Source organism: Amycolatopsis sp. NPDC089917, assembly GCF_040684635.1.
Lineage (GTDB): Bacteria > Actinomycetota > Actinomycetes > Mycobacteriales > Pseudonocardiaceae > Amycolatopsis.
Window position 1 is genome coordinate 56020 of the sequence record NZ_JBFBGL010000031.1, and the last position, 46076, is coordinate 102095.

Genomic DNA, 46076 nt, shown 5'->3' on the forward strand with positions numbered 1-46076 from the left:
GGGGTCTGGTCGGCACCGGGCCGGGTGAACCTGATCGGCGAGCACACCGACTACAACGACGGTTTCGTGCTGCCGTTCGCCCTCCCGCACCGGCTCGCCGCCGCGGCGAGCCCACGCGAGGACGGCGTGCTCACCGTGGCCACGCTCGGCTCGGACGGCCGGGTCCAGGAATCGGGCCCGCTCACCATCGCCGACCTGAAACCCGGCTCGGTCGAGGGGTGGGCCGCGTACCCGGCGGGCGTCGCCTGGGTGCTGCGCGACCAGGGCCTCGGCGCCGGCGCGGACGTGGCGATCGCGGGGGACGTGCCCTCGGGGGCGGGACTGTCCTCCTCCCACGCGCTCGAATGCGCTGTCGCGCTCGCCCTCCTCGGGCTGGCGGGCATCACTCCGGGGACCGGCGCGGGAGCGCCGGGCCTGCACGAGGTGGCCCGCTGGGTGCAGCGTTCCGAGAACGACTTCGTCGGGGCGCCGACCGGTCTGCTCGACCAGACCGCGTCCCTGTGCTGCACGGAATCGAACGTGCTGTTCCTCGACGTCCGCTCGGGCGAGATGGAACAGGTGCCGTTCCCGCTGGAGGAATCCGGCGTCCGGATCCTGATCATGGACACCCGCACGAAGCACTCGCACGCCGAGGGCGGCTACGGCGAACGACGGCGGGGCTGTGAGCGCGCCGCGGAACTGCTCGAAGTGAAGGCGCTGCGGGACATCGGCGTCGACGGGCTCGACACCGCGCTCGCGAAGCTGCCGGACGAGCTGGTGCCGCTGGTGCGCCACGTGGTGACGGAGAACCAGCGGGTCCTCGACACCGTGGACCTGCTGCGCGCCGGCCGGATCACCGAGATCGGCCCGCGGCTGGACGCCTCGCACGTCAGCATGCGCGACGACTACCGGATCTCCACCCGCGAACTCGACCTCGCCGTCGACTCGGCCCGCGAGGCCGGGGCGCTCGGCGCGCGGATGACCGGCGGAGGCTTCGGCGGTTCGGCGATCGCGCTGGTCCGCGAGTCCGATGTGGATTCCGTGGGACGAGCGGTGAAGGCCGCGTACGAGGCGGCGGATCTGCGCCACCCCAGGCTGTTCACCGCGGTGCCGTCGCGCGGCGCGGGCCGCGACGAGCCGTAGGGCACGCGGTCGCGAGACCCCCGGACATTCCGTGTGTCCGGGGGCGAGGACACTGGGCCGCGACCGCATCCGCAGCAGAAAGGCGCGAACGTGACCGACGAACCGACCAAGGCCCTGAAACTGATGGTGACGGGCGGAGCCGGTTATGTGGGCAGCGTCTGCGCGGCCCGTCTCATCGAGGCCGGGCACGACGTCACCGTGGTCGACGACCTCTCCACCGGGCACGCCGACGCGGTGCACCCGGACGCCACCTTCGTCGAGGGCGACGCCGCCGAGGTCGCCCGGCGCCTGCTCGGCGACGGTTTCGACGGCGTCCTCCACTTCGCCGCCAAGTCGCTGGTCGGCGAGTCGATGACGGATCCGGCGAAGTACTGGGAGGGCAACGTCCTGACCTCGCTCCGCCTGCTGGAAGCGATGCGCGACCACGGCACGAAGCGGCTGGTGTTCTCCTCCACCGCGGCCACCTACGGCGAGCCCGAGTCCTCCCCCATCCCGGAGACGGCGCCGACGCAGCCGACCAACACCTACGGCGCGACGAAGCTGGCCATCGACCACGCGATCACGTCGTTCTCGCGCGCCCACGGCATCGCCGCCGTCAGCCTGCGCTACTTCAACGTCGCCGGCGCCTACGGCTCCTTCGGCGAGCGGCACACCACCGAAACCCACCTGATCCCCCTCGTGCTCCAGGTCGCCACCGGGGACCGCGAGCGGATCCAGATCTTCGGTGACGACTACCCGACCGCGGACCGCACCGCCATCCGCGACTACATCCACGTGGTCGACCTCGCCGACGCTCACCTGCTCGCCCTGCGGCACGCGGTCGACGGCGAGCACCGCATCTACAACCTCGGCAGCGGCACGGGTTTCTCCGTGCTCGAGGTGATCGAGGCGTGCCGCCGCACCACCGGTCACGAGATCCCCGCCGCGGTCGCGCCGCGCCGGGCGGGCGACCCGTCGGTGCTGGTGGCCTCCAGCGAGCGGGCGGGCGCAGAACTCGGCTGGAAGCCCCAGCGCACCGACCTCGACGGCATCGTGGCCGACGCGTGGGCGTTCACCCGGTCCCGCCAGGCGGCGGTCCGAGGCTGAGCGCGGGCGGCTCGTCCTCCCGCCGCCGCAGCACCATCCCGGCCACGTCGGACGGCGGCAGCATCCCGTCCAGGGCGGCTGTCAGCAGTCCGGCCATTCGGTGTTCCGGATCGACTTCGCGGGCCCTGGCCAGCGCCATGGTGGCGGCGGTCAGGTCACCGCGGGCGTAGGCGGCGTGCCCCTTCAGGCACAGTGCCTCGGCGGATTCCGGTTCGGGCAGCTCGCGAGCGAGCCGGAGCCAGAGATCCTCCGCGGCTCGTGCCAGGGGTGAGCCCACCGGGGCCGCCGTGAGCAGGCACGCGTCCCGGACCTCGACGAGGGAAAGCGCCCACGCCAGCCGGACGGCCTGCTCGTCGGTGATCGCCTCGTCGCCCCGCTCGGCACGGGCCAGTGCGGCGTTCACCTCGGCGAGTCCCGCCTCGACGAGGGCGTCCTTTCCCCAGGGCGGGTCGGCCAGCCTGGTCAGGATGTCGGCCCGGCGCGCGAGCGTTTCCGGTGGGCCGGCCGCGAAAAGGCGCTCCAGGTCCGCCCTGCTCTCGTGGGTGACGTGGCCTTGGCTGGTGGTGACCGCCGCGGCCACCGACTCGCGAGGGTCGGGCAGGACGCCGCCGCAGTCCGTGTCGCGGTAGCACCGCCACCGCGCGCCCTCGGTGATGGACGGCGCCCACAGCGAGTGCAGCAGGGGGATGCCGTATTCGGCGAGCGAGGATTCCAGGCGACGGAGGAAACGGCGGCGCGGTGGCCGCCCGGACGGATTCGGGGAACCGCCGCCGACGACGGCCACCGTGGCACCGGTGTGATCGGTGACGGCGAGCCGGATGGCGAGGTCTCGCGCCTGGTCTCGCTCCAGGCCGGGCGGTGGGAGGTCCACGCGCATCGTGAGGCCTTGCCTCTTGCGGTTTGGCCCCTTCTGCCCGAAGACGACGACGGAGTTCTCGGGATGGAACCCGAGGATGTACGGGATCGCGGCGAGCAGGTCCGCCGGATCCTTCAGATCGACCTTGGTCCTGCCGGTCGGGGTGACTGTGGTCATGCCCCCACACTGCGGCGGGAATGGCGCCGCCGGGTGGGGGCATGACACATCTGTGGACAGCCGGGACCGTTGTGGACAACCGTCACCGGGACCGGCGCGGGGACGCCGGTTCGTCGGTGGGGTGGTCTACCTTGCCCGGCCCCCGCGGGATCAGTCGCAGTGTTCGAACGGGCTCTCGTAGGCGTTCGAACCGACCGAACCGCCCCACTTGACGCAGGTCGACGCGGCCGTCTTCTTCACCGGCCCGGCGTAGTAGGTGAAGCTGCCGGAGTCGGTCGTGCGAGCCGAGCCCTGGACTTCGAGGAAGGCGGACACCGGCGACGCGGTGCCCAGCGAAACCGCCTTCAACGTGGTCACGCAGTTGGACTTGGTCGAAGCGTTGTAGAGCAGGTACGCGGTGCCGGAACCGCCGGCGAGCGCCTGCGAGTCGACCACCGAGAACCCGCTGCCGCACACCTCGGTCGCCTCGTACGGGTTGCCGCCGCACGAGTTCTTGCTGGTGAAGTTGGTGTGGGCGTAGTAAGGCACCGCGACGCCGTTCAGCTTCGCCTTCTGGGCGACGCCGTTGAGCCGCTCTTCGAAGTGCAGGTGCGGGCCGGTCACGCCGCCGGTGGCGCCTGCCGTGCCGAGCTGCTTGCCGAGGCTGACGGCCTGGCCGACCGAGACCGACTGGGTCGAAAGGTGCGCGTACCGGGTGGTCCAGCCGCCACCGTGGTCGACCTCGACCCAGCGCCCGTAGCTCGTGCTGCCTTCGTTGGCGACCCGGCTGACTTTGCCGCCCGCCGCGGCCAGCACCGGCATCCCGGTGATCCCCGACTTCTGGAAGTCGACCGAGTTCGCCGGGCTGTGCCCGCTGAAGGTGGCGGCCGTGACCGTGACACCGCATTTGAACGGGACCTGGAAGTTCGGGGCGGCCGACGCCTGCGTCGTACCGGCGAGGGTCAGGCCGAGCGCGGGGACGACGGCCGCCGCGGCGAGCACTGCGAAGCGGCGCAACCTGGACATGAGACCTCCATCGGGTGGGGAAGCCGGACTCGGCGAAGCAAAGCCGGAGGAAATACATTTTCCATACAAGCGCGAGGTCCGGTCGGCGTTTTCCCCGGAAACGCCGGATGCCACGCCCCGGGCGGGACGTGGCATCCGGAGGATGGGTCGGGCTCAGCCGAAGGCGGCCCGCAGCGCGGGCTTGCCTCCCGCCACCGGGAGCACCAGCGAAGTCCGGTTCAGCTCGACCGAGACACCCGCGCCCGGCTTCGGCCGGAGCGTGTAGTCGTGGTCGCTGGAGGCCACCAGGAACTCGATCTTGTGCCCGGCCGCGAGCAGGTAGTCCTTCGCGACCAGTTCGACCTCGATCTTGTAGTTCTCACCAGGGGTGATCGGCTCGGTCTTGGCGGGGTCGCGCCGGTTCTGCGGATCGGTCCAGCCGCGGGTGATCACCTTCGCGGACCCGTTCGGGGCCCGGTCGATGAGCACCGCCGTCACGTTCGCGGCGGGCTTGTCGAACGACAGCGAAAGGTCGGCCTTCACCGTGCCGGAGAGACGGACGGGCTGGCTCGCCGCCGTGGTCGAGCACAGCAGCCGGTTGCCCGACGAGGCCGCGTTGGCGAGCTGTTCGACGGTCTTGCTCGCGTCGTCGGCCAGCTTCTCCACGGTGGCCTTGCCGGGAACGGGGTTGCGGGTGTCGAGCTTGCCCTTCGAGGAGCCACCGGGCCACGGGTAGAGCTTCACGTCCTGGGCGCCGGGCAGCGGCCACTCCGGCTCGTCCACCCACGACTTGTCCTCGCGCTGGATGGTGGCCTTCGGCTCGCGCTCGATGCCGTTGTCGACGCCGTAGAGGTAATGCGACATCCACTTGTTCAGGGTCGCGAGCCAGACGTCGCGACGGAGGCTCATCGGGTCGGCGTGCCCGGCCTGGTGCAGCCAGATCTTGTGCTCGACGCCGCGCGCCTTGAGCATCTCGTACCAGCGGGTGCCCTGGTCGGTCTTGACGTTCCAGTCGCCGAGGCCATGCACCACGAGCACCGACGCGCGCACCTTGTTCACGTCGTTGCGGTAGTTCCGCACGTCCCAGAAGCGGCTGTAGTCACCGGTCACCCGGTCCTGGTCGACGGCGATCTTGTCGATCAGCGGGCGGCAGACCGCGCGATCCTGGCGCGTGTAGACGTAGTCCGCGAGCACGTCCGCGTCCTCGCCCTGGTAACCGCCGGCCGCTACGACGGCGCCGTCGTTGCGGTAGTAGTCGTACCAGCTGGAGATCGCCGCGATCGGGACGATCGTCTCCAACCCCTTGACGCCGGTGCTGGCCACCGCGTTGGGCAGCGTCCCGTTGTAGGAGACGCCCATCATGCCGGTCTTGCCGGTGCTCCAGTCCGCGACCGCGGCCTTGCCCGCCGCGTCCCGCGCCGAGGTGCGGCCATTCAGCCAGTCCACAATGGACTTGGCGCCGATGGTCTCGTTGACGTCGCCGGTGCTCGGGCAGCCGGTGGACTGGCCGCTGCCGAGCGACTCCCCGTACACCACGGCGAAGCCGCGGGCGAGGAAGTAGTTCTGGTAGCTCCAGTTGATCGGCGCCGGGTTCGGGCCGACGGTCTTGGTCGCGATCTTCGGGCCCGCGGGGGCGCGCTTGGCGCCGGGAACGTACAGCTCGACGTCGACGTTGTGGTTCGCGACGTCGTTGCCGCCCGCGTAGTACGGACTGGCCTGGTAGACGACCGGGACCTTCATGCCCTGCTGGGTGGCGCGGGGACGCACCACTTCCGCGTGCACGAGGTCGTCCTTGCCGTCGTGGTCGCTGTCGACCGGCGCGGTGACCCAGACGTTCTCCCGGATGACGTCCGCCGGATCGAACACCGGCTGCGCCTGGCCGTCCTTGAAAACCGGCGACGGCGGCGGGTCCGCTTGAGCGGGCAGAGCCGTCGCCGGGAGAACCAGGACGGCGGTGAACAAGGCGGCGAGTCTGGCGACTCTCACGTGACCCCCAAAAGGCGGGCGGGCAAGACCCAGCTGAGGTTTCCGGCCCCCCGAACGGGTGTCAAGAGACTAACGTCGGAGGCATGCCGAGCACCGTGGAAGCACCGATCGTCGCCGTCACCGTCTATCCCCACCATGCCCGGATCACGAGGCGGGCGTCGGCACGCCTCGACGGGGAAACGCGCTTCGCCTTCGCGGGCCTGCCGTGGAACCTGGACACCGATTCGGTCCGCGTCACCGGTTCCGGCCCCGCGATCATCGCCGGGGTCGACGTCGCCGTCGAGCGCCATCCCGCGCCCGCGGACGCCTCGCTGCGCGCGCTGACCGAGCAGCGGAAGACCGATCAGGCGGTGATCGACGAGGTCGCGGACGCCGTCTCCGCGGAGACGGCGAAGGTCGACCTGCTGACCGTGCTGGCCACGCGCAGCGGCAAGAGTTTCGCGAAGGCGCTCGCGGCGGGCACGGCGGAACCGCCCCGGGTCGCGGAAGTCACCGACGCGCTCGGCACCCACTTGGCCGAGGCGCTGGGGAAGCGCCGTGAACTCGGCATCCGCCTCGCCCGGCTGCGGGACGACCTCAAGGCGCTGGACCGGGAGATCGAAGCCAAGCAAAGCACGTCCGAAGTGGACAGCGCGACGGTCACGGTCGAGCTGGAGAGCCAGGAGAACGGCGCGGAAATCGGTCTCGAACTGTCCTATGTGGTCGCGAACGCCAGCTGGGAGCCGGGATACGACGTCCGCGTGCGCGGGGAAGACGTCGCGGTGACCTGGTACGGGCGGATCACCCAGCACACCGGCGAGGACTGGCCCGAATGCGAACTGGCCCTGTCCACCGCGCGGCCGGCGAACACCGTGGAGGTGCCGGAACTCGAACCGTGGTTCCTCGACCGCGTACGCGAGTACAAGCCGCTGGCGGCCCGTGTCGCGTACGGCGGCGCCTCACCCGCGGGCGGCGGGATCCCGGAGTCGGTCGGCATGGCGGCACCCGCCGCGCCTGCGATGGCGGCGCGGACGGCGTCCGTCGAACAGGGCACCACCGCGGTCACCTACCGGCCGGGACGCCCGGTGGCGGTGCCGTCGGGAGCGCAGGGCCACCGCACGACGCTCGCGCAGCTGGAGCTGACGGCGAAACTGGGCTACATCACCGCTCCGTCCGTGTCCCCGGAGGCGTTCCTGCGGGCGACCGTGGTCAACACGTCGGAGCACACGCTGCGGCCGGGCAAGGCGTCGGTGTTCCACGAGACGGAGTTCGTCGGCACCACGCGGCTCGACGTCTGGGCGCCGGGTGAGGAACTCGAACTGGCCCTCGGCGTGGACGACCGGATCCGCGTCGACCGCGAGCTCGCGCACCGCACGGCGAGCAAGGCGACGCTGTCCGGCGTCCGCAAGCGTGAAGCCGCCTACACCACCACGATCACCAACCACAGCCCGCGCGAAGCCGTCGTGACCGTGCTGGACCAGGCACCGGTCTCGCGGGACGACGCGATCACGGTCCGGGACGTCCGCACCGTGCCGGACCCGGTGGAGCGGACCGAACTGGGCGAGTTCACCTGGCGGCTGACCCTCGCTCCGGGCGCGAAGGGCGTCGTGACGCTCGGGTACCGCGTGGACGTCGCGAAGGGTGTCGAGCTGTCGGGGTGGCGGGAGTAGCCGTCGCGGCCCCGGATGTCATGAAAGGGTCGTTCAGGACGAAAAACGTCCTGAACGACCCTTTCATGACACACGCGGGCCGGATCAGCCCTGCGAGATGTACGCCTCCAGCTGTTCCTGGCTCTTTTCCAGCTGTTCCATCCGTGTCTTCACGACGTCTCCGATGCTCACGATCCCCGCGAGCCTCCCGTCGACCAGGACCGGGACGTGCCGGATACGGCGTTCGGTCATCAGGACCGACAGCTGATCGACCGAGTCCTCGGGGGTGCAGCTGGCGACCATCTTCGTCATGATCGCGGCCACCGATCCGTCGAGCAGCTGGGGTCCGCGCTCGTTGAGCCGGCGCACCACGTCCCGTTCGGAGACGATCCCGACGATCCCGCCCTCGGCGTCGACGACCACCAGTGCGCCGACGTTGTGCTGCGCGAGTCTCTCGAGCAGTTCGGTTACGTTCGTCTCCGGCGAGACGGTCGCGACGGCCGCCCCCTTGTTCCGCAACAGATCGGAAATCCGCATACGCGCTCCTCCCGGATGGGTGACCTGAGTCACTCCAGGTTATGGCCTCATCGGCCGACGCGAAAGTCCGGTTCGAGTCCCAGCCGGGTGGCGAGCGCCCGATACGCCTCGATGATCCCCGTGCCGTACGGGTCGTCACCGAGCGCGCCGAGGGTGCCCTGTCCGAGCTCCCACTGGGCCTTCGCGGACTCGTGATCACCCAGTTTGCGGTAGTCCTCCGCGAGGTTCAGGTGCAGCGACGGGTAGAACCCGCGCACGGCGAGGGTCGCGTGGTACGCCTGAGCGCGTTCGTCGGTGAGCGAATCGGCAGCCGCGAGCGCGCGGAGGTCCCAGGCGAGTTCGTCGGCCGGGTCGTCGCAGACGTCGGCCATGTAGTGCGCGAGCGCGCACCGGTGCAGCGGGTCGCCGTCCTCGCCGATCCGCTCCCACAGCGCCGCGAACTTCTCGCGCGCGCCTGCCCGGTCTCCGGAGATGTGCTGCTGGAGGCCGGTGTTGATCTCGGCCATCACGTCGTCGGTCATTTGACCTCCGAAGCGGGCGCAGCCCAGGTGTTGCACGCCGAGGTCGTCTTGCCCGAGAACCCGGCCTTCGCCCATTTCAGCTGGTTACGGCGGGTGCCGTGGGTGTCGCTGTCGTCGGCGCGGCCGTAGTCGGCGAGCGCCGCGTTGGCCAGCGACGTGCTGATCGAGCCGCGCCCGGCGGCCGCCGAGAGGGCCAGCGCGCCGAAGCAGTTCGCCTGCAGCTCGATGCGGCGGACCAGTTCCTTGTCCGCCGGGGAGTCCTCCTCCGGCGACGACATCTTCTCCGCGGCCGCCGACAGGATCCCGCTGGAGCGCTGGACGTGGTGCCCGTATTCGTGGGCCATCGTCGCGAGGTGACGGGACCGTTCGAGGCCCGCGTCGCTCAGCATCCACTGGGTCGGCGCGTAGATCGTGGTGTCACCGCCGCAGTAGTAGGCGACGGCCTCGTTCTCGCTCGGCGCTTTTCCACAGGCGCTGGTCTCGGGCAGCGTCACCTGCACGGTCGCCGTCAACGTGGGCTCGTTCGCCTGGTCCAGGGCGGGTTTCCAGGCTTCGGCGAGACAGGACGCGAAGGTCTTGTAGTACGTCTCCAGCTTCGCGGGATCGCGGCTGATCGCCGGCAGGCGGCAGGTGACCGCGCCGAGGGCGACCCCTTCGGCCAGCAACGGGTTCGTCTCCAGCTCCCGCACCTCCTTGGGCGCGGGCCTCTTCGTCCCGGCCGGGGACTTGGCCCCCTCCGAGGCGAACGCGCCGGACGACGGGAGGGCCCGGCCGTCGATCACCCGCGGTCCGCCCGCCATCGCCATCCCGATGGCGGTCAAGGCGGCGACGATGAGCAGGCCGACCACCGCGGCACCCGTGTTGCGGGGGCTTTCGGGACGAGGCGGCGATGGCGCGGTCATGATGTCCCCCAAACGTGCGAGCCATCAGCATACGGAGCAGGGCCGTGCCGGGCGAAGACACGCGCCGAAACGGGCACCTGGTGGCGCGGTGACGGATCCCCCGGCAAGACTGTCGGCATGAGTGACGAGGACCCGTACCTGTGGTTGGAAGACGTGACCGGCGAGGAAGCGCTGGATTGGGTGCGAGCCCGTAATGCCGAGGCTCTGGCGGAACTGTCCACCGGTGACCGGTTCGCCGGAATCCGCGACGGGGTCCGCGAGGTCCTCGACGCCGACGACCGGATCCCGTACGTCCGGCGCCGCGGCGAGTACTTGTACAACTTCTGGCAGGACTCGGCCCACCCCCGCGGCCTGTGGCGCCGCACCACCCTCGAGCAGTACCGGCTCGACGCGCCGGAGTGGGAGCTCCTGCTCGACGTCGACGCGCTGGCCGAGGCCGACGGCGAGAACTGGGTGTGGCAGGGCGCGGCAGTCCTCCGGCCGGGGTATCACCGCGCGCTGGTCGAACTGTCGCGAGGCGGCGCCGACGCGACCGTGGTCCGCGAGTTCGACCTCGACGAGCTCCGTTTCGTCGAGGACGGCTTCTTCGTGCCCGAAGCCAAGACCCGGATCGGCTGGATCGACCACGACCGCGTCTACATCGGCACCGATTTCGGCCCCGGGACGCTGACGAGCTCGGGTTATCCGCGGCTGGCGAAGGAATGGCGGCGCGGGACTCCGCTCGAAGAAGCGACAGTGGTCTTCGAGGGCAAGGCGGACGACGTCTCGGTGTCCTCCCATCACGACCCGACCGAAGGCTGGGAGCGCGACTTCGTCTACCGGTCGATCGACTTCTACCGCACGGAGCGGTACCTCCGGACGGCTGCCGGGCTGGAGCGGATCCAGGTCCCCGAAGACGCGCAGACGTCCTCGCACCGCGAGTGGCTGCTGATCCGGCTTCGTTCGGAATGGACCGTCGAAGGCACGACGTACCCCGCCGGCACGTTGCTCGCCTCCGGCTTCGACGCGTTCATGGCGGGTGAGCGGACCTTCACGACCGTCTTCACGCCGGACGCGCACACGTCGCTGGAGTACTGGGTGTGGACGCACAACCACCTGCTGCTCTCGACGCTGTCCGACGTCCGGACCGAACTGCGCGTGCTCACGCCGTCGGACGGCTGGTCTTCCCAGCCGCTCGCCGGTGCCCCGGACCTGGGCACGGCGCAGATCACCGGTACCGACCCCGACGTCAGCGACGAATACCTGCTCGACTCCAGCGGTTACACCCAGCCGTCGACGCTGAAGTACGGGCACGTCGGCGGCGACGTCGAAGTCCTCAAGCGCGCCCCTTCGTTCTTCGACAGCGAAGGCATGACGGTCTCGCAGTACTTCGCGACGTCCGAAGACGGCACGAAGATCCCGTACTTCGTCGTACGTCCCTCCGGCGCCGAAGGCGGGCCGACGCTGCTGACCGGGTACGGCGGCTTCGAGGTCTCGCTGACCCCCGGCTACAGCGGCGTGATCGGCCGTGGCTGGCTCTCGCGCGGAGGCACGTACGTCGTCGCGAACATCCGCGGCGGCGGGGAGTACGGGCCGGACTGGCACACCTCGGTGACCAAAGCGAAGCGGTACAAGGTCTACGAGGATTTCGCGGCCGTCGCCGCGGATCTCGTCGAGCGTGGCATCAGCGAGCCGTCGCGCCTCGGCATCCAGGGCGGCAGCAACGGCGGCCTGCTGATGGGCGTCATGCTCACGCGGTACCCGCACCTGTTCGGCGCCATCGTGAGCCAGGTGCCGCTGCTGGACATGAAGCGGTATCACAAGCTCCTCGCGGGCGCGTCGTGGATGGCCGAGTACGGCGACCCCGACGACCCGGCGGAATGGGACTTCATCGGGAAGTACTCGCCGTACCAGAACGTCCGGAGCGGAGCCGGGTATCCGCCGGTCCTGTTCGTCACCTCGACCAGGGACGACCGGGTGCATCCCGCGCACGCGCGCAAGATGGTCGCGCGGATGCTGGAGCAGGGACACGACGTCCGCTACCACGAGAACATCGAGGGCGGGCACGGCGCGGCGGCCGACAACGAGCAGCTGGCCTTCAAATGGGCGCTGATGCTGGAATTCCTGTGGGAGACGCTCGCCTGACTTGTCATGAAAGGGTCGTTCAGGACATTTTTCGTCCTGAACGACCCTTTCATGACATCTGGGCCTCACTCCGCCACCTTCGCCAGCACCACCCCTCCCACGATGAGCGCCAGCGCGGCGAACCGCCCGAAGCTGAGCGGGTCCTTGTGGATCACGATGCCGAAGACGATCGCGCCCACCGCGCCGATGCCGGTGAACACGGCGTACGCGGTCCCCACCGGGAGCGTGTCCATCGCCTTCGACAGCAGGTAGACCGCCGCGACGCCGAGGACGAAGCACAGCACGGTCGGCCAGAGCCGGGTGAAGTTCTCCGTCGGCTTGATGCTCTGCGACCAGGCGACCTCGACGACTCCGGCCAGCAGCAGGATTCCCCAGCCCATCAGGCCTCCTTCCCGTTCGCGGCCAGCTTCTCGGCCGCCAGGAGCGCCTGTTCCCGCGACGCGATCCGATCGGGGTCGCGCGGGCTCAGCCGCGGGTCGACGAGGGCGTTCGTGAGTTCGGAATGCAGGAACGTGACGTCATGGACGTCGTAGTGCCCGGCGAAGAAGTCACGCAGGTAGCGCTCGTGATGGTCGACCGGCTCCCGCGGGGTCCCCGGCAGGTAGGTGCCGCCCCGCGCTCCCGCGACCACGAAAGCCTTGCCCGCCAAGGACATCTTCGGGAACGTCACCTGGTCGATCCACAGTTTGAGCGTCGCGGGGATCGAGAAGTTGTACATCGGCGCGCCGATCAGCACGACGTCGGCGGCGAGCAGTTCGGCCAGCAGCGGCTCGATGATCGCCCAGGCCTCGCGCTGCTCCGGCGTCTTCACCACCGAGGCGTACCCGGCCGGATCGGTGATGCCTTCGGCGAGGAGGGCGTCGCAGATCTCGGTCCAGGCCTGGCCGATCGGCGGCACCGGCGCCGCCGCGACGTCGCGATAGGTGTAGCCCGCGCCGGGGTGCGCGGTACGCCAGACCTCGGCGAAGCGAGCACTCAGCTCGCGGGAGAACGACGTGCCGCGGGCACTGGAGTCGAGGTGGAGAAGGTGGCTCATCGGGGCCTCCCGGACCAGGAAGTGGACACGGCGTCCACTTGCTTCGCCGGGTACAAGTGGACGTCGCGTCCGGATATTCCCTAGGCTGCGGACATGCCGACGGAAGATCTGCTCGCCAACGGTCCGGGACGGGAACGGTCAGACGCCGCCCGTAACCGCGCGAAGATCCTGAAGGCCGCCGACGAGCTCTTCGCCGCTCGTCCGGCCGCGGACGTCACCATGGAGGACATCGCCCAAGCCGCCGGAGTCGGCCGCGCCACGCTGTACCGGCGCTATCCGGACCGCTCGGCGATCGCCGTCGCCCTGCTGGACGAGCACGAGCGGGAACTTCAGGAGCGACTGCTCACCGGCCCTCCCCCACTGGGTCCCGGCGCGCCGCCCGCCGAACGGCTGGCCGCGTTCTACGCGGCGATGACCGACCTGCTCGCCCGGCACGCGCATCTCGTCCTCGGCACCGAGGTCGGGCATTCGCGGTTCACCACCGGCGCGTACCGGTTGTGGCGCACCCATGTCCGGCTCCTCGCCGAACAGGCGGAGGCGAAGGACCCGGACGCGCTCGCCGACATCCTGCTGGCCCCGCTCGCGCCGGAAGTGTTCCTCCACCAGACGGGCGAGCTCGGCCTGAGCACCGAACGGATCACCGACGCGCTGAGCGAGCAGGCGCGGCGAGCGCTGTCCTGATCAGCCGGCGAGGCCGTCGACGACGAGCTTCATCACGGCCTGCCAGTGCTCACGTTGCGCGGCGCGCTCTTCCGGTCCGGTGAGCCGCTCCTGATGGAAGACCACGGTCGTCTTGCCCGGCCCGGCCGGCCGGAGTCCCACCTGGACCGTGCTCTCGTGGTCCCAGTCCTTCGGCTGCCAGGTGAGGCGGATCTTTTCACGTTCGCGATAGCCGCGGACCTCGCCCACCGTGCCCTCGGCCGTCTCGTACGGCGCGCCCTTCTCCGGCTCCAGGCGCACGTCACCCAGCCAAGCCGTCAGGCCCGGACCCGCGAGGTACTCCCAAACCTGCTCCAGCGGGTAGGCCACCGTCTTGGACACGCCGATCTCCCAGCCCGCGTCCTTCGTCTTCCCGATCATCACGCCTCCGCCGTAACCGTCTTACCTGGTTTCGAAAACCGACTATAGTGGTTACATGACTCCGGGAACAAGGCTGCTCGTCAACGCCCAGGGTGAGCGGTACCGGTTCGATCCGGGCAGCCTCAGCCTCGAACTGATGCTGACCGGCGGACCCGGCCCGTACGAGCGCTACGAGATCGCGCATACGCCGTCCGGCCTCGCCGAGTGGTTCACCGGCTCCCGGCTGGGGCTGACCGCTCCCCTGACCGACGTCCGGATCCGGCCCGCCGAACTCACCTCGCTCAAGGAACTCCGGGACACGCTCTACCGCGTCGCGCCCGCCCTCGCCCGCGGCGAAGCACCGTCGGATGACGACCTCGCCCTGCTGAACAGCGCGACCGAGGCGACCCCGAGGCCGCTCGTGGACCCGAAGACGCGGAAGCTCGCGTGGGCGCCGCCCGTCACCGGCAAGCAGCTCCTCGGCGCCGTGGCGCGCGACGCCATCGGCCTCGTCGCGGGCGAACGGTCCGGCCGCGTCCGCGAATGTTCCGCGGACGACTGCCACCTGTTGTTCTTCGACACCTCGCGGTCGGGCAACCGCCGCTGGTGCTCGATGGAGCGCTGCGGCAACCGCGCCAAGATCCGGGCCTACCGCGCACGCGCCGAAACCGCCTGATCGCTAGGATTCCCGGCGATGCAAGGTGAGGCGAAACTGGAGCAGCGCGTCGTGGAGACGGCGGAAAAGCTGCTGTCCAAACGGAAATCGGTGACCGCGCTCGACGTCCTGACCGGGATCGGCTGGCTGACGGACAACGTCGTCGACGCCTGGCAGCACGGCCGGGTCCCCGTGCTGACGGCTGCGCTGCCGGTGCCCCCGGAAAAGCTGACCTTCGCCCTGAACGCGCTTCGACGCTGGGCGAACGGAAAGGCCCTCGAAGCCACGGAGATCGAGCACGTCGGAGCGACCCGCGACCGAACTCCGCTGAAAGCCACGTCGGGTGAACTGGCCGGTCTCGACCCGTTGTTCCGGACGCAGTGGATCATGCCGGGGCTGTCCGAGGCCAAACGGGCGCAGGTCGTCGCCCGGCAGCAGAAGGCGCCGGATCTCGTCGTCTCGGTGGCGCTGAAGGACTGGATCTGCGCCGACTGCGGCGGTACCGGCGACCTGTTGTTCTTCGAGAAGGAAAAGTCGTACTGCCTCGACTGCGCCGACCTCGGGCACCTGGTCTTCCTCCCCTCCGGCGACACCGCGCTGACCCGCCGGGCGAAGAAGGCGAGCCGGCTCTCCGCCGTCGTCACCCGGTTCAACCGGTCACGGAAACGCAGTGAGCGGCAAGGACTTCTGGTCGAAGACGCGGCGTTGCGCAGCGCCGAGGAACAATGCCTCGCCGACGAGGACGTCCGGGAGCGGCGCCGCGGCCGCGATCGCGAGCGGCGCGCGCAGGAAGACGTCGAGTTCACCGGCCGGTTCTTCGCCGCGATCACCGAGATGTTCCCGGGCTGCCCGCCGGAGCGAGCGCGGGCCATCGCCGAACACGCGGGCCTGCGCGGCAGTGGCCGGGTGGGCCGTTCCGCCGCCGGGCGGGAACTGGCCGAACGACCGGTGTTCCTCGCCGTCGTCGCCTCGATCCGGCACCTGGACACCGATTACGACGATCTCCTCATGGCGGGCGTGGAGCGGCAGGCCGCCCGCGACCGGATCCATACCGCCATCGAGGCCGTGCTCGACCGCTGGCGCTGACGGACTGTCACGTTCCCGGCGCCGGTCTCGTCCGGGAGACATGAATTCCGCTTATCTCACCGTGGCCATCGTGACGATCGTGGTCAACGCCGGGATCGCCGCCGCCGACTTCGCGCGAGTCCCGTTCGTACTCAAGAACTCCGGCGAAGTCGACGTACCGCCGTCCTGGATCCCGCCGCTGGCCTCGCTCAAAGCGGCCGGCGCGGCGGGACTGCTGCTCGGCCTTCTCGGCGTGCCGTTCATCGGAACCGCGGCGGCCGCCGGACTCGTGCTGTTCTACGTCGGCGCCGTCATCACCCATGTGCGTGCCCGCGTCCTCTACAACATCGCCTTCCCCGGCGGTTTCCTCGCGCTGGCGGTGGCGACCTTCGTCCTCGATCTCGCTCAGGTCAGATAGGGGTCGAAATGCTCCTCGACCACATCCGCGACCGCTTCGGCGTCCTGTGAGCCGTCGATCCACAGCACCCGGATGCCGAGCTCCTCCGCTCCGCGGACGGCGTCCTCGGCGACAAGCCGGTCTCGCTCGATCCGGTTGTGTTGCGCCCGCTCGGGGTCGCTGACCCGCTGTACGACCGCGGCGGCGCGGGGCAGGACGCGGAGCTGATGCTCGCGGAAGTCGTCGGTGGGCACCATGACGATCATTCGCCGCGGCGAGTCCAGGAGCGGCGCGACGAGCTCCGGGCGCAATCCCCAGCCCTCGGCGAGGATCGGGCGCCCGGAGACCAGCGCGCGCAGATCGTCCAGAGCCCACTCGAACCTTGCCGGGAACCCGGCGATCGTGCCGGCCGCCATCCGCTCGGGCGTGGTGTCCACCCACACGGTGTCCGGCTCGGGATCCGCGGCGGGCAGGCCATCGCGAACGCGGCGGGCGACACGACGGTCCTGGTGAGCGCGCGCGTCGTGGAAGTCGTAGTGGTAGACGGTGATGCCGTGGCGATGCGCCAGCAGCCGCGCCACAGTGGACTTCCCCGCCCACTGTCCGCCGCAGATCCACAGCGCTTGCTTGAGCGTTCCGAACGGATCGACGATTCCGCCGTCAGATGTCACCGAGGTCTCCATTCCCGATCGCGAGCAAAGTACCCCTTCGCGAGCGTCGGCGTCGGGGTTAGCCATTTACATAAACTATGAATATAAATCTGCTATTCTTCGAGCATGAGCCGTCAAGACGCGTCCGCCGCCATCGGGGCAGCCCTCTACGGCCTGGCCACCAGGGCCGCGAGACGCCTGCCCCGGGACATGAGCCTGACGTCCGCCGCCACCCTGGCCACCCTGGACCGGACCGGACCGCGGCGCATCACCGATCTGGCCGCGGTCGAGGGCGTCACCCAGCCCGCGATGACCGCCCTGGTCCGGGTGATGGAGGAGTCCGGCCTGGTCGAGCGGCGGGGCGACGCGTCCGACAAGCGGGTCACGCTGGTGCGTCTGACCGAGGCCGGCGCCTCCTACGTCCGGACGCGGCGTCAAACGGGCGTCCACGCGTTCGAGCGGTTGATCGGCGAGCTCACCGGCGACGAGGTCGAGGCGCTGACGGCGGCCCTTCCGGCACTGAACCATCTGGCGGAGCTCGAAAGCCAGGACCGCGAAGTGCCGAAGCAGTGACCGGACAGCCGCGGCTGCTGGTCCCCGCCCTGATGTTCATCGCCCTGGTCGTGGCGGCGGTCGGCAGCCTCGGGGCGCCGCTCATCACCAGCGTGGCGACCTCGTTCCACGTCTCGCTCGGCAGCGCGCAGTGGACGCTGACCGTCGCGCTGCTCAGCGGCGCCGTCGCCACGCCGGTCCTGGGCAGGCTCGGGGCCGGCCCGCACCGCCGGGCCACGATCCTCGCCACGCTGGCGGTCGTCGTCGCCGGCAGCGCGCTCACCGTGCTGCCGCTGCCGTTCGCGTGGCTGCTGGCAGGCAGGGCGGCCCAGGGCGTCGGGCTCGGGCTGACGGCGCTGATGATGGGCGTGGCCCGGGACCACCTCCCCGAGGACCGCGGCGCGGCCGTGATCGCCTTGATCTCGGTGGTCTCGATCATCGGGGCCGGCGTCGGCTATCCGCTGGCCGCGCTGCTCGCCGAGCTCGGCGGAGTCCGGGCCGCCTACGACCTCGGCCTGGTCGTCACCGCCGCCGCCCTCCTGACGGCGTGGCGCTCCATGCCTGAAGCCCCCGAAGGCCGCTCCGCCCACGTGGACGTGGCAGGCGCGGTCGTCCTGGCCGCCGCGCTGCTCCTGGTGCTGTTCCTCGCCGGCGAACGGACTCTGTGGAGCAGGCACCTCGCCGTGGCGGCGGGCCTCGCCGTCGTCGCGGTGGTGCTGCTCTGCGTCTGGACCGTCATCGAACTGCGCAGCACGACACCCCTGGTCGATGTGCGGGCGGTGCGGCACCCGGCGGTCGCCGGGGCGAACCTCGCCATGTTCGCCGGCGGGATCGGCATGTACCTCCTGCTCACGCTCGTCACCCGGTACGCGCAGACCCCGCACGGCGCCGGCTACGGCTTCGGGCTGACGACCTTCGTCGCCGGGCTGGTCCTCATCCCGTTCTCGGTGCTGGGGTTCGTCGCCGGCAAGCTCACACCGCGGGTCCGGACGCGGATCGCCGACCCGTTGCTCCTGGCAGGCAGCGCTGTCGTGGTCGGCGGCGGGTTCGCCCTGTTCGCGGCGGCCCGGTCGGACCCGGGCGAACTGTTCGCCGCGATGGGCGTGCTCGGCTTCGGCGTCGGCGGCTTTTCGGCCGCGATGCCCGGCGTCATCCTCGCCGTCACCCCCCAGAGCGAGACGTCGAGCGCCATGAGCTTCAACTACGTCGTCCGCAGCGTCGGGTACTCCCTGGGCAGCGCCCTCGGCGGCCTGATCCTCGCCGCGGGCACCGGCCCCGGCCATCTCTTCCCCGACGACAGCGCCTACACCGCCGCGGCGGTGGCCGGTATGGGCGCCATGGCGATCACGACGCTCATAAGCCTCGCCCTCCTACGCTCGCCCAAGACCAACCCGTAAGTCAGATGCACTCATACCGACACTGGAGGTTCCATGCCCAAGGGCTACTGGGTCAGCGTCTACCCCACCATCACCGCCCCTGAGGGGCTTGACGCCTACAACGAACTGGCCGGTCTGGCCGTCAAGGCCGGGGGCGGGCGGGTATTCGCCCGCGGTGGCGGCCGGGTCGTCGCGCACGAAGCCGGAATCGCCGAGCGCGTCGTCCTGATCGAGTTCGACAGCTTCGAACAGGCGACCGCCGCATACGAGAGCGCGGCCTACCAGGAGGCACTGGCCGCACTCCCCGACGGCTTCGAGCGCGACTTCCGCATCGTCGAAGGAATCGGCTGACCGAGGGGAGCCCGCCGTTGAGGCGGGCTCCCCTCGTTCTCAGCTACAGCCGGAGGTCGCTCCGCACCCTTCGCAGGCGTAGCACGAACCCGCGGGCCGCATCTTGGTGCCGCAGGTCATGCAGAGCGGCGCGTCGGACGCGGTGCCGAGGTTCAGTTCCACCAGTTCCGCCGTCGAATGCGCCACCTTGGCGGGTTCCGCGGCCGAGGAGTCCACAGTGGACCGAAGTGCGTCGAGGTCGACGTTCTCCGGTTCCGCGACGGGACTGGTGCCGTAGGTCGCCTCGACCTGCGCCGAGCGCTCGTCGGCGGTGAAGATGCCGAGCTGCGAACGCTTCTCGTACGGCAGGTAGTCCAGCGCCAGCCTGCGGAACAGGTAGTCCATGACGCTGGTGGCGATCCGGATGTCCGGGTCGTCGGTCATGCCGGCGGGCTCGAAGCGCAGGTTGGAGAACTTCGAAACGTAGAACTCCAGCGGGATCCCGTGCTGCAGGCCGACCGAGATCGACATCGAGAACGCGTCCATCACGCCCGAGAGCGTCGAACCCTGCTTGCCGAGCTTCACGAAGATCTCGCCGAGACCGTCGTCCGGGTAGGACCCGGCGTGCAGGTAGCCCTCGGCGCCGCCGACGGTGAACGACACCGTCTGGCTGGGGCGCTTCTTCGGCAGGCGCTTGCGGACCGGCCGGTACTCGACGACCTTTCCGGCCTCGGGCTCGGCTTTGCCCTTGTCCTTCTTGCCGGTGGACAGCGGCTGGCCGACCTTGCAGTTGTCGCGGTAGATCGCGAGCGCCTTGAGGCCGTACTTCCAGCCCTGGAAGTAGATCTCCTCGACCTCTTCGACGGTCGCCGACTCCGGCATGTTGACCGTCTTGGAGATCGCGCCGGACAGGAACGGCTGCACCGCGGCCATCATCCGGACGTGCCCCATCGGCGCGATGGACCGCTCCCCCACCGCGCAGTCGAACACCTCGTAGTGCTCCTGGCGGAGACCGGGGGCGTCGACGACGTGACCGTGCTGGGCGATGTACTCGACGATCGCTTCGACCTGCTCGGTCTGGTAGCCGAGCGCGGTCAGGGCGCGCGGGATGGTCTGGTTGACGATCTGCATCGACCCGCCGCCGACCAGCTTCTTGAACTTGACCAGCGAGAAGTCCGGCTCGATGCCGGTCGTGTCGCAGTCCATCATGAAGCCGATGGTGCCGGTGGGGGCGAGCACCGAGGCCTGCGCGTTGCGCCAGCCGCTGGTCTCGCCCAGTTCGATGCCGCGCTTCCATTCCTGTGTCGCGAGGGCGCGGACCGCGGCGTCGTTCGAGTGGTAGGTCCGCACCAGGTCGTTGGCGGCGGCGTGCTTGCGCATGACCCGCTGGTGCGCCTCGGCGTTGCGCGCGTAGCCCTCGTACGGCCCGACGACGGCGGCGAGCTCGGCCGAGCGCCGGTACGAGACGCCCGTCATCAGCGACGTGATCGCGGCGGCGAGCGCGCGGCCGCCGTCGGAGTCGTAGGCGTGCCCGAGCGCCATCAGCAGCGCGCCGAGGTTCGCGTAGCCGATGCCCAGCTGGCGGAACTTGCGGGTGGTGTCGCCGATCGCCTCGGTCGGGAAGTCGGCGAAGCAGATCGAGATGTCCATCGCGGTGATGACCAGCTCGACGGCCTTCGCGAACAGCGGCGCGTCGAAACCGCCGTCCTCGGTGGCGAACTTGAGCAGGTTCAGCGAAGCCAGGTTGCAGCTGGAGTTGTCCAGGTGCATGTACTCCGAACACGGGTTGGACGCGGTGATCCGGCCCGATTCGGGGCAGGTGTGCCAGTCGTTGATCGTGTCGTCGTACTGCAGGCCCGGGTCCGCGCACTCCCAAGCGGCCCGCGCGATCGTGCGGAACAGCTTCTTGGCGTCGACGCGGTCGAGGACCTCGCCGGTCATCCGCGCCCGCAGGCCGAAGTCGCCCTCGCTCTCGACCGCGCGCATGAACTCGTCGGAGACACGGACCGAGTTGTTCGCGTTCTGGTACTGGACGGAGGTGATGTCCGAGCCGGAGAGGTCCATGTCGAACCCGGCGTCGCGGAGGACCTTGATCTTCTCTTCTTCGCGGGCCTTGGTCTGCACGAACTCCTTGACGTCCGGGTGGTCGACGTCGAGCACGACCATCTTCGCCGCGCGCCTGGTCGCCCCGCCGGACTTGATGGTGCCCGCGGAGGCGTCGGCGCCGCGCATGAAGGAGACCGGGCCGGACGCGGTGCCGCCGGAGGACAGCAGCTCACGCGAGGAACGGATGCGGGAGAGGTTGAGGCCGGCCCCGGAACCGCCCTTGAAGATCAGGCCCTCTTCGCGGTACCAGTTGAGGATCGACTCCATGGTGTCGTCGACCGCGAGGATGAAACAGTTGTGGACCCGGAGATTGCCGGACAAGTACTCCCCGGACTCCGTCTGGATGTCGTAGACAGGCATCTCGCCACGGCTTTCGATCCCGGCGATCTGCAATCGTTTGGTCTCCAGCGCGGGACGCCCCGGCTTCTCGAACGACGCTTCGAGCTTCGCGGCCTTGACCGGGTCCAGGAAACCGATGGCGTCGGCGAAGATCCGGCGGTCACCCGCGTTCTGGATCCGGATTCCCCACAGATCGTGCCGGTTGTCCCGCTTCTCCGCCTTGCGACCGACCCGCGCGAAGATGCCGAACCTGGACAGAAGGTGCTGGATTCCGCGGATCAGGTGCTCGCTGATCATGTCGAGTCCGACCAGCGTCGACCGCTCGCGTGCGGAAACGTAGCCTTCGGCCTGGAAGATGCTGCGGAGATAGGCAGCCACCACGGGCAGCGGGGCGGTGTTCAAGTCCTCGGGGACCGTCATGTCGATGCCGCGAGCACGCAAGCCCCAGTCACTCACGAAGGCTTCCAGCCCGGCCCCGTAAAGACGAGTGCGACGGCAGTCCAGCGTCTTGTCCTGCGTCTCGACTTTCCGCTCGTGCCGGTGAACGTCGGGGAAGACCCGATCGAGAGCGCGCTGAACCCACGCGAGTTCGGCATCGGTGACCGTCATGGCCTCGATCGTCAGCGAGCGGTTGGTCCCCTCGTACTGGCCGACGAAGCCATCCGATTGCAACCAGCCCGCGAGGGCGGCCTCGGCCACGTCCCGCTCGTTGATCTCCGTCTCGCCGAAGGCATCGCGCCGGTGCCATTCGAGGGTGTCCCCGACCCGGAGTTCCCCTGCGGGTACGAAGGAACCGCCACTCCCCGTCGAACGCCAGACGAGGTGATCGGCTGTCACATCGAGACGGTGACCGGACTTCGTCGTGAGCCGGAGGACCTCTTTGATCCCGTTCGCTTTGGTGGCGATCACCTTGGTGAGACCGTGCGCGTCGTAGACCTTCGCGCCTACCGCGTTCAGCTCGACGATGCGCCCGATGGGCACCGCGCCGGCGGGAGTGTTGACCAGGGCGTCGTACGGCTGGCAGGCCGAGACCTGTTGTTTCGACGTCGTGCCGACGTTGAACCACACCGGGGAGTTGAAGCTGAACACCTGGTGCAGCAGCATCCAGGTCAGCTCGTGCTCGAAGACCTCGGCGTCGGCGGGGCTCGTGAAGTAGCCGTGCTGACGGCCCGCGTCGACGTAGGAGCGGACGACGCGGTCGATCAGCTGCTTGAGGCTCTGCTCGCGCCGCGGCGAGCCGACGGCGCCACGGAAGTACTTGCTGGTGACGATGTTCGTCGCGTTGACCGACCAGAAGTCGGGGAACTCGACACCGCGCTGCTCGAAGTTGACCGTGCCGTCGCGCCAGTTCGTCATCACGACGTCCCGGTTCTCCCAGGTGACCTGGTCGTACGGGTGGACGCCCTTGGTGGTGAAGACACGCCGCACGGTGAGACCACCGGCCTGCTGCTTCTTCTTCCCCGTCGTCCGCGCTGTGGCCGGGTTGCCTGTTCCCACGGTCTCGGTCATGGGTCTTTCCCTCACTCCCACGCGGGAGGCGGCATCAGCCGTCTTTCGCGTCTTGATCGCTCTCGTCCGGTGTGGCAGCCATGGCCTCACGGAGGTCCGAGATCTCCTTCTCGAAGTCCTCGACCGAGGAGAAGGAGCGGTAGACACTGGCGAACCGGAGATAGGCGACGCCGTCGAGTTCACGCAGGGGGCCCAGGATCGCCAAGCCGACCTCGTGACTCGGGATCTCCGCCAGCCCCGCCGACCGGATCGACTCTTCGACCCGCTGCGCGAGCTGCTGCAGCGCGTCGTCGTCGACCGGCCTGCCCTGGCAGGCGCGGCGCACCCCCCGGACCACCTTGTCCCGGCTGAACTGCTCGGTGACCCCGGACCGTTTGACGACGGCGAGCACCATCGTCTCCGAAGTGGTGAAGCGCCGGCCGCAAGCGGCGCACGAGCGCCTCCGCCGGATCGCCTGACCCTCATCCACCTCTCGGGAGTCGACGACCCGAGAGTCCGCATGCCGGCAGAACGGGCACCTCATCCGCCGATCACCTTCCCCTCCGCGCCGGCCGGTCCCGAGTGGACGCCCGCTCCGTCGCCACGCAACGACGGGAAAGATCGACATGGGGATCGATCTGTGGACATCCGGTGGGTGAACACCGGCCAGCTGTGGACAACTGGTACCGAGTCTACCCCAAGCTATGGACCAACTACAGCCATGTAACTACTACATATAGCGGTGGAGACTAGATCGCAGGTGAGACGCACGCAAGCGCAACGACCGGGTCGATCGAACACGAAAGAGGACGTCACCCACGGCGGGTGAGAGCGGCCCTCAGGATCACCTCCCGCCTTCCGCGACTCCGGCCGCGACCGGGACCGTGAGCGGCAGTCCAGGCACGAGAACGGCGTCTTCCAGGGAATTGAGCTCCTTGATCTTGTCGACGACCGCGCCGGTGTCGCTGCCTGGCGCGAATCGCGCCGCGAGATCCGCGAGCGTCTCCCCCGCGGAAACGGACACCGTCGTGGTCTGTTCGGGCACCGCGGCACCCGGGACGCCGGCCAGGAACAGACCCAATCCGGTGATGACCCCGGCGACGAGCAGGGCCATCCCGACGAGCGACGGCCACCGGAGCGGGAGCCGCCGGGGCGCCGGGCACGCCGGGGAGGAGGTCGCCACGCCGGGACGACGACCGGCCACGACCCGCGCCCTGGTCGGCGGGCGCAAGGGCTCGGCACGCCTGCCCCGCACCACCCGCACGGGCCGGGTGACCCCTGCCGGAACGGGCCCGGGGGAACTGGGCCGCACCAGTCCTCGATCGGCCAGAATCGACATCGGAACCTCCTCGCAACTCCTGCTGCACTCGGCGCCGGACCGGAACCCGGCGATCAAGATCGAACACTCGTTCTATCGAACGTCCGTGCGAATGTGTACCACCTCCCACCGACAAAAATCGAGCGACACGGCGTGTCCATCGAACAGATGTTTGAAATCGTCGCCCCGGCGGGCTAACGTCGTTGACCAGGGCGTCTGCTGCGCGGACGCCGCCGGTGCCGTGGGCGGGAAGATCGTCCGCCACCGGCGAAGACACGCGAAGTCGGTCCGGGGGAACCGGACGCACTGGGAGGCGACGCAGAGATGAAGGAGCGAGACGGTGGCTAAGGAGAGCAAGGCGGGGAACGCGCCTAGGGGCTCGGGCAAGGTGCGCGCCTTGCCCGAGGTCTACGAGGTGGACGAGACCCTGACCGTGCGTCAGCAGCAGGTTCTCGACGTGATCAAGCTGTGGGTGAGCCGCTTCGGCTACCCGCCGAGTGTGCGGGAGATCGGCGAGGCGGTCGGGCTGACCTCCACCTCGTCGGTGTCGCACCAGTTGCAGGCCCTGCAGCGCAAGGGTTATCTGCGACGCGACCCGAACCGCCCGCGTGCGGTCGGAGTGCTCGCCACGACGGACGACAACCCGATGGGCATCGACGTCGAGCAGCCGCAGTCGGCCGCGAAGGCCGCGTACGTCCCGCTCGTCGGCCGGATCGCCGCCGGTGGGCCGGTGCTGGCGGAGCAGGCGATCGAAGACGTCTTCCCGCTGCCGCGGGAGATCGTCGGTGAAGGTGAGCTCTTCCTGCTCAGCGTCACCGGTGACTCGATGGTCGACGCCGCCATCACCGACGGCGACTGGGTCGTCGTGCGCCAGCAGCCGACGGCCGACCCCGGCGAGATCGTGGCGGCGATGATCGACGGCGAGGCGACGGTCAAGACCTTCAAGCGCAAGGACGGCCACATCTGGCTGATGCCGCACAACGAGGCGTACGAACCCATCCCGGGTGACGACGCCACGATCCTCGGCAAGGTCGTCGCCGTTCTCCGCAGGCTGTAGCCCGGAGCCGCCTCGGTCCAAGCCGGAGCGCGCCGGGATCCCGGGTCGTCCAAGACCCGGGTCAGACTCGGCAAGCTTCGGTCAGGCGCGCCGTTTGCGGAGCTTGCCGACCAGCAGCAGGCCGCCGATCACGACGATCGCGGCGATACCGACCTGCACGTACGGGAAATCGGAGCCCTGGCTCGTGCCACCGGCCGCGGACGTCCCGCCCGACGTGCCGCCCTCGGATTTCGCCGCTTCCACGGCGAGTGCCGCCGCGCCCTTCACCGCGCGGATCTGCTCTCCGACGCCCTCCCCGCCGGACAGCAGGGTCCCGTCCGGGTCGAAGGCGATCGCCTCGCCCTGCTTCTCGTTCGGCAAGGGCACCCGCACGGGTTCGCGCTGCAACGCGCTCTTCAGGTCCCCGTCGGTGACGGCGTAGAGGTAGGCGTCGGTGTAGGTCCGCAGCGCGACCACCGAGCCGTCGGCCATCGACGCCGCCCCGGTGACCGTCACCGACCCGATCGACCCGACCGGTCCTCCCGGCGTCGAGGTCTCCTTGATCTGCAAGGAACCCACTTTTTCCAGCGGAGTCGGGCCGGGGCTGGCGAGCGGGCCGGTCGGCCGGTACACCTTCGCGTCGCCGAAGACGTCCTTGGTGATCAGGTGCGGCGTGCCCGAACGATCCATGATCAGCGCCTCGACGTCGTGTTGCCCGTCGGGATAGGTGAGCCGGTGGATCTTCGCCTCGCCCTGCGGCGTCAGCGAGATCAGCGCGACGGTGTCCCGCCGCTTGCGGTTGTCGCCGGTGTCGGAAAGCCAGAAGGTGCCGTCGGCCGTGCGGGCCAGATCTTCGGGGTCGTAAGGATCCGTCGAGGACGAGATGACCTTCTGGACCTTGCAGTCGCGGCCGAGGACGAAGACCTGTGTCTTGGTGCCGCCGTCGTTGAGCGCGTAAAGGTGCTCGCCGTCGGAGACGAGGCCGGAAAGTTCGCTGAGCCGGGAGTCACCGTTCTTGCACACCGGCTGCGGCGCCGGGACTTCCTGTGCCGCGGCGGGAGTCGTCCCGCCGATGAACGCCACCAGCACGACCGCCGCCGCGATAAGCCCCCGCACATCCACCTCCGTACCCGTGGAACCCCTGAAGTCCCACACTACGGAGACGTCCGGGGCGGCGCGCAGTTCGGTGCGAACGCCGAGATGGCGCGGAATGTCGCGTAGGCCACTTTCAGCGGCGAACTCGCGTGCTTGATCACGTGAATGCGGTGTCACGAGCGTCGAACTCCGCCAGCCAGGCCCGGAAATCGACCGGACCGTACAGGTACTCGACGGGTGAGGTCATCAGGTCTGCGCCGAACACCCAGTCGAGCGTTTGCCAGACCAGGTCGTCGTCGACGCGGTGGACGTCTTCGACGAACCAAGGTCGCGCCCGATCGGAGGCTTCCGCACGCGTCAGCGCACCAGAGGCGAGGGCGTCCAGCACTTTTCGCACGTCGGCGCGTGTCGGAACGGGTACGAACTCCCCCATCGACAACCTCCAGCGTCGTCCGAAGAACCGTGAAGGCCCCCTTTCCTGCGTCCAGCGCAAGGAAGGGGGCCTTCACGGACTTGCTTACAGAGCCGAGCCGTTCGTCTGGAAGTCGCTCAGCGCCGCGGCCAGCTCGGGCCTGCCGCGGACGAGCAGTCGCGTACCGGTCTCGACGTGCTCCTCTTCCAGCACCTCGCCGTCGGCGTGGGCGCGGGAGACGAGTTCGCCTCGCGAGTACGGGATCAGCGCCTCGACCACGACCTCCGGCCTCGGCAGCCGCTCAGCGATCACCTCGGCGAGCTCCGTGATCCCGGTGCCGGTCCGCGCCGACACCTGCACCGAACCGGCCAGCTGGTGCCGCAGCCGGGCCAGCGACACCTCGTCGGCGGCGTCGGCCTTGTTGATCACCAGCAGCTCCGGCGGGAGCGGCTCGGAACGGCGCTTCGTGATCTCGGCGAGCACTTCGCGCACCGCGTTGACCTGCTCTTCCGGCGTCGGGTCGGAACCATCGACGACGTGGACGAGCAGATCGGCGCTCGCCGCCTCCTCCAGCGTCGAACGGAACGCGTCCACCAGCTGGTGCGGCAGGTGCCGCACGAAACCGACGGTGTCGGTCAGCGTGTAGGTGCGGCCGTCGGGCGTCTGCGCCCGCCGGGTCGTCGGATCCAGCGTGGCGAACAGCAGGTCCTCGACCAGCACCCCGGCGCCGGTCAGCGCGTTGAGCAGGCTCGACTTGCCGGCGTTGGTGTAGCCGACGATCGCGACGCTCGGCACCTCGTTGGCCACCCGGCGACCGCGTTTGGTCTCGCGGATGGTGTCCATCGCGGCGATCTCGCGGCGCAGCTTCGACACGCGCTTGTTGATCCGCCGACGGTCGGTTTCGAGCTTCGTCTCACCGGGACCGCGCAGACCCACACCACCGTTGGCGCCGCCCGCGCGGCCACCGGCCTGCCGGGACAGCGCCGCACCCCACCCGCGGAGCCGCGGGATCAGGTACTGCAGCTGGGCCAGCTCGACCTGCGCCTTGCCCTCCTTGGAGCGGGCGTGCTGCGCGAAGATGTCGAGGATCAGGGCGGTGCGGTCGATGACCTTCACCTTGACCTTCTCCTCCAGCTGGCGCAGCTGGCCGGGCGAGAGTTCACCGTCGCAGATGACCGTGTCGGCGCCGGTGGCCGCCACGATCCCCCGCAGTTCCTTGACCTTGCCCGAGCCGATGTAGGTGGCGGGATCCGGGCGGATCCGCCGCTGCACCAGACCTTCCAGCACCTCGGAGCCCGCCGTTTCGGCGAGCCGGGCGAGTTCGGCGAGCGAGGCCTCGGACTGGAGGGCGGTGCCCTCGGTCCACACACCGACCAGAACGACGCGCTCCAGGCGCAGCTGCCGGTATTCGACCTCGGTGACATCCGCGAGTTCGGTGGACAGGCCCGCTACCCGGCGGAGCGAGGCGCGGTCCTCGAGCTCCAGTTCGCCGGTCGAAGGGTCCATGTCGTTCAGATCGTTGTGTGTCAGTTCCGTCATCGTGCCTCCATGGTCCCACGTTTCGGCGGCGGGACCGAATTCATTACCTGCTGGGATACTTCGACAGGTAGATGGCCGTGCGTTTCGCGCCCGGATCGACCGGCCTGCTCATGAAGTCGTCGACCAGCTCCATCAACCGGGTTTCGAACTCGGTGATCTGGTCGTCCGGTACCTGGACGACCAAGCGCGTCTGCTGGACCTCGTCGAATCCCACGTCGGCGATTTCGGCCAGATAAGCCTCGAAAATCGCCTGATCGATCCCCCTGTCGTGGGAATCAAGATGCCACGACAACCCGGTCGAGCGATACGGAATTTCTTTCGCACCGCGTGTGCCGCGTCGCGACGGGAGTGCTTCGAGGAACCCCGTGTCGACGAGTCTGCGCACATGGTGCAGCGTCGTCGCCGGGTCGCGATCGAGTCGTTCGGCGAGTTCCTTGTTGGTCAGCGCCTCGGAGTAGGTCAACCGGATGATGCGCAGCCTTATTCCGGAGGCCATGGCGGCGATCTCGGCCTCGGTGGCGGCGCGTCGTGGAGTGGGCACCGCGACAGCCTAGAAGCCAAAAGTGATTGACAGTTTCCAATCACTCACGCCAAGGTGGGCGTCGTGCGCAGAGACTCCCTCTTCTTCCACGCGGACTTCCGGCGGCTCTGGGCAGGCGACACCGCGAGCCAGCTGGGCGCGTTCGCCGGCCACGCCGTAATTCCCCTGCTCGCGGCCACCGTGCTGGCCGCGACGCCGTTCCAGATGGGGCTGCTGACCGCGGCCGAAACCATCGCTTTCCTGATCATCGGGCTGCCCGCCGGGGTATGGGTGGACCGGATGCGGCGGCGGGTGCTGATGCTGCGGGCCGACTTCGTCCGCGCCGCGCTGCTGTTCACCATTCCCCTGGCGTGGTGGGCGGGGGTGCTGTCGCTGACGCAACTGATCGTGGTCGCCACGCTCGTCGGAGTCGCGACGGTGTTCTTCGACGTCGCCTACCAGTCGTACCTGCCGTCGCTGGTCGGCCGCGAGCATCTCCTCGAAGGCAACGCGAAACTCCAGGCCAGCCAGTCGGTCGCGTTCCTGAGCGGACCGGGCATCGGCGGCGGGCTGGTGCAGCTCGCGGGGGCGGCCAACGCCGTGCTGATGACCGGGCTCGGCTTCCTGACCTCCGCGTTGTGCCTGCTGCGGATCCGCACCGTCGAAGAGGTGCCCGAGCGGCACGAGGAGACGCGGCTGCTCCCCCAGATCACCGAGGGACTGCGGTTCGTGTTCACCGACCCCGCGCTCCGCTCGATCGTCGCCTGCACCGCGACCGCCAACCTGTTCAACGGCGCCTTCACCGCGGTGGAGATCCTGTTCCTGAACCGGGAACTGGGCCTGTCACCGGGGGTCGTCGGCCTCGTCCTGGCGACCGGCGGCATCGGCGGGATCGTCGGGGCGTTCTTCGCCAGGACCATCACCCGGCGGATCGGGCAGGCGCGGTCGATCTGGTTCGTCCCGCTGCTGACCTGGCCGTTCCAGCTGCTGCTCCCGCTCGCCGCGCCGGGCTGGCGGATCGCGCTGTTCCCCGCGGCACTGGCGATCGCGGGGTTCGGGATCATCGTCTACAACGTCGCGCAGGTCTCCTACCGGCAGGCCGTCTGCCCGGACCGGCTGCTCGGCCGGATGAACGCCAGCGTGCGCTTCGTGGTGTGGGGGATGCTGCCGCTGGGCGGGCTGATCGGCGGCGTGCTGGGCGAGGCGATCGGCATCCGGGGAACACTGTGGTTCGTCGCGGTCGGCGAGGCCGCCGCGGTGCTGTGGGTGGTCTTCTCCCCGCTCCGGAAGCTGCGCGACCTGCCCAAGGAACCGGTCGCCGTCGGCTAGGAGCCGAGCCCGGCCCACCAGGCTTCGTCGAGTTCGCCGCGGGCGACGATCTCCGCCGGACCGGTCAGGGTGGACGCGCCGCGGCTCACCCCGACCACCACCCGGCCGCCGGGGATGTCGACGGTCGCTTCGCCGGTGTCGGTGCCCGCGAGGTGCAGGGCGGCCGCGACCGCGGCGACCGTGCCGGTGCCGCAGGACCGTGTCTCGCCGACGCCGCGTTCGTGGACGCGCATCTTCAGCGCGTCCTCCCCCAGGAGGTTGATGAACTCGAGGTTCACGCCCTCCGGGAACACGTCGGAGTCGAAGTCGGGCTGGTCACGCAGGTCGAGCTCGTCGACGTCGTCCTCGACGACCGACACCAGGTGCGGGTTCCCGACGTTCACCGCGACACCGGAGAACGGCTTCCCGGCGACGACGGTTACCGAGGTGCCGGTGATCGTCGCGGGTCCCATCTGCACGGTCACCGAACCGTCCGCGTGCATTTCGACCGGCCGGTCGCCCGCGCGCGTGCCGATGACGAAGGCGCGCTCGGCCACGAGACCGGTGTCGACCAGGTAGCGGACGAAGACCCGGACGCCGTTGCCGCACATCTCCGCGATGGACCCGTCGGCGTTGCGGTAGTCCATGAACCATTCGCCCGCCGAACCCCCGGCGTCCGAGCCCAGCGCCGCCGACCGCACGACGCGCAGCACGCCGTCGGCGCCGAGACCGCGCTGGCGGTCGCACAGGGCCGCCACCCGCGCCTCGGTCAGGTCGAGGCGGCCGTCAGGGTCGGGAAGCAGCACGAAATCGTTCTGTGTGCCGTGTCCCTTAAGGAAATCGATGCCGCCCATGCCCTCCAGATTACTGGGCCGTCACCGCGAGGACGCGCTCGGCCAGCCGGTCCGAACCGCCGTCGAACCACTCGATCCGCTTGTCCCGCCGGAACCAGGACCGTTGCCTGCGCACGAACCTCCGGGTGGCCTGCGCGGTCGCCTCGGCGGCGGCGCGCAAGTCGCCGTCGCCGTCGATCGCGGCGATCACCTGCTGGTAGCCCAGCGCCCTCGACGCGGTGAGCCCGTCGCGGAGTCCCTGCCCCAGCAACGTCTCGACTTCGCCTGCCAGTCCGGCCTCGAACATGATCTCGACGCGACGATCGACGCGGGCGTCGAGTTCGGCGGGTTCGCGGTCGATGCCGATCAGGACCGTGCCGTACCGCGCGGGACCCGGTTTCGGCAGGTTCGCCGAGAACGGTTCGCCGGTGATCTCGATGACCTCCAGCGCGCGCACGATCCGGCGGGTGTTGGTCGGCAGGATGGCCGTGGCGGCGATCGGGTCCTGTTCGGTGAGCCGCGCGTGCATCGCGGCGACGCCGAGTTCGTCGGCTTCGGCGGTCAGCCGGGCTCGCACGGCGGGATCGGTGCCCGGGAACTTGAGGTCGTCGAGCACCGCTTGGACGTAGAGACCCGACCCGCCGGTGAGGATCGGCACGCGACCGGCGTCCAGGAGCTCTTCGACGCGCGCGCGTGCGTCGCGCTGGTACGCGGCGACGGACGCCGTCTCGGTGACGTCGAGGACGTCCAGCAGGTGATGCGGCACGCCCCGCCGCTCCTCGACGGTCGCCTTGGCCGTCCCGATGTCCATCCCGCGGTACAGCTGGAGCGCGTCGGCGTTGACCACCTCACCCCCAAGGGTGAGGGCGAGCTCGACGGCCAGCGCGGTCTTCCCGGTCGCCGTGGGCCCGACGACCGCGACCGGCCGGATCACGCCCGCTCCCAGACGGCGACGTGGTAGCCGACGCCGAACGGCGCGGCCGAGTAGAGGACGTCGGCGGTCCAGGCCCCGTCCGCCGCGAGCCCGGCGAGGACCTGCCAGGGCGCGCGGCCGCCCGCCCCGAGTTCGGCGGCGAGCGCCGGGTCGAGTGCGGCCAACGCGCCGGTGTCGGCCTCGGCCAGCGCGTCGCGGACCCCGGCGTCGAAACCTTCCGCGCGCGCGTCCTCACCACCGGGGGAACGCGGGCCGTGCCTGCTCGAACCGTCACCGAGGACGAGCACCGCGGTGTGCTCCCCCAGTTCACGGGCGAACAGTTCGCACTGGTCGGGAGTGGTCCCCGGGTCGACGAGACGGACCCGGGCGGAGGAGGCGCCCGCCTGTTCGCGCAGCCAGCCGGCCACGAGCGCGGGCAGCGGCAGCTCCGTCACGGGCGCCGTCACCCGGCTGAGTGAGATGCCGAGGTCGACGCCGTAGCCCCGGAAAGTTCCGCTCGCGTGTTCCGGCACCCCGGGGGCGCCCGGAGCGGCGCCGACGACCACCCAGTCCGGGGAAGCGCTGGTCAGGCGCCGCGCGGCGGCGAGACAGGCTTCGCGCAGCTCGGCGCACACGTCCGCCGCTCCGGCGGCCAGTTCGGGGATGAGCAGCGGGGGTTGCGGGAGCACGGCGACACGGCGGATCACGGCCGCCGACGTTACCTTCCCCGCCGTCTACGTCCTGCAACCGACCGACACGGAGCGTCCACCGGAAGTAGGATCACGGCGCTCCGGTGATTCATCTGGTTCCACGGTGGACGCTGAGCTGCTTGAATGCCGCAAGGGGTTGATGCCCCCGAAGCAAGACGGCAACGCATTACCCGGCCCCGCCGCTAGGCGGGGCGCCCGCGCCAGCGGGCGTACAGGCGATAAGGAGCCTGCGATGGCCCAGGAGAACACGTCCACCGGTACCCCGGCACCGCACCCCGTGCCGCACGCGCTCGGTGGCGGGCACGCCGCACCCCCCGTGCCGCCCGCCGAGCCCAGCCCGTCCGCTTGGGGCAGGGTCGACGAAGAAGGAACGGTCTACGTCACCACCGCCGACGGTGAACGCGCGGTCGGTGTCTGGCAGGCGGGGAGCCCGGACGAGGGTCTGCTCCACTACGCGCGGCGTTTCGACGACCTGCGCACCGAGGTCGAGCTGCTGGAGACGCGGCTGGAGTCCGGCGCCGGCGACCCGAAGCACGCGCTGGCGACGGCCACGCAACTGCGTGACGGCCTCGCCGAAGCCGCCGTCGTCGGCGACATCGCCGCGCTGAGCGGCCGCATCGAGCAGGTCATCGCCCACGCCGAGAAGGCGCTGGCCTCGGCCAAGCAGGAGCGTGAAGAGGCCCGCGCGGCCGCCGTCGTCCGCAAGCAGGCGCTGGCCGACGAGGCCGAGAAGCTGGCCGCCGAGTCGACCCAGTGGAAGGCCGCCGGCGACCGGCTGCGCGCCATCCTGGACGAGTGGAAGACCGTCAAGGGCGTCGACCGCAAGACCGACGACGAGCTGTGGAAGCGGTTCTCGAAGGCGCGTGAGGCGTTCAACCGGCGTCGCGGCTCGCATTTCGCCGAGCTCGACAAGCAGCGCGCGGGCGCCAAGCACCGCAAGGAAGAGCTGATCGCCGAGGCCGAGTCGCTCTCGGAGTCGTCGGACTGGGGTGACACGGCGGGTCGCTACAAGGACCTGATGACCGAGTGGAAGGCCGCCGGTCGCGCGCCCAAGGACAGCGACGAGGCGCTCTGGCAGCGTTTCCGCGCCGCACAGGACAAGTTCTTCGCGCGCCGGTCCGCGGTGTTCTCCGAGCGGGACGCCGAGTTCACGGCCAACGCGCAGCAGAAGGAAGAGCTGCTCGTCGAGGCCGAGAAGATCGATCCGGCCGCGAACCTCGACGGCGCGAAGCAGCACCTGCGCCGCATCCAGGAGCAGTGGGACGAGATCGGCAAGGTCCCGCGCGAGCGCATCCGCGAGCTGGACGGGCGCCTGAAGGCCGTGCAGGACGCGGTCAAGTCGGCCGAGGACAGCAAGTGGCGGCGGACCGACCCGGAGGCGCAGGCCAGGGCGGCGCAGTTCCGCGAGCGGGTCGAGCAGTTCGAGTCGCAGGCGGCGAAGGCCCGCGCGGCCGGTGACGAGCGGCGCGCGAAGAAGGCGGACGAGCAGGCCGCGCAGTGGCGTGAGTGGCTCGAGGCGGCGGAGGCGGCCATCGCGGACCGGTAGGCACCCAGGCTGCCCAAGTACATGAAGGCCCCCTTCCTTGCGCCTGGCGCAAGGAAGGGGGCCTTCATGTACAGCAAACGGGCAAGCGCCGGTATCGCGTGGGGCGAGGGGGCGTGAGTGGCGGTGTCGTGTGATCGGCGGGACGACTCGCGTGACGGGATGGACGACACGCGTGTCCGGAGGGACGACTCGCTGGCCTTGCGTGAGTCTCGAGCGCCTCGCCCGGGACGCTCACCGTCTCGAAAGTGGCTTTCGCGACGTCCGGCAGCCCACGCATCACACCACCTTCAGCCTCACGCGCGTCACTCCATTGTGGAGCGACGCCTAGCACCTTCGTGCGCATTCGGGCGCTCTCCGCGCCCCGCCGTGCTCCACTTCGAGCATGAACCACACGCCGATTTCACGGATCACCAGGACGTTCGCCGTCCTGGTGGCAGGGAACGTCCTGGCCGGGATCGTCCCGGCGGCGGCCGTCGCGGTACCCGCGTCGCCGACCTCGTCCGAGCGGACGAGCGTCCACAAGAAGAAAAGGTCAAGATCGAGGCGAAGGCCGACAAGAGCAAGGTCAAGGGCCGCCTCGACGTCGTCGCCGACTCAGCGGCCGGAGAAGGCCGGGACGCGACCGGAGCACTGGAGCTCATCGTCGTCCAGAAACTCGTCGCGGGCGTCTGGGTCGACCTGAGCAACGGCTCCTGCAAGCCCAACGGCAGCTTCGTGCTCAGCCTCAGCTTCAGCGTCAAGGCTTCGCTCACGCTCAGGGTGTACCACCCGGAAACCACGCTTTACGCCAGCGCGACGTCGAGCGTCTTCGGCGTCGTGGTCGTTTAGCCGCGCGAGAACGCGGCCCGCATCCAGTAGATGGCCAGCGCGACGGTGGCGATCCAGGCGACGATCAGGCCGAAGCCCGGACCGCCACCGGCCGCGCCGGTCGCGTGCGAGGACTGCTGGGACCAGATCGCGAGCATGCCGTCGACGGAGGCGAACCAGCCGCCCGCGGCGCAGACCCAGGCCAGCCACCAGCGCCGGGTCACCAGCGCGACGGCGCCGACGAAGACCCCGATGCCGGTGGAGGTCGCGGCGAACAGCTGCGGGATCCCGCCGCCCCTGCCGAGCAGCACCTCCCAGCCGGCGTGTTCGCCGACCCACGGCAGCAGCTGCGCGATCAGCAGCACGAACACCAGCACGGCGATGGAGAACCCGCGCCTGCCCAGCTCGACCGTCTTGGCCGCGCGCTGGCCGACCTCGTCGATCTCGGCGGCGAGTTCGTCGATTTCGGGATGGTTCTTCGGTTCGGTCACAGTGCACACCCGCTCACCGGTTCCGGCGTGACGGCCGGGGCGCCGAAGCCCGGCAGGCCCAGTGTCACGCCGTTGGTCTTCGGCCGGAGCCCGGCCTCGGAGTTGTCGCCCGCCTTGGTGCGCCGGTGCGACAGCAGGTCGCCGTCGGCGACGAGGTGGTGCGGAGCGCCGTAGGTCACCACGGTCTCGACGATGTCGCCCGGCCGCACCGACCGGTCCACCAGGGACCCGGTCGGCGTGAAGTGGACGAGCCTGCCGTCGCGGGCCCGGCCGCTCATCCGCTGGGTCTCGGTGTCCTTGCGGCCCTCGCCGGAGGCGACCAGCAGCTCGACGCGCCGTCCGACGATCTTCTTGTTCTCGTCCCAGGAGATGTCGTTCTGCAGCTTGACGAGCCGTTCGTAGCGCTCCTGCACGACCTCCTTCGGCAGCTGCCCGGCCATCTCGGCGGCGGGCGTGCCGGGCCGGATCGAGTACTGGAAGGTGAACGCGCTGGAGAACCGCGCCTGCGCGACGACGTCGAGCGTCGCCTGGAAGTCTTCCTCGGTCTCGCCGGGGAAGCCGACGATGATGTCGGTGGTGATCGCGGCGTCGGGCATCGCCTCGCGCACGCGGTCGAGGATCTTGAGGTAGCGCGCCGACCGGTAGGACCGCTTCATCTCGCGCAGCACCCGGTCCGAGCCGGACTGCAGCGGCATGTGCAGCTGGTGGCACACGTTCGGGGTCTCGGCCATCGCGTCGATGACGTCGTCGGTGAACGCCGCCGGATGCGGCGAGGTGAAGCGGACGCGCTCCAGCCCCTCCACCGAACCGCAGGCCCGCAGGAGCTTGCCGAACGCGAGCCGGTCGCCGAATTCGACGCCGTAGGAGTTCACGTTCTGGCCGAGCAGGGTCACTTCCAGCACGCCTTCGGCGACGAGCGCCTCGACCTCGGCCAGGATCTCGCCGGGACGGCGGTCGCGTTCCTTGCCCCGCAGCGCCGGGACGATGCAGAACGTGCAGGTGTTGTTGCAGCCGACCGAAATCGACACCCAGCCCGCGTACGCGGAGTCGCGCTTCGCCGGGAGCGTCGAGGGGAAGGTCTCGAGCGATTCGAGGATCTCGACCTCGGCCTCGGCGTTGTGCCGCGCGCGCTCCAGCAGCGTCGGCAGCGCGCCGATGTTGTGCGTGCCGAACACGACGTCGACCCAGGGGGCGCGCTTGACGATCTCGCCGCGGTCCTTCTGCGCGAGGCAGCCGCCGACGGCGATCTGCATGTCCGGCTTCGCGGTCTTCTGCGGGCGCAGATGGCCGAGGGTGCCGTACAGCTTGTTGTCCGCGTTCTCCCGCACGGCGCAGGTGTTGAACACGATCAGGTCGGGTGCGGCCTCGCCGTCACCCGGGACGTAGCCGGCGTCTTCGAGCTGCCCTGCAAGACGTTCGGAGTCATGCACGTTCATCTGGCAGCCGAAGGTGCGGATCTGGTAAGTGCGCGCGCTCATCTCGCCTTCGAGGGTACGCGGGCGGGGTTCCATGGCACGATCGACCCTCATGAGGAGACCAGGCGTACTGGCGGCGGTGATCGCCGTGGTCTGCGCCCTGGTCACCGGGTGCGGACCGGATCTGTCCGGGACGAGGGTGCGGATCGCGGCCGGGCTCAACGGCGGCGTCTACGACAAGCTGGCCGAGGCGCTGGCCGACGCGTGGGCCGCGCAGCTGGGCACAGAGCGGCCGGAGATCCAGGAGACGCAGGGCTCCCCGGACAACATCGACCGGGTGCGCGCGGGGAAGGCCGAAGTCGCGTTCGTGGCCGCCGACGTCGCCGCCGCGAGGTCCGCCGGGCTGGCGGCGCTGGCCCGCGTGCACGACGACTACCTGCACGTCATCGTGCGGGCCGACTCGCCGATCAAGTCGTTCGCCCAGCTGCGGGGGCGCAAGGTCGCGATCGGCTCGCCGGACTCCGGCGTCGAGTTCCTGTCGAACCAGCTGCTCAAGGCGTCCGGGCTGACCGGCGGGATCGACCGGCGCAACCTGGGCCTTCCCGAGGCGCTGCCCGCGCTGGAGAACCGGCAGATCGACGCCGTGATCTGGTCGGGCGGGCTGCCGACGCCGTCGATCACCGAGAAGGTGCACACGGTCGGCCTGCGGCTGCTCGACATCACCGACCTCGCGGACGCCCTGCGGGCCACCAGCCCGGTGTACCGGACGGCGACCATCCCGGTGACCGCCTACAACCTGCCGTCGCCGGTGACCACACTCGTCCTGCCGAACTTCCTGGTGGTGCCGACGTCGATGCGCGACGACGTCGCCGAGGCGCTGGTGCGCGGGTTGTTCGACGCGCGGGACCAGCTGGTCAAAGCGGCCGGGGCGGCGCTGTCGATCGACGTCCACCCCGCCATCGAGACCTCTCCCCTGCCGCTGCACCCCGGCGCGCTGCGGTACTTCCGGTCACTCAAGGACTAGGCGCGACCGGCAGGGTCACGGTCACTTCGAGGCCGCCACCCTCGGGTGAGCCCAGTCGCAGCGAGCCGTCCGAGCGGACCATGATCTCGGTGACGATCGCCAGGCCGAGGCCGGATCCGGGCACGTTCTGATGCGCGGTGCTGCGCCAGAACCGGTCCGCCGCGCGGTCGAGTTCGTCGTCGCGGAGACCCGGCCCGTGGTCCCGGACGGCGATCTCCACGTTCCCTTCCACGACGCTGACGGCGACCCGCACCTCCGTGCCCGGCTCGGTGAACTTGAGCGCGTTGTCCAGCAGCGCGTCGAGCACCACTTCGAGCCCGCGCGCGGGTGTGAGCACCCGCAGCCCGCCGCCCAGTCCGGTCGCGACCAGCGAGATGTCGCGCGCCGCGCCGACCACGGTCCAGTCGGCGACCCGGGCGCCCACGGCCTCGTCGAGGCCGACCGGCACCAGTTCGCCGCCCGAGGCCTCGGCGCGGGCCAGGGAGAGGAGTTCGTCGAGGATCTGGTTGAGCCGCCTGGCGTCGACGACGGCGGCTTCGAGGTCCGCCGCGGCCAGGTCGTCGTCGACGTGCCCGTCGAGGTTTCCGAGCCGGATCTTCAACGCCGTCAACGGGTTCCGCAGCTGGTGGGAGGCGTCGGCGACGAACGCGCGCTGCGCCGAGAGGGCCTCGTCGACGCTGGCGGCCATCCGGTCGAAGGACCGTTCGAGCTGGCGCAGTTCCGGCGGACCGCCGGATTCCTCCACTCGCTTGACCTCGCGTCCGCTGACCACGGCGGCGACCAGCGCGCCGGTGGCGTCGTCGAGCCGCCGGACCGGCCGCAGGATCCAGCGCACCACCGGGACCGCGACCAGCAGCGCGAACCCGAAGGCCAGCACCGCGCCCGTCGCGATGAGCAGCCACCACCACAGCAGTTCGGTGCGGGCCTTGTCGGTCGAGGACACGGTGATCACCGCGCCCCGGACCTCGCCGTCGATCAGGATCGGCTCGGCCAGCACCAGCGGTTCGGTGTTCCACGGCATCAGCAGCGGCCCGGGCTCGGAACGCCGTCCCGCCAGCGCCTCCTGCAGATGCGAGGCGATGACGGGGTCCTTGAGGTCGATCCCGATCGCGTCGCCGGGTCCGCGGGCCACGGCCTCGCCGTCCTGGTCGGCGATCGCCACCGGCACCCCGTAGACCTCGGTGTAGCGGCGGAGCTCGTCCACGATCAGGTCCGGCCGGTTCTCCACCAGCGGGCGCTGGGCCAGCGACGCGAACCGGGAGGTGTCGGTGAGACGGTCGAGGAAGAGGTCGAGCTGCACACTGGCCGCCACGCTGAGCGCGAGCGGGATGCCGAGGCCGAACACGAGTGCCGCGACCAGCGTCAGCACGATCGCCTGGAGCCGGACGCGCACCGGCTCAGCCCTCTTCTGCCGGGCCGTAGGCGCCGCCGAGGCGGTAGCCGACGCCGCGGACGGTCTCGATCAGCGCGGGCCTGCCCAGTTTGGTCCGCAGGGTGGCGACGTGGACGTCGAGCGAGCGGCTCTCCGCCGGTCCGCGGTGCCCCCAGACCTCGTTCAGCACGTGGTCACGGGCGCAGACCGCGCCGCGGGCGGTGACCACCAGCGCGAGGACCTGGAACTCCTTGCGGGACAACGAAACCGGCCGGCCGTCGACCTGCACCTCGTGACGCCCGATGTCGACCGACACATCACCCGCCCGGATGACGCCCGGCGGTTCGGGCGCGGCCGGGCGCTCACCGCGGCGACGGCGCACGGCCTCGACGCGGGCGACGAGCTCGTCGACGTCGTAAGGCTTCACCAGATAGTCGTCGGCGCCGGACCGCAGGCCCTGGATCCGGTCGTCGACCTCGCCGCGCGCCGAAACGACGATCACCGCGACGTCGCTGACGGCGCGGATCCGGCGGCACAGCACGATCCCGTCGATGTCGGGCAGTCCCAGGTCGAGCAGGATCACGTCGACGTCGTGCACCAGATCGAGCACCCCGGCGCCGGAGGCCAGGCGTTTGATCGTCAGGCCGCGCCGGGCCAGCGCGGGCGTCAAGGCGCCCGCGACCCGGTCGTCGTCCTCCACCAGCAGTACCCGCACCCGTGTCTTCCCTTTCACGCCGTCCCCGCACCGCGACGACTTGAAGAACGACTCTATGGGGTGAGTCACCCCTCGCGCTGCCTGTCCCGGCCCGGTGAGCGATCCGTCGCAGGCGGTAATGGTCACGATGCGTCACAGATCTTGTGTGACCCCGGTTACGGGACACCCCCGCCTTGTCTAGGCTGATCAGCGCCGGACGGCGGCGGATCGGGCCGTCCGGTGGCTTGAGAACGATACGGACTTGAAACCCTAAGTATTGGTCAAGCCGCCTTTACAAGCGGTCCGACGGGAGTAGGTTTCCGCCATCGCGTGGTGCCTGACCCCGCAGTCCCCTGCAAACGAACGCTCCTGGAGGCCAGATGACCGCGGAGGTGGCGGCGCCGATGATCAAGGCGGCCGCCGTGAACAAGTACTTCGGCGACCTGCACGTGCTCAAGGAGATCAACCTCGAGGTGCCGCGTGGGCAGGTCGTGGTCGTGCTCGGGCCGTCCGGGTCTGGCAAGTCGACGCTGTGCCGGGCGATCAACCGGCTGGAACCCATCAACTCGGGCGAGATCGCGGTGGACGGCGTTCCCCTGCCCGCCGAGGGGAAGGCGCTGGCCGCGCTGCGCGCCGACGTCGGCATGGTGTTCCAGTCGTTCAACCTGTTCGCGCACAAGACGATCGTCGAGAACGTCATGCTGGCGCCGATGAAGGTCCGCAAGGTCAACTCGGCCGAAGCCCGCAAGACGGCGATGGACCTGCTGGAGCGCGTCGGCATCGCCAACCAGGCCGACAAGTACCCGGCGCAGCTTTCCGGCGGGCAGCAGCAGCGTGTGGCGATCGCCCGCGCGCTGGCCATGCGCCCCAAGGTGATGCTGTTCGACGAGCCGACCTCGGCGCTGGACCCGGAAATGGTCCAGGAGGTCCTCGACGTGATGACCACGCTCGCGAAGGACGGGATGACGATGCTCGTCGTCACCCACGAGATGGGCTTCGCGCGGCGCGCGGCGAACCGGGTGGTGTTCATGTCCGACGGCGAGATCGTCGAGGACTCCACCCCGGACGACTTCTTCACCAAGCCGAAGACGGACCGTGCCAAGGACTTCCTCGGCAAGATCCTGACCCACTGAGGACTTCCCCGCCGGCCGGTATGGCTGGACAAGATCCGGAAGGAAACTGAGAACAATGCGGTTGAACCGAGTTCTGCGTATGAGCGCGGCCGTCGTGGCGGCCGGTCTCGCCCTCACCGCCTGCGGTGGCGGCGGGTCCGACACCGGCAGTGGCTCCGGCGCCAAGAACGTGGTGGCGAAGGCCAAGAACGACAAGAAGCTGACCATCGGCATCAAGTTCGACCAGCCGGGCCTCGGCCAGAAGCAGTCGGACGGCAGCTACGCCGGGTTCGACGTCGACGTGGCGAAGTACATCGCCAAGGAGCTCGGCGTCGAAGAGTCGGGGATCACCTGGAAGGAAGCGCAGTCCGCGCAGCGTGAGGACCTGATCAAGAAGGGTGAGGTCGACTACATCGTCGCCACCTACTCGATCACCGACAAGCGCAAGAACGAGGTCTCCTTCGCGGGACCGTACTTCATCGCCCACCAGGATCTGCTGGTCCAGGCCGACAACACCGACATCACCGGCCCCGAGTCGCTGACCGGTAACAAGAAGCTCTGCTCGGTCAAGGGTTCGACCCCGGCGCAGAACGTCAAGGAAAAGTACGCCAAGGAAGTCCAGCTGCAGGAAGTCGGCAAGTACACCGACTGCGTCACCTCGCTGCTCAACAAGACCGTCGACGCGATGACCACCGACGACGTGATCCTCGCGGGCTACGCCTCGCAGCAGCCGGGCAAGCTGAAGCTGGTCGGCAAGGGCTTCACCGACGAGAAGTACGGCGTCGGCCTGAAGAAGGACGACACCGAGAGCATCACCGCGATCAACAACGCGATCAAGAAGATGCAGCAGGACGGCGCGTGGAAGGCCGCTCTGGAGAAGAACGTCGGTCCGTCGGGCTACAAGATCCCGGAGCCCCCGGCCATCTCCTGACACCCGGCTCGCTGAGCCGCTGAACTGAAGGAATCGAACGGTGCGCCGTGTACCGCGGCGCACCGTTCCCATACCGAGGCTGGGTTGAGCACCTTGTTCGATTTCCTCGACAATCCCAATTACGACTTGCTCGGCGCCTTCTGGATGACGATCAAGCTGACCTTCTTCTCCGCGATCGGCTCCCTGATCTGGGGCACGATCCTGGTGGGGATGCGGGTCAGCCCGGTTCCGATCATGCGGGCGTTCGGCACCGCCTACGTCAACATCTTCCGGAACACCCCGCTGACGGTGATCATCGTCTTCACGTCGCTGGGACTGTCCTCCACCCTGGGGATCAACCTGGCCTCGAAGGATTCGACGACGTCGTTGGAGGACAACTTCTTCCGGCTCGCGATCCTCGGCTTCATCGCCTACACGGCGACGTTCGTCTGTGAATCGCTGCGGTCGGGCATCAACACCGTGCCCGTCGGGCAGGCCGAAGCGGCCCGCGCGCTCGGCCTCGGTTTCTTCCAGGTGCTGACGCTGATCGTGCTGCCGCAGGCGTTCCGGTCGGTGATCGCGCCGCTGACCAACGTGATGATCGCGTTGCTGAAGAACACCACGGTCGCCTCGATCATCGGTGTCGCCGAAGCGTCGCTGCTGATGTCGGAGATGGTGGAGAACGAGTCCGACTCGCTGCTCCTGGTCTTCCTCCTGTTCGCCGCCGGGTTCGTCATCCTGGTCCTCCCCCTCGGCCTGCTGCTGGGCTGGGTCGCCAAGAAGGTCGAGGTCAAGCGATGAGCAGCACGCAGACCGTTCTGTACGACATTCCCGGCCCGAAGGCGCGGGCGCGAAACTGGCTCTACAGCGTGCTTTTCGTGCTCGTCCTGGCGCTGGTGATCTACTTCGTCTACACCGGCTTCGACGAGAAGGGCCAGTGGGCGGGCGCCCTCTGGAAGCCGTTCATCGATGGTTCGACGTGGACGCAGTTCCTGCTTCCGGGCCTGCTCAACACCTTGAAGGCGGCCGGGCTTTCGATCCTGATCGCGCTGCCGATCGGGGCGCTGCTGGGCATCGGCCGGCTGTCGGAGCACAAGTGGATCCGGCTGCCGGTCAGCTGGATCGTGGAGTTCTTCCGCGCCATCCCGGTGCTGCTGCTGATGGTCTTCGCCGCGGCGTTCTACGCGTACTACACCGGCATCGACTCCGAGATCCGTCCGCTCTTCGCGGCGGTCACCGGTCTGGTGCTCTACAACGGCTCGGTCATGGCCGAGGTGTTCCGGGCGGGCATCCTCGCGCTGCCCAAGGGGCAGGCCGAGGCCTCGTCCGCGCTGGGTCTCCGCAAGACCCAGACGATGATCAACATCCTGCTGCCGCAAGCGGTCACGCTGATGCTGCCGGCGTTGGTCAGCCAGCTGGTCGTCATCCTGAAGGACACCGCGCTGGCCGGTCAGCTGACCATCGGCTTCGACGAGCTGATCCGCGGCTCCGGTCCGCTCACCGGTCTCTACGGCAACACGATCCCGACGCTGATCGTCGTCGCGATCATCTTCATCGTGCTGAACCTGCTCCTGACCCAGTTCGCGAGGTGGCTGGAGAACAAGCTGGCCCGGCGGAAGAAGGCACCCAAGGGCGCCAAGCCGATGCACGACGCACCCGCGTCCGTCGTCGACGCCACCGACTTCAACACTGGTCGGGCGGTCTAGGCTCCGCAGAAGTCCGTGAAGGCCCCCTTCCTCGCGTCAGGCGCGAGGAAGGGGGCCTTCCTGTGTCTCGGGGATACGGCCTCTTGGTCCTGTCGGGGCGGCGGTCCGGTCGACTAGCGTCGGCCGTATGGCGGACCAGGCCGCGGCGTTGCGCGAAGCGCTGCCGGACCTGGCGGGCAGGTCGGTCCTGGTCGTCGGGTGCGGCGATGGCCGCTTTCCCCGCCTGTTCCGCGGCGACGGCGCTCGCCGGGTGGTCGGGGTCGACGCGGACAAGGCGCTGATCGCGGTCGCGCAGCGCGAAGAGGAACGCGATCCCGCCGGGATCTCCTACGAGGTCCACCAGCTCGCCCGGCTGCCGGTGATGGGCGCCTTCGACGTCGTCGTGGCTTTCCTCGACGCTGCGAGCCATCTCGGCCGGATCGCCGCGAGCCTGGTGGCGGGCGGGCGGCTCGTGGTCGTCGCCACGAACGGACTCGACCTGGAAGAAGCCTTGCGGGACAACGGTTTCCAGAACGTCGTGCGGCATCGCCACGAAAGCGGCGACGTGCACGGCGCCCGCAAGGCGTCCTGAGTCGCGCACCCTGGTGTCGAGCCAGGCTGGCCGGGGCTATGAATCCCGGCCGGTCGCCGGACCGTGCGCGTCTGGCGGTGTGAACCGCACGGAGCCCACACCGCCGCACCGGTACGACGGAACAGGTTTCCCCGCCGTGCCGGGGGTTTGGCCTGGAACACGCCCCCGGCGCACACTGCGCGCCGAAAGCCTTCGTTCCAGAAGTACCCCTGCCAGGAATCGAACCTGGACCCCGGCGTTCGTAGCGCCGTACTCTTTCCGTTGAGCTACAAGGGTTTGCCCCACACAAGAAAAAGCCGCCCGTTCGGTTTCCCGGAGGGCGGCTCCGCACAAGCGACGTCGAATCACGACGACGGCGGGGAGCCGCTCTTTTCCACCATGCCGAAGCGAGCCGGACAGGCGCCGGCGAACTCGCGTCGCCACGTCATGTTCGCCATTCGGCCTCCTCGGTCGGTGTCTGCGACCATCTTCCGCGACCACCCGATCGTGGTCAATTTCTTTTACTCCCGAACGAACTCGCTGGTCAGAGTCCTGTTGCAGGTCGTTAACCAGACTGCTACGTTTTCGGTGATCGATTGTCGAAGCGCAGGGGGCGCTGACTGAGAGTCGAGATTCCCCTGGGGAGGGAAGTATTCATGAAAGCCATTCACAAGGCGGCGGGAATCGTCGCCACCGCGGGATTGTCGGCGGCTTTGCTCCTGACACCACCGGCTTACGCGGACACGGACACACCGTTCGGCAAAGGCAATTGCACGGCCCGGCTGCAAGGATTCACGACGTCCGATCAGTCCGGTTCCTGGGAACAGCTCAACGTTTCTTCCGGGTGCAACGCGAACGAACCTCTCGTTCTGCAGATCCAGACCGAACTGCTCTTCTACGGCATCGCCAGCAACGGCAGCCGGACCGAGTTCGTCGGCCCGACCACGGGCAACCACCTGGTCAAGGGACCGCCGAACGCGCGGCAGATGCTCGCCCAGGCCAGCGCGCCGCCCACCGGTTTCGACCAGTACTGCGCTTCGGCGACCGTGTACTACAGCGGCGTGGCCGGTGACCCGTCCGGCGGCGGCACGCTGACCCAGGACTCCGGCGTCGTCTGCTGGAGCTGAGGAAGGGGTTTGCCGTGAACAAGAAGACCTGGCTGCTCGCCGGTGTGGCGAGCCTGGCCTTGACCTCGATCCCCGCCGTCGCGCAAGCCGGTTACCCGGCCTGTTGGGGTCAGCTGAACATCGCGGGACGAGACCTAGGCAGCGCGATCGAATGGGGTGGGCTGTACACCTGCCAGCCCGTCATCGGCGGCGACTACGACGCGGACTGGACCGTGTCCGCGGACGGCGCCGTGATCCGGTCCGGCAAGTTCCAGCCCGCCATCAACGACACGCAGACGGCCTTCCCGGTCGTCTACGTGGATCTGCCGAACCCGGCGCCGCTCGTCTCGAAGCACGTCAAGGTGTCGGTGACGTTCAACGCGAAACCGCCGTCGAACGCGTCGCTCTCGACCGAACGAGACGTCACCTACGACCCGAACGGCTGACAGCCTCGTGAGCGGATAGGGACGAGTTCTCTTGAGAGGTGAGGCGAAAGTGGCGTGCTCGTTCGTCGGCGTGTCGGCTTCGGATGTTGTGAAAGCCACTTTCACAACGTTCCGAGCCTCCGCTGCCCACGCGCGTGCGCCGGTCCGTGAAGGCCTCCTTGAGGGACCCAGAGTCCCTCAAGGAGGCCTTCACGGACTTGAGCGGAGAGCGGGCTAGACTCCGCTCGATGCGTATCA

At 69.5% G+C, this 46076-nt stretch carries 47 protein-coding genes and 1 tRNA gene (1 of these 48 running past the window's edge); 23 read left to right on the top strand and 25 right to left on the bottom strand.

Annotated elements, in window-relative coordinates; all coding sequences use genetic code 11:
- Both galK and galE read left to right on the top strand, forming a co-directional pair.
- Nucleotides 1–1122, top strand: the 3' portion of a protein-coding gene (galK, locus tag AB0N89_RS22905; RefSeq protein ID WP_364207531.1) for a galactokinase. Its footprint begins 60 nt before the window's first position; 1122 of the gene's 1182 nt are visible here — the last part of the coding sequence; its start codon lies off the left edge, out of view; its stop codon occupies nucleotides 1120–1122.
- A gap of 90 nt (nucleotides 1123–1212) precedes the next feature.
- Nucleotides 1213–2208, top strand: coding sequence for a UDP-glucose 4-epimerase GalE (galE, locus tag AB0N89_RS22910; protein WP_364207533.1), 996 nt, complete (start codon nucleotides 1213–1215; stop codon nucleotides 2206–2208).
- Here the strand turns inward: galE and AB0N89_RS22915 are convergent.
- The 3 genes from AB0N89_RS22915 to AB0N89_RS22925 all read right to left on the bottom strand — a co-directional run bounded on the left by AB0N89_RS22915 (nucleotide 2174) and on the right by AB0N89_RS22925 (nucleotide 6211).
- Nucleotides 2174–3241 carry a DUF4192 domain-containing protein gene (locus tag AB0N89_RS22915; RefSeq protein WP_364207534.1) on the bottom strand — a complete coding sequence of 356 codons (1068 nt, stop codon included), beginning with the start codon at nucleotides 3239–3241 and terminating at the stop codon, nucleotides 2174–2176. The two genes, galE and AB0N89_RS22915, sit on opposite strands and share 35 nt — an antisense overlap.
- Before the next feature lie 150 nt (nucleotides 3242–3391).
- Nucleotides 3392–4246, bottom strand: coding sequence for a M23 family metallopeptidase (locus AB0N89_RS22920; protein WP_364207536.1), 855 nt, complete (start codon nucleotides 4244–4246; stop codon nucleotides 3392–3394).
- A gap of 153 nt (nucleotides 4247–4399) precedes the next feature.
- Nucleotides 4400–6211, bottom strand: a complete 1812-nt coding sequence (locus AB0N89_RS22925) for a Xaa-Pro dipeptidyl-peptidase (protein ID WP_364207538.1) — start codon at nucleotides 6209–6211, stop codon at nucleotides 4400–4402.
- A gap of 83 nt (nucleotides 6212–6294) precedes the next feature.
- On the opposite strand from AB0N89_RS22925, the gene AB0N89_RS22930 reads away from it, so the two are divergent.
- A complete protein-coding gene (locus AB0N89_RS22930; protein ID WP_364207540.1) occupies nucleotides 6295–7860 on the top strand; it encodes a DUF4139 domain-containing protein in 1566 nt (521 codons plus the stop codon).
- Between the two features lie 84 nt (nucleotides 7861–7944).
- On the opposite strand, the gene AB0N89_RS22935 is transcribed toward AB0N89_RS22930, so the two are convergent.
- Genes AB0N89_RS22935 through AB0N89_RS22945 form a run of 3 tightly spaced genes read right to left on the bottom strand, consistent with a single transcriptional unit; the run spans nucleotide 7945 to nucleotide 9799 of the window.
- The gene (locus AB0N89_RS22935) at nucleotides 7945–8376 is read right to left on the bottom strand and encodes a CBS domain-containing protein (protein WP_364207542.1); all 432 of its coding nucleotides are present in this window, start codon (nucleotides 8374–8376) and stop codon (nucleotides 7945–7947) included.
- Nucleotides 8377–8423: 47 nt separating this feature from the next.
- On the bottom strand, nucleotides 8424–8897 hold the full coding sequence (locus AB0N89_RS22940; protein WP_364207543.1) for a hypothetical protein: 474 nt from the start codon (nucleotides 8895–8897) through the stop codon (nucleotides 8424–8426).
- A complete protein-coding gene (locus AB0N89_RS22945) occupies nucleotides 8894–9799 on the bottom strand; it encodes a neutral zinc metallopeptidase (RefSeq protein WP_364207545.1) in 906 nt (301 codons plus the stop codon). Before AB0N89_RS22945 ends, AB0N89_RS22940 begins: the two co-directional genes overlap by 4 nt.
- A 117-nt stretch (nucleotides 9800–9916) precedes the next feature.
- Between AB0N89_RS22945 and AB0N89_RS22950 the strand changes: the two genes are divergently transcribed.
- On the top strand, nucleotides 9917–11923 hold the full coding sequence (locus AB0N89_RS22950) for a prolyl oligopeptidase family serine peptidase (protein WP_364207547.1): 2007 nt from the start codon (nucleotides 9917–9919) through the stop codon (nucleotides 11921–11923).
- 65 nt (nucleotides 11924–11988) lie between these two features.
- Here the strand turns inward: AB0N89_RS22950 and AB0N89_RS22955 are convergent, their stop codons facing one another.
- Nucleotides 11989–12303: a multidrug efflux SMR transporter gene (locus AB0N89_RS22955; protein WP_093938405.1), complete on the bottom strand. Its 315-nt coding sequence runs from the start codon at nucleotides 12301–12303 to the stop codon at nucleotides 11989–11991.
- The gene (locus AB0N89_RS22960) at nucleotides 12303–12959 is read right to left on the bottom strand and encodes an NAD(P)H-dependent oxidoreductase (protein ID WP_364207549.1); all 657 of its coding nucleotides are present in this window, start codon (nucleotides 12957–12959) and stop codon (nucleotides 12303–12305) included. The genes AB0N89_RS22955 and AB0N89_RS22960 overlap by 1 nt, the downstream gene beginning before the upstream one ends.
- A gap of 93 nt (nucleotides 12960–13052) precedes the next feature.
- Here AB0N89_RS22960 and AB0N89_RS22965 point away from each other — a divergent pair, with 93 nt between their 5' ends.
- The gene (locus AB0N89_RS22965) at nucleotides 13053–13640 is read left to right on the top strand and encodes a helix-turn-helix domain-containing protein (protein ID WP_364207551.1); all 588 of its coding nucleotides are present in this window, start codon (nucleotides 13053–13055) and stop codon (nucleotides 13638–13640) included.
- Here AB0N89_RS22965 and AB0N89_RS22970 read toward each other — a convergent pair whose 3' ends face one another.
- Complete coding sequence (locus AB0N89_RS22970; protein WP_364207553.1) at nucleotides 13641–14039, bottom strand: SRPBCC domain-containing protein; 399 nt, start codon at nucleotides 14037–14039, stop codon at nucleotides 13641–13643. It abuts the gene before it with no gap.
- 55 nt (nucleotides 14040–14094) lie between these two features.
- On the opposite strand from AB0N89_RS22970, the gene AB0N89_RS22975 reads away from it, so the two are divergent.
- From AB0N89_RS22975 to AB0N89_RS22985, 3 genes are read left to right on the top strand one after another with little or no spacing between them, the layout of a single operon-like run.
- The gene (locus AB0N89_RS22975) at nucleotides 14095–14694 is read left to right on the top strand and encodes a CGNR zinc finger domain-containing protein (RefSeq protein WP_364207555.1); all 600 of its coding nucleotides are present in this window, start codon (nucleotides 14095–14097) and stop codon (nucleotides 14692–14694) included.
- Between the two features lie 18 nt (nucleotides 14695–14712).
- Nucleotides 14713–15759, top strand: a complete 1047-nt coding sequence (locus AB0N89_RS22980; RefSeq protein ID WP_364207556.1) for a DUF2293 domain-containing protein — start codon at nucleotides 14713–14715, stop codon at nucleotides 15757–15759.
- Between the two features lie 40 nt (nucleotides 15760–15799).
- Entirely contained in the window at nucleotides 15800–16156 is a 357-nt protein-coding gene (locus AB0N89_RS22985) for a DoxX family protein (protein ID WP_364207558.1), read from the top strand.
- On the opposite strand, the gene AB0N89_RS22990 is transcribed toward AB0N89_RS22985, so the two are convergent.
- On the bottom strand, nucleotides 16144–16806 hold the full coding sequence (locus tag AB0N89_RS22990; protein ID WP_364207560.1) for a hypothetical protein: 663 nt from the start codon (nucleotides 16804–16806) through the stop codon (nucleotides 16144–16146). The genes AB0N89_RS22985 and AB0N89_RS22990 overlap by 13 nt on opposite strands.
- 105 nt (nucleotides 16807–16911) lie before the next feature.
- Here AB0N89_RS22990 and AB0N89_RS22995 point away from each other — a divergent pair, with 105 nt between their 5' ends.
- From AB0N89_RS22995 to AB0N89_RS23005, 3 genes are read left to right on the top strand one after another with little or no spacing between them, the layout of a single operon-like run.
- A complete protein-coding gene (locus tag AB0N89_RS22995; protein ID WP_364207562.1) occupies nucleotides 16912–17358 on the top strand; it encodes a MarR family transcriptional regulator in 447 nt (148 codons plus the stop codon).
- Nucleotides 17355–18734 (top strand): MFS transporter, encoded by a 1380-nt coding sequence (locus AB0N89_RS23000; RefSeq protein WP_364207564.1) that lies wholly within the window; start codon nucleotides 17355–17357, stop codon nucleotides 18732–18734. Before AB0N89_RS22995 ends, AB0N89_RS23000 begins: the two co-directional genes overlap by 4 nt.
- Nucleotides 18735–18767: 33 nt before the next feature.
- Entirely contained in the window at nucleotides 18768–19064 is a 297-nt protein-coding gene (locus AB0N89_RS23005; protein ID WP_364207566.1) for a DUF1330 domain-containing protein, read from the top strand.
- A gap of 39 nt (nucleotides 19065–19103) precedes the next feature.
- On the opposite strand, the gene AB0N89_RS23010 is transcribed toward AB0N89_RS23005, so the two are convergent.
- The 3 genes from AB0N89_RS23010 to AB0N89_RS23020 form a co-directional block, all read right to left on the bottom strand.
- Entirely contained in the window at nucleotides 19104–22997 is a 3894-nt protein-coding gene (locus tag AB0N89_RS23010) for a vitamin B12-dependent ribonucleotide reductase (protein WP_364207568.1), read from the bottom strand.
- Nucleotides 22998–23031: 34 nt separating this feature from the next.
- Nucleotides 23032–23520, bottom strand: a complete 489-nt coding sequence (nrdR, locus tag AB0N89_RS23015; RefSeq protein WP_034311932.1) for a transcriptional regulator NrdR — start codon at nucleotides 23518–23520, stop codon at nucleotides 23032–23034.
- Nucleotides 23521–23820: 300 nt separating this feature from the next.
- The gene (locus AB0N89_RS23020) at nucleotides 23821–24315 is read right to left on the bottom strand and encodes a LysM peptidoglycan-binding domain-containing protein (protein ID WP_364207570.1); all 495 of its coding nucleotides are present in this window, start codon (nucleotides 24313–24315) and stop codon (nucleotides 23821–23823) included.
- 367 nt (nucleotides 24316–24682) lie between these two features.
- Between AB0N89_RS23020 and lexA the strand changes: the two genes are divergently transcribed.
- Nucleotides 24683–25351, top strand: a complete 669-nt coding sequence (gene lexA / locus AB0N89_RS23025) for a transcriptional repressor LexA (protein ID WP_172843599.1) — start codon at nucleotides 24683–24685, stop codon at nucleotides 25349–25351.
- Nucleotides 25352–25432: 81 nt separating this feature from the next.
- Here the strand turns inward: lexA and AB0N89_RS23030 are convergent, their stop codons facing one another.
- The 4 genes from AB0N89_RS23030 to AB0N89_RS23045 all read right to left on the bottom strand — a co-directional run bounded on the left by AB0N89_RS23030 (nucleotide 25433) and on the right by AB0N89_RS23045 (nucleotide 28917).
- Nucleotides 25433–26446, bottom strand: coding sequence for a hypothetical protein (locus tag AB0N89_RS23030; RefSeq protein ID WP_364207572.1), 1014 nt, complete (start codon nucleotides 26444–26446; stop codon nucleotides 25433–25435).
- A 136-nt stretch (nucleotides 26447–26582) separates the two neighbouring features.
- Nucleotides 26583–26813 carry a hypothetical protein gene (locus tag AB0N89_RS23035; RefSeq protein ID WP_364207574.1) on the bottom strand — a complete coding sequence of 77 codons (231 nt, stop codon included), beginning with the start codon at nucleotides 26811–26813 and terminating at the stop codon, nucleotides 26583–26585.
- Between the two features lie 129 nt (nucleotides 26814–26942).
- Nucleotides 26943–28376 carry a GTPase HflX gene (gene hflX, locus AB0N89_RS23040; protein ID WP_364207576.1) on the bottom strand — a complete coding sequence of 478 codons (1434 nt, stop codon included), beginning with the start codon at nucleotides 28374–28376 and terminating at the stop codon, nucleotides 26943–26945.
- A 43-nt stretch (nucleotides 28377–28419) separates the two neighbouring features.
- Nucleotides 28420–28917 (bottom strand): winged helix-turn-helix domain-containing protein, encoded by a 498-nt coding sequence (locus AB0N89_RS23045; protein ID WP_364207578.1) that lies wholly within the window; start codon nucleotides 28915–28917, stop codon nucleotides 28420–28422.
- Between the two features lie 63 nt (nucleotides 28918–28980).
- On the opposite strand from AB0N89_RS23045, the gene AB0N89_RS23050 reads away from it, so the two are divergent.
- Nucleotides 28981–30225 carry an MFS transporter gene (locus AB0N89_RS23050; RefSeq protein WP_364207581.1) on the top strand — a complete coding sequence of 415 codons (1245 nt, stop codon included), beginning with the start codon at nucleotides 28981–28983 and terminating at the stop codon, nucleotides 30223–30225.
- Here AB0N89_RS23050 and dapF read toward each other — a convergent pair.
- From dapF to AB0N89_RS23065, 3 genes are read right to left on the bottom strand one after another with little or no spacing between them, the layout of a single operon-like run.
- Entirely contained in the window at nucleotides 30222–31058 is an 837-nt protein-coding gene (gene dapF / locus AB0N89_RS23055; RefSeq protein ID WP_364207583.1) for a diaminopimelate epimerase, read from the bottom strand. The genes AB0N89_RS23050 and dapF overlap by 4 nt on opposite strands.
- 10 nt (nucleotides 31059–31068) lie before the next feature.
- Nucleotides 31069–31971 (bottom strand): tRNA (adenosine(37)-N6)-dimethylallyltransferase MiaA, encoded by a 903-nt coding sequence (gene miaA, locus AB0N89_RS23060; protein WP_364207585.1) that lies wholly within the window; start codon nucleotides 31969–31971, stop codon nucleotides 31069–31071.
- The gene (locus tag AB0N89_RS23065; RefSeq protein ID WP_364207587.1) at nucleotides 31968–32657 is read right to left on the bottom strand and encodes a class III extradiol dioxygenase subunit B-like domain-containing protein; all 690 of its coding nucleotides are present in this window, start codon (nucleotides 32655–32657) and stop codon (nucleotides 31968–31970) included. Before AB0N89_RS23065 ends, miaA begins: the two co-directional genes overlap by 4 nt.
- Nucleotides 32658–32892: 235 nt before the next feature.
- On the opposite strand from AB0N89_RS23065, the gene AB0N89_RS23070 reads away from it, so the two are divergent.
- Both AB0N89_RS23070 and AB0N89_RS23075 read left to right on the top strand, forming a co-directional pair.
- Nucleotides 32893–34206: a DUF349 domain-containing protein gene (locus tag AB0N89_RS23070; protein WP_364207589.1), complete on the top strand. Its 1314-nt coding sequence runs from the start codon at nucleotides 32893–32895 to the stop codon at nucleotides 34204–34206.
- 366 nt (nucleotides 34207–34572) lie between these two features.
- Nucleotides 34573–35034, top strand: a complete 462-nt coding sequence (locus tag AB0N89_RS23075) for a hypothetical protein (RefSeq protein ID WP_364207591.1) — start codon at nucleotides 34573–34575, stop codon at nucleotides 35032–35034.
- On the opposite strand, the gene AB0N89_RS23080 is transcribed toward AB0N89_RS23075, so the two are convergent.
- On the bottom strand, nucleotides 35031–35504 hold the full coding sequence (locus tag AB0N89_RS23080; RefSeq protein WP_364207593.1) for a hypothetical protein: 474 nt from the start codon (nucleotides 35502–35504) through the stop codon (nucleotides 35031–35033). The two genes, AB0N89_RS23075 and AB0N89_RS23080, sit on opposite strands and share 4 nt — an antisense overlap.
- On the bottom strand, nucleotides 35501–37015 hold the full coding sequence (gene miaB, locus AB0N89_RS23085; protein ID WP_364207614.1) for a tRNA (N6-isopentenyl adenosine(37)-C2)-methylthiotransferase MiaB: 1515 nt from the start codon (nucleotides 37013–37015) through the stop codon (nucleotides 35501–35503). Before miaB ends, AB0N89_RS23080 begins: the two co-directional genes overlap by 4 nt.
- 16 nt (nucleotides 37016–37031) lie before the next feature.
- Here miaB and AB0N89_RS23090 point away from each other — a divergent pair, with 16 nt between their 5' ends.
- Nucleotides 37032–37943: a TAXI family TRAP transporter solute-binding subunit gene (locus tag AB0N89_RS23090; RefSeq protein ID WP_364207595.1), complete on the top strand. Its 912-nt coding sequence runs from the start codon at nucleotides 37032–37034 to the stop codon at nucleotides 37941–37943.
- Here AB0N89_RS23090 and AB0N89_RS23095 read toward each other — a convergent pair.
- Nucleotides 37933–39336 (bottom strand): HAMP domain-containing sensor histidine kinase, encoded by a 1404-nt coding sequence (locus AB0N89_RS23095; protein ID WP_364207597.1) that lies wholly within the window; start codon nucleotides 39334–39336, stop codon nucleotides 37933–37935. The genes AB0N89_RS23090 and AB0N89_RS23095 overlap by 11 nt on opposite strands.
- 4 nt (nucleotides 39337–39340) lie before the next feature.
- Nucleotides 39341–40030: a response regulator transcription factor gene (locus AB0N89_RS23100; RefSeq protein ID WP_364207599.1), complete on the bottom strand. Its 690-nt coding sequence runs from the start codon at nucleotides 40028–40030 to the stop codon at nucleotides 39341–39343.
- A 383-nt stretch (nucleotides 40031–40413) separates the two neighbouring features.
- On the opposite strand from AB0N89_RS23100, the gene AB0N89_RS23105 reads away from it, so the two are divergent.
- From AB0N89_RS23105 to AB0N89_RS23125, 5 genes are all read left to right on the top strand, one after another.
- Complete coding sequence (locus tag AB0N89_RS23105; RefSeq protein WP_007029281.1) at nucleotides 40414–41142, top strand: amino acid ABC transporter ATP-binding protein; 729 nt, start codon at nucleotides 40414–40416, stop codon at nucleotides 41140–41142.
- Between the two features lie 55 nt (nucleotides 41143–41197).
- Nucleotides 41198–42052, top strand: a complete 855-nt coding sequence (locus tag AB0N89_RS23110) for a glutamate ABC transporter substrate-binding protein (RefSeq protein WP_364207601.1) — start codon at nucleotides 41198–41200, stop codon at nucleotides 42050–42052.
- Between the two features lie 84 nt (nucleotides 42053–42136).
- Nucleotides 42137–42832: an amino acid ABC transporter permease gene (locus AB0N89_RS23115; RefSeq protein WP_007029283.1), complete on the top strand. Its 696-nt coding sequence runs from the start codon at nucleotides 42137–42139 to the stop codon at nucleotides 42830–42832.
- Nucleotides 42829–43737: an amino acid ABC transporter permease gene (locus AB0N89_RS23120; protein ID WP_364207604.1), complete on the top strand. Its 909-nt coding sequence runs from the start codon at nucleotides 42829–42831 to the stop codon at nucleotides 43735–43737. Before AB0N89_RS23115 ends, AB0N89_RS23120 begins: the two co-directional genes overlap by 4 nt.
- Before the next feature lie 127 nt (nucleotides 43738–43864).
- Complete coding sequence (locus AB0N89_RS23125; RefSeq protein WP_364207606.1) at nucleotides 43865–44308, top strand: class I SAM-dependent methyltransferase; 444 nt, start codon at nucleotides 43865–43867, stop codon at nucleotides 44306–44308.
- A gap of 204 nt (nucleotides 44309–44512) precedes the next feature.
- On the opposite strand, the gene AB0N89_RS23130 is transcribed toward AB0N89_RS23125, so the two are convergent.
- Nucleotides 44513–44584: transfer RNA gene (locus tag AB0N89_RS23130), tRNA-Arg, on the bottom strand.
- Between the two features lie 359 nt (nucleotides 44585–44943).
- Between AB0N89_RS23130 and AB0N89_RS23135 the strand changes: the two genes are divergently transcribed.
- Complete coding sequence (locus tag AB0N89_RS23135; RefSeq protein ID WP_364207608.1) at nucleotides 44944–45414, top strand: hypothetical protein; 471 nt, start codon at nucleotides 44944–44946, stop codon at nucleotides 45412–45414.
- Nucleotides 45415–45428: 14 nt separating this feature from the next.
- Nucleotides 45429–45839 carry a hypothetical protein gene (locus AB0N89_RS23140; protein WP_364207610.1) on the top strand — a complete coding sequence of 137 codons (411 nt, stop codon included), beginning with the start codon at nucleotides 45429–45431 and terminating at the stop codon, nucleotides 45837–45839.
- The last annotated feature ends 237 nt before the right edge of the window (nucleotides 45840–46076 follow it).

What these genes read in the sequence shown, in the direction of transcription:
- miaB (WP_364207614.1), bottom strand. Translation starts at nt 37,015, where the DNA reads ATGGAACCCCGCCCGCGTACCCTCGAAGGCGAGATGAGCGCGCGCACT.
- AB0N89_RS22970 (WP_364207553.1), bottom strand. Translation starts at nt 14,039, where the DNA reads ATGATCGGGAAGACGAAGGACGCGGGCTGGGAGATCGGCGTGTCCAAG.
- AB0N89_RS23010 (WP_364207568.1), bottom strand. Translation starts at nt 22,997, where the DNA reads ATGACCGAGACCGTGGGAACAGGCAACCCGGCCACAGCGCGGACGACG.
- AB0N89_RS22975 (WP_364207555.1), top strand. Translation starts at nt 14,095, where the DNA reads ATGACTCCGGGAACAAGGCTGCTCGTCAACGCCCAGGGTGAGCGGTAC.
- AB0N89_RS22940 (WP_364207543.1), bottom strand. Translation starts at nt 8,897, where the DNA reads ATGACCGACGACGTGATGGCCGAGATCAACACCGGCCTCCAGCAGCAC.
- AB0N89_RS22935 (WP_364207542.1), bottom strand. Translation starts at nt 8,376, where the DNA reads ATGCGGATTTCCGATCTGTTGCGGAACAAGGGGGCGGCCGTCGCGACC.
- AB0N89_RS22915 (WP_364207534.1), bottom strand. Translation starts at nt 3,241, where the DNA reads ATGACCACAGTCACCCCGACCGGCAGGACCAAGGTCGATCTGAAGGAT.
- dapF (WP_364207583.1), bottom strand. Translation starts at nt 31,058, where the DNA reads ATGGGCGGCATCGATTTCCTTAAGGGACACGGCACACAGAACGATTTC.
- AB0N89_RS22980 (WP_364207556.1), top strand. Translation starts at nt 14,713, where the DNA reads ATGCAAGGTGAGGCGAAACTGGAGCAGCGCGTCGTGGAGACGGCGGAA.
- AB0N89_RS23020 (WP_364207570.1), bottom strand. Translation starts at nt 24,315, where the DNA reads ATGTCGATTCTGGCCGATCGAGGACTGGTGCGGCCCAGTTCCCCCGGG.
- AB0N89_RS22995 (WP_364207562.1), top strand. Translation starts at nt 16,912, where the DNA reads ATGAGCCGTCAAGACGCGTCCGCCGCCATCGGGGCAGCCCTCTACGGC.
- AB0N89_RS22955 (WP_093938405.1), bottom strand. Translation starts at nt 12,303, where the DNA reads ATGGGCTGGGGAATCCTGCTGCTGGCCGGAGTCGTCGAGGTCGCCTGG.
- AB0N89_RS23090 (WP_364207595.1), top strand. Translation starts at nt 37,032, where the DNA reads ATGAGGAGACCAGGCGTACTGGCGGCGGTGATCGCCGTGGTCTGCGCC.
- AB0N89_RS23110 (WP_364207601.1), top strand. Translation starts at nt 41,198, where the DNA reads ATGCGGTTGAACCGAGTTCTGCGTATGAGCGCGGCCGTCGTGGCGGCC.
- AB0N89_RS22965 (WP_364207551.1), top strand. Translation starts at nt 13,053, where the DNA reads ATGCCGACGGAAGATCTGCTCGCCAACGGTCCGGGACGGGAACGGTCA.
- AB0N89_RS22945 (WP_364207545.1), bottom strand. Translation starts at nt 9,799, where the DNA reads ATGACCGCGCCATCGCCGCCTCGTCCCGAAAGCCCCCGCAACACGGGT.
- AB0N89_RS22920 (WP_364207536.1), bottom strand. Translation starts at nt 4,246, where the DNA reads ATGTCCAGGTTGCGCCGCTTCGCAGTGCTCGCCGCGGCGGCCGTCGTC.
- AB0N89_RS23125 (WP_364207606.1), top strand. Translation starts at nt 43,865, where the DNA reads ATGGCGGACCAGGCCGCGGCGTTGCGCGAAGCGCTGCCGGACCTGGCG.
- AB0N89_RS23135 (WP_364207608.1), top strand. Translation starts at nt 44,944, where the DNA reads ATGAAAGCCATTCACAAGGCGGCGGGAATCGTCGCCACCGCGGGATTG.
- AB0N89_RS22960 (WP_364207549.1), bottom strand. Translation starts at nt 12,959, where the DNA reads ATGAGCCACCTTCTCCACCTCGACTCCAGTGCCCGCGGCACGTCGTTC.
- AB0N89_RS23070 (WP_364207589.1), top strand. Translation starts at nt 32,893, where the DNA reads ATGGCCCAGGAGAACACGTCCACCGGTACCCCGGCACCGCACCCCGTG.
- AB0N89_RS23120 (WP_364207604.1), top strand. Translation starts at nt 42,829, where the DNA reads ATGAGCAGCACGCAGACCGTTCTGTACGACATTCCCGGCCCGAAGGCG.
- AB0N89_RS22985 (WP_364207558.1), top strand. Translation starts at nt 15,800, where the DNA reads ATGAATTCCGCTTATCTCACCGTGGCCATCGTGACGATCGTGGTCAAC.
- hflX (WP_364207576.1), bottom strand. Translation starts at nt 28,376, where the DNA reads ATGACGGAACTGACACACAACGATCTGAACGACATGGACCCTTCGACC.
- AB0N89_RS23005 (WP_364207566.1), top strand. Translation starts at nt 18,768, where the DNA reads ATGCCCAAGGGCTACTGGGTCAGCGTCTACCCCACCATCACCGCCCCT.
- AB0N89_RS23105 (WP_007029281.1), top strand. Translation starts at nt 40,414, where the DNA reads ATGATCAAGGCGGCCGCCGTGAACAAGTACTTCGGCGACCTGCACGTG.
- nrdR (WP_034311932.1), bottom strand. Translation starts at nt 23,520, where the DNA reads ATGAGGTGCCCGTTCTGCCGGCATGCGGACTCTCGGGTCGTCGACTCC.
- AB0N89_RS22950 (WP_364207547.1), top strand. Translation starts at nt 9,917, where the DNA reads ATGAGTGACGAGGACCCGTACCTGTGGTTGGAAGACGTGACCGGCGAG.
- AB0N89_RS22930 (WP_364207540.1), top strand. Translation starts at nt 6,295, where the DNA reads ATGCCGAGCACCGTGGAAGCACCGATCGTCGCCGTCACCGTCTATCCC.